53 protein-coding genes and 1 pseudogene (2 of these 54 cut by a window edge) are annotated in these 57671 nt (G+C 44.2%); 12 read left to right on the forward strand and 42 right to left on the reverse strand.

The genetic code is table 11. The features are described from left to right. The 3 genes from FC96_RS04860 to FC96_RS04870 all read right to left on the reverse strand — a co-directional run. Positions 1-1010, reverse strand: partial view of an APC family permease gene (locus FC96_RS04860; RefSeq protein ID WP_054660115.1) — the 5' portion only. Its footprint begins 382 nt before the window's first position; the window shows 1010 of its 1392 coding nt (coding positions 1-1010); it begins with the start codon at positions 1008-1010; its stop codon lies beyond the left edge, outside the window. Between the two features lie 47 nt (positions 1011-1057). Next, entirely contained in the window at positions 1058-2092 is a 1035-nt protein-coding gene (gene ptcA / locus FC96_RS04865; RefSeq protein ID WP_054660117.1) for a putrescine carbamoyltransferase, read from the reverse strand. Positions 2093-2430: 338 nt separating this feature from the next. Next, positions 2431-3621, reverse strand: coding sequence for a metal-dependent hydrolase family protein (locus FC96_RS04870; RefSeq protein WP_054660119.1), 1191 nt, complete (start codon positions 3619-3621; stop codon positions 2431-2433). 225 nt (positions 3622-3846) lie between these two features. Between FC96_RS04870 and FC96_RS04875 the strand changes: the two genes are divergently transcribed. Then, on the forward strand, positions 3847-5034 hold the full coding sequence (locus FC96_RS04875) for a hypothetical protein (RefSeq protein WP_056942217.1): 1188 nt from the start codon (positions 3847-3849) through the stop codon (positions 5032-5034). Positions 5035-5175: 141 nt separating this feature from the next. Here the strand turns inward: FC96_RS04875 and FC96_RS04880 are convergent, their stop codons facing one another. The 6 genes from FC96_RS04880 to FC96_RS04905 form a co-directional block, all read right to left on the reverse strand. Continuing rightward, positions 5176-6126, reverse strand: a complete 951-nt coding sequence (locus tag FC96_RS04880; RefSeq protein ID WP_056942218.1) for a nucleoside hydrolase — start codon at positions 6124-6126, stop codon at positions 5176-5178. Beyond that, positions 6127-7566 (reverse strand): MFS transporter, encoded by a 1440-nt coding sequence (locus tag FC96_RS04885; RefSeq protein WP_056942219.1) that lies wholly within the window; start codon positions 7564-7566, stop codon positions 6127-6129. 61 nt (positions 7567-7627) lie between these two features. Continuing rightward, positions 7628-8440 carry an energy-coupling factor ABC transporter ATP-binding protein gene (locus FC96_RS04890; RefSeq protein WP_056942220.1) on the reverse strand — a complete coding sequence of 271 codons (813 nt, stop codon included), beginning with the start codon at positions 8438-8440 and terminating at the stop codon, positions 7628-7630. Further along, positions 8427-9293: an energy-coupling factor ABC transporter ATP-binding protein gene (locus FC96_RS04895; protein WP_056942221.1), complete on the reverse strand. Its 867-nt coding sequence runs from the start codon at positions 9291-9293 to the stop codon at positions 8427-8429. Before FC96_RS04895 ends, FC96_RS04890 begins: the two co-directional genes overlap by 14 nt. Continuing rightward, positions 9290-10051, reverse strand: a complete 762-nt coding sequence (locus FC96_RS04900) for an energy-coupling factor transporter transmembrane component T (RefSeq protein WP_202813026.1) — start codon at positions 10049-10051, stop codon at positions 9290-9292. Before FC96_RS04900 ends, FC96_RS04895 begins: the two co-directional genes overlap by 4 nt. Before the next feature lie 14 nt (positions 10052-10065). Then, positions 10066-10674, reverse strand: a complete 609-nt coding sequence (locus FC96_RS04905) for an ECF transporter S component (RefSeq protein WP_056942222.1) — start codon at positions 10672-10674, stop codon at positions 10066-10068. Between the two features lie 178 nt (positions 10675-10852). On the opposite strand from FC96_RS04905, the gene FC96_RS04910 reads away from it, so the two are divergent. After that, entirely contained in the window at positions 10853-11863 is a 1011-nt protein-coding gene (locus FC96_RS04910; protein ID WP_054660123.1) for a substrate-binding domain-containing protein, read from the forward strand. A gap of 212 nt (positions 11864-12075) precedes the next feature. On the opposite strand, the gene FC96_RS04915 is transcribed toward FC96_RS04910, so the two are convergent. From FC96_RS04915 to FC96_RS04925, 3 genes are all read right to left on the reverse strand, one after another. Continuing rightward, positions 12076-12810, reverse strand: coding sequence for an SDR family oxidoreductase (locus FC96_RS04915; protein ID WP_056942223.1), 735 nt, complete (start codon positions 12808-12810; stop codon positions 12076-12078). Positions 12811-13039: 229 nt separating this feature from the next. Beyond that, positions 13040-13957, reverse strand: coding sequence for a restriction endonuclease (locus tag FC96_RS04920; RefSeq protein ID WP_056942224.1), 918 nt, complete (start codon positions 13955-13957; stop codon positions 13040-13042). A gap of 70 nt (positions 13958-14027) precedes the next feature. Continuing rightward, positions 14028-14468: a restriction endonuclease subunit S gene (locus FC96_RS04925; protein ID WP_056942225.1), complete on the reverse strand. Its 441-nt coding sequence runs from the start codon at positions 14466-14468 to the stop codon at positions 14028-14030. A 99-nt stretch (positions 14469-14567) separates the two neighbouring features. Between FC96_RS04925 and FC96_RS04930 the strand changes: the two genes are divergently transcribed. Beyond that, positions 14568-15116: a restriction endonuclease subunit S gene (locus FC96_RS04930; RefSeq protein ID WP_156403161.1), complete on the forward strand. Its 549-nt coding sequence runs from the start codon at positions 14568-14570 to the stop codon at positions 15114-15116. A 13-nt stretch (positions 15117-15129) separates the two neighbouring features. Here FC96_RS04930 and FC96_RS04935 read toward each other — a convergent pair. The 4 genes and pseudogenes from FC96_RS04935 to FC96_RS04950 form a co-directional block, all read right to left on the reverse strand. Next, positions 15130-16035 (reverse strand): annotated as a pseudogene (locus FC96_RS04935) (site-specific integrase). 134 nt (positions 16036-16169) lie between these two features. Next, a complete protein-coding gene (locus FC96_RS04940; RefSeq protein ID WP_056942227.1) occupies positions 16170-17375 on the reverse strand; it encodes a restriction endonuclease subunit S in 1206 nt (401 codons plus the stop codon). Next, a complete protein-coding gene (locus FC96_RS04945) occupies positions 17372-18967 on the reverse strand; it encodes a type I restriction-modification system subunit M (RefSeq protein ID WP_056942228.1) in 1596 nt (531 codons plus the stop codon). The genes FC96_RS04940 and FC96_RS04945 overlap by 4 nt, the downstream gene beginning before the upstream one ends. Positions 18968-18987: 20 nt before the next feature. Then, the gene (locus FC96_RS04950; protein WP_056942229.1) at positions 18988-21879 is read right to left on the reverse strand and encodes a type I restriction endonuclease subunit R; all 2892 of its coding nucleotides are present in this window, start codon (positions 21877-21879) and stop codon (positions 18988-18990) included. 376 nt (positions 21880-22255) lie between these two features. On the opposite strand from FC96_RS04950, the gene FC96_RS04955 reads away from it, so the two are divergent. Continuing rightward, positions 22256-22759: a hypothetical protein gene (locus FC96_RS04955; protein WP_056942230.1), complete on the forward strand. Its 504-nt coding sequence runs from the start codon at positions 22256-22258 to the stop codon at positions 22757-22759. A gap of 165 nt (positions 22760-22924) precedes the next feature. Here FC96_RS04955 and FC96_RS04960 read toward each other — a convergent pair whose 3' ends face one another. The 6 genes from FC96_RS04960 to FC96_RS04985 are packed head-to-tail and all read right to left on the reverse strand — an operon-like array spanning position 22925 to position 27296. Further along, a complete protein-coding gene (locus tag FC96_RS04960) occupies positions 22925-23695 on the reverse strand; it encodes an acetoin reductase (protein WP_056942231.1) in 771 nt (256 codons plus the stop codon). 12 nt (positions 23696-23707) lie between these two features. Then, the gene (locus FC96_RS04965; protein WP_054660140.1) at positions 23708-24181 is read right to left on the reverse strand and encodes an S-ribosylhomocysteine lyase; all 474 of its coding nucleotides are present in this window, start codon (positions 24179-24181) and stop codon (positions 23708-23710) included. Between the two features lie 17 nt (positions 24182-24198). Continuing rightward, positions 24199-25059 carry a MetQ/NlpA family ABC transporter substrate-binding protein gene (locus tag FC96_RS04970; RefSeq protein ID WP_054660142.1) on the reverse strand — a complete coding sequence of 287 codons (861 nt, stop codon included), beginning with the start codon at positions 25057-25059 and terminating at the stop codon, positions 24199-24201. A gap of 13 nt (positions 25060-25072) precedes the next feature. Further along, positions 25073-25744: a methionine ABC transporter permease gene (locus FC96_RS04975; protein ID WP_156403162.1), complete on the reverse strand. Its 672-nt coding sequence runs from the start codon at positions 25742-25744 to the stop codon at positions 25073-25075. Further along, the gene (locus FC96_RS04980; protein ID WP_056942232.1) at positions 25744-26817 is read right to left on the reverse strand and encodes a methionine ABC transporter ATP-binding protein; all 1074 of its coding nucleotides are present in this window, start codon (positions 26815-26817) and stop codon (positions 25744-25746) included. The genes FC96_RS04975 and FC96_RS04980 overlap by 1 nt, the downstream gene beginning before the upstream one ends. Further along, positions 26817-27296, reverse strand: coding sequence for a GAF domain-containing protein (locus FC96_RS04985; protein WP_054660144.1), 480 nt, complete (start codon positions 27294-27296; stop codon positions 26817-26819). The genes FC96_RS04980 and FC96_RS04985 overlap by 1 nt, the downstream gene beginning before the upstream one ends. 494 nt (positions 27297-27790) lie before the next feature. Between FC96_RS04985 and FC96_RS04990 the strand changes: the two genes are divergently transcribed. Both FC96_RS04990 and FC96_RS04995 read left to right on the forward strand, forming a co-directional pair. After that, on the forward strand, positions 27791-28369 hold the full coding sequence (locus FC96_RS04990; protein WP_054660146.1) for a PadR family transcriptional regulator: 579 nt from the start codon (positions 27791-27793) through the stop codon (positions 28367-28369). 10 nt (positions 28370-28379) lie between these two features. Continuing rightward, complete coding sequence (locus FC96_RS04995) at positions 28380-29939, forward strand: DHA2 family efflux MFS transporter permease subunit (protein ID WP_056942233.1); 1560 nt, start codon at positions 28380-28382, stop codon at positions 29937-29939. Between the two features lie 176 nt (positions 29940-30115). Here FC96_RS04995 and FC96_RS05000 read toward each other — a convergent pair whose 3' ends face one another. From FC96_RS05000 to FC96_RS05035, 8 genes are all read right to left on the reverse strand, one after another. Beyond that, complete coding sequence (locus FC96_RS05000; protein WP_056942234.1) at positions 30116-31672, reverse strand: hydantoinase/oxoprolinase N-terminal domain-containing protein; 1557 nt, start codon at positions 31670-31672, stop codon at positions 30116-30118. Then, positions 31673-32761: a DUF917 domain-containing protein gene (locus FC96_RS05005; RefSeq protein ID WP_056942235.1), complete on the reverse strand. Its 1089-nt coding sequence runs from the start codon at positions 32759-32761 to the stop codon at positions 31673-31675. 15 nt (positions 32762-32776) lie between these two features. After that, positions 32777-34045: a cytosine permease gene (locus FC96_RS05010; RefSeq protein ID WP_054660148.1), complete on the reverse strand. Its 1269-nt coding sequence runs from the start codon at positions 34043-34045 to the stop codon at positions 32777-32779. A gap of 229 nt (positions 34046-34274) precedes the next feature. Then, positions 34275-35657: a PTS galactitol transporter subunit IIC gene (locus FC96_RS05015; protein WP_054660150.1), complete on the reverse strand. Its 1383-nt coding sequence runs from the start codon at positions 35655-35657 to the stop codon at positions 34275-34277. A 54-nt stretch (positions 35658-35711) separates the two neighbouring features. Continuing rightward, positions 35712-36362 carry a bifunctional 2-keto-4-hydroxyglutarate aldolase/2-keto-3-deoxy-6-phosphogluconate aldolase gene (locus tag FC96_RS05020; RefSeq protein ID WP_056942236.1) on the reverse strand — a complete coding sequence of 217 codons (651 nt, stop codon included), beginning with the start codon at positions 36360-36362 and terminating at the stop codon, positions 35712-35714. Positions 36363-36390: 28 nt separating this feature from the next. Continuing rightward, a complete protein-coding gene (locus FC96_RS05025; protein WP_056942237.1) occupies positions 36391-37335 on the reverse strand; it encodes a sugar kinase in 945 nt (314 codons plus the stop codon). A 311-nt stretch (positions 37336-37646) separates the two neighbouring features. Next, entirely contained in the window at positions 37647-38462 is an 816-nt protein-coding gene (gene kduD, locus FC96_RS05030; protein ID WP_056942238.1) for a 2-dehydro-3-deoxy-D-gluconate 5-dehydrogenase KduD, read from the reverse strand. Between the two features lie 124 nt (positions 38463-38586). After that, positions 38587-39345 carry an IclR family transcriptional regulator gene (locus FC96_RS05035; protein WP_056942239.1) on the reverse strand — a complete coding sequence of 253 codons (759 nt, stop codon included), beginning with the start codon at positions 39343-39345 and terminating at the stop codon, positions 38587-38589. Positions 39346-39794: 449 nt separating this feature from the next. Between FC96_RS05035 and FC96_RS05040 the strand changes: the two genes are divergently transcribed. Together FC96_RS05040 and FC96_RS05045 are read left to right on the forward strand one after the other, a co-directional pair. Next, a complete protein-coding gene (locus FC96_RS05040) occupies positions 39795-40058 on the forward strand; it encodes a type II toxin-antitoxin system Phd/YefM family antitoxin (RefSeq protein WP_056942240.1) in 264 nt (87 codons plus the stop codon). Next, positions 40055-40321: a Txe/YoeB family addiction module toxin gene (locus tag FC96_RS05045; RefSeq protein WP_056942241.1), complete on the forward strand. Its 267-nt coding sequence runs from the start codon at positions 40055-40057 to the stop codon at positions 40319-40321. Before FC96_RS05040 ends, FC96_RS05045 begins: the two co-directional genes overlap by 4 nt. A gap of 57 nt (positions 40322-40378) precedes the next feature. Here FC96_RS05045 and FC96_RS05050 read toward each other — a convergent pair whose 3' ends face one another. From FC96_RS05050 to ilvD, 5 genes are all read right to left on the reverse strand, one after another. After that, positions 40379-41113, reverse strand: a complete 735-nt coding sequence (locus FC96_RS05050) for an SDR family oxidoreductase (protein ID WP_056942242.1) — start codon at positions 41111-41113, stop codon at positions 40379-40381. Between the two features lie 368 nt (positions 41114-41481). Next, positions 41482-42711, reverse strand: a complete 1230-nt coding sequence (locus tag FC96_RS05055) for an MFS transporter (RefSeq protein WP_056942243.1) — start codon at positions 42709-42711, stop codon at positions 41482-41484. Positions 42712-42800: 89 nt separating this feature from the next. Next, on the reverse strand, positions 42801-43769 hold the full coding sequence (locus FC96_RS05060) for a bile acid:sodium symporter family protein (RefSeq protein WP_054660156.1): 969 nt from the start codon (positions 43767-43769) through the stop codon (positions 42801-42803). A 34-nt stretch (positions 43770-43803) separates the two neighbouring features. Further along, positions 43804-44142 (reverse strand): metal-sulfur cluster assembly factor, encoded by a 339-nt coding sequence (locus FC96_RS05065; protein ID WP_054660297.1) that lies wholly within the window; start codon positions 44140-44142, stop codon positions 43804-43806. Positions 44143-44177: 35 nt separating this feature from the next. Then, positions 44178-45920, reverse strand: coding sequence for a dihydroxy-acid dehydratase (ilvD, locus tag FC96_RS05070; RefSeq protein ID WP_056942244.1), 1743 nt, complete (start codon positions 45918-45920; stop codon positions 44178-44180). 534 nt (positions 45921-46454) lie between these two features. Between ilvD and FC96_RS05075 the strand changes: the two genes are divergently transcribed. Continuing rightward, a complete protein-coding gene (locus FC96_RS05075) occupies positions 46455-47795 on the forward strand; it encodes an MFS transporter (RefSeq protein ID WP_056942245.1) in 1341 nt (446 codons plus the stop codon). Between the two features lie 176 nt (positions 47796-47971). On the opposite strand, the gene FC96_RS05080 is transcribed toward FC96_RS05075, so the two are convergent. The 3 genes from FC96_RS05080 to ilvB form a co-directional block, all read right to left on the reverse strand. After that, complete coding sequence (locus FC96_RS05080) at positions 47972-48754, reverse strand: ABC transporter ATP-binding protein (RefSeq protein WP_054660158.1); 783 nt, start codon at positions 48752-48754, stop codon at positions 47972-47974. Positions 48755-48846: 92 nt separating this feature from the next. Continuing rightward, complete coding sequence (gene ilvC, locus FC96_RS05085) at positions 48847-49869, reverse strand: ketol-acid reductoisomerase (RefSeq protein ID WP_054660160.1); 1023 nt, start codon at positions 49867-49869, stop codon at positions 48847-48849. 94 nt (positions 49870-49963) lie between these two features. Beyond that, positions 49964-51658 carry a biosynthetic-type acetolactate synthase large subunit gene (gene ilvB, locus FC96_RS05090; protein WP_056942246.1) on the reverse strand — a complete coding sequence of 565 codons (1695 nt, stop codon included), beginning with the start codon at positions 51656-51658 and terminating at the stop codon, positions 49964-49966. A gap of 643 nt (positions 51659-52301) precedes the next feature. Here ilvB and FC96_RS05100 point away from each other — a divergent pair. Then, positions 52302-52991, forward strand: coding sequence for a hypothetical protein (locus tag FC96_RS05100; protein ID WP_054660164.1), 690 nt, complete (start codon positions 52302-52304; stop codon positions 52989-52991). A gap of 284 nt (positions 52992-53275) precedes the next feature. Beyond that, the gene (locus tag FC96_RS05105) at positions 53276-53458 is read left to right on the forward strand and encodes a hypothetical protein (RefSeq protein ID WP_054660167.1); all 183 of its coding nucleotides are present in this window, start codon (positions 53276-53278) and stop codon (positions 53456-53458) included. 311 nt (positions 53459-53769) lie between these two features. On the opposite strand, the gene FC96_RS05110 is transcribed toward FC96_RS05105, so the two are convergent. Further along, entirely contained in the window at positions 53770-54870 is a 1101-nt protein-coding gene (locus FC96_RS05110; RefSeq protein ID WP_056942381.1) for an iron-containing alcohol dehydrogenase family protein, read from the reverse strand. Between the two features lie 238 nt (positions 54871-55108). Beyond that, positions 55109-56509 carry a hypothetical protein gene (locus FC96_RS05115; protein WP_056942248.1) on the reverse strand — a complete coding sequence of 467 codons (1401 nt, stop codon included), beginning with the start codon at positions 56507-56509 and terminating at the stop codon, positions 55109-55111. Between the two features lie 144 nt (positions 56510-56653). On the opposite strand from FC96_RS05115, the gene FC96_RS05120 reads away from it, so the two are divergent. Next, positions 56654-57211, forward strand: coding sequence for a hypothetical protein (locus FC96_RS05120; protein ID WP_054660172.1), 558 nt, complete (start codon positions 56654-56656; stop codon positions 57209-57211). A 39-nt stretch (positions 57212-57250) separates the two neighbouring features. Here the strand turns inward: FC96_RS05120 and FC96_RS05125 are convergent, their stop codons facing one another. Further along, a complete protein-coding gene (locus FC96_RS05125; RefSeq protein WP_054660173.1) occupies positions 57251-57535 on the reverse strand; it encodes a hypothetical protein in 285 nt (94 codons plus the stop codon). Positions 57536-57599: 64 nt separating this feature from the next. After that, positions 57600-57671, reverse strand: the final stretch of a protein-coding gene (locus FC96_RS05130; RefSeq protein ID WP_082593333.1) for an ion channel. The gene runs 771 nt beyond the window's last position; only the last 72 of its 843 coding nucleotides appear in the window; the start codon falls outside the window, past its right edge; its stop codon occupies positions 57600-57602.

A 57671-nucleotide genomic window follows, 5' to 3' on the forward strand; every position in this document is an offset into this window, starting at 1 on the left:
ACTAGAACGGATGCCACGATTCCGTTAAGGTAACCCGTCCCAACAGGCATGTCGTTCTTATCTTCCTTGCCAAACACTGCTGGTAGAACGTGGTCCTTGGCCGCATAATCAGCAACGTAGTTCACACCCAGTGCCCAAGAAATCATCTCAGAAGCCAGAATGTACAGGAAGAGAATACCAATAATAACAACGAACCAATTCATGTGCCCAAGCATTAGAATGAAACTGTCGAGCAAGCCACTTGAAGCTGAGAGCTTGCTTGTTGGTACGGCAACACTCATCCCAAAGGCTGAAAGCAGGTAGAAGAAAGCAATCAGAATACCGCCATAAATGATGGCTTGTGGAATCTGCTTCTTGGGATTGTCCATATCATCAGCCATTGTGGCAACCACTTCAAATCCAAGGAAGTTGAAGATAATAACTGACAAGTTACTGAAACTGTTAACGTTCATTTGAGGTAACAGGTTGTGTGGTGCAAAACTATTGGCGACACCTTTAGTGACCGCCACATAGACACCTAAAACAAATAGCGACAGGATTGTAAAGATTTTCGCAAAAGCAGCTAAGTTCAGTATCCATTTGCTTTCTGACACTGGCTTGTTTCCTAAAACGACAACGAACCAAACAAACACTAATTCGATCAAAATTGAAGCGAAGGTACTGAGATGCAATCCAAATATTGTACCGGCAACCTGCGAGAATAAAACGGCTAGGCTAGCCATCCAAATCGGATAGTTAATCCAGTAAACCCACGCGAGTCGGCCACCCCAACGAGAGCCAAAAGCTTGTTTAACCCAGTCGTACAGACCACCGTCCCCAGTATAAGCCGTGCCAAGTTCTGATGAAATAAGTCCGTATGGCAAGAAGAACAGGATCAGTAAGAAAATCCACCAGAAGAATTGTGACGTCCCAATTGCCGCTGCTGGTGCGGCTGACTCAACAACCAAGATCACTACAACCGACATGAGGACCGCATCAAACAATCTAAATTTCTTTTTACCGTTTTCCATGATGTTCATTCTCCAATCTTAAGTGCGAATCGCACCGTTTCCGGAGCTTATTTTTCGTTCCTTGAATCAACGGCGTTGCGAAGCATCAATTCGAATTCGGCATCATACTTTTCTGCAACATTCTTTGAAGCGTATTTCAATTCTGGATTCAACAGGTAAACGAAGATTGCCCGCATGGCCGTCTTACGGTTTTCGGCTTCGTCCCAAACAATCGAGTAGTCTGAATCAAGCACTTCATCAGTAACTTCCTCACCACGGGTTGCTGGCAAACAATGCATGAAGCGAACGTGATCTGAGGCTTTAGCAATCAGGTCTGCGTTAACTTGGTACTTAGGGAAGAAGATCTTCATCCGTTCGTCCTTAGGCATTTCATCATCGTACAAACCATACCAAACATCAGTGTAAACAAAGTCGGCGTCTTTCAAGGCTTCGTCGGCATCTTCAGTAATTGTGACACTGCCACCATACTTCTTGGCGTTTTCCTTACCGATCTTAACGACGTCATCCTTCATCTGAAAGCCTTTAGGGCCAAATTGAACGAAGTCCATGCCCATCTTAGTCGTCATAAACATCGTCGAAACACAAACTTGGGTTGCGTCACCAACGAAAACAATCTTGCAATCGCTAAGCTTCTTACCCTCTGGCAAGTGTTCCGTCATGGTGATAATGTCACCGAGTTCTTGGGTTGGGTGATTGTAATCACTCATGAAGTTAACGACTGGAACCTTGGCATACTTAGCAACATCAGCAACTGACTTGTGGCGATCAACCCGGGCGCCAATGATATCCAAAATCCGGCCAAGAACTTGTGAAGTATCCTCAATGGTTTCGTGGCCACCCAGTTGAATTTGACCAGGTGCCAAGTATTGAGCGTGACCACCGAGTTCGGTCATCGCTGCTTCAGCGGAAGTCCGGGTCCGAGTTGAGCTTTGTTCGAAGATCATACCAAGCGTCTTGTTTTTCAACAGCGGAGGATAATAACCGTTCTTGATTGATTCTTTAATCTTGATTCCGAGATCAATCATGTATTGAATTTCTTCCTGAGTGTAAGTATTAGTGTCAACAAAATCACGTTTAGCCATTATAAGTACCCCTTTTCTAAGTTTGTTCGTTTGATTACATGCTTAGCATACGGGGTCTCGAATAATTAATAAAGCGTTTTCATAGCTGTTGATATCGCAGTTCGTGAGGTGTGACGTGTTTCATTTTATGAAACATGTTTCGTTAGAAAAAGACTCCGAGGAAGGTCCTCGAAGTCTTGGGAAATGGGGTTATTTTTTCTCAACCACACCGTGTTTAATGGTGATATTTAGTCCACTTATAGGTTACACGTTTTATTTTATTTCATTGCTCAATCCTCGGTCTATAAACTCCGAGTTTGTCTATTTTTTAACATACCATGAGCCTTACTCTAACGCTCTTAATACATCCGAACGCCCTTTTTATAAACAGCTTTGTCCTTTTGCTGAACCGCCTTAATATCCTCCAACGGATTACTATCCAACACAAGAAAATCGGCAAATTTACCAGCTTCCAATGTTCCATATTCATCTTGAATACCCATTAGAGTAGCAGCATTTTGACTTGACGTTTGCATTGCTTCAAATGGTGTTGCCCCCTGTTGCACCATAAGTTCGAGTTCGACCGGTGTCATAGTAAAATCGTTGAAAGGCGTTCCAGCATCAGTACCTAGCGTTACTTTAACGCCACGTTTCCACGCTTGCATAATGTTGGCATATAGATCATCAAGAGCATCCGCCGCTTTCTTAATCTCCCAGTCAGGCATGCTGCCTCGCCCGTATTCCGGAATAGCCCAATCGGCTACAAATGTTGGTGTGAGATAGGTTCCTTGCTCAATCATCAGATCCGCTTCTTCATCAGTAACATAAAAGCCGTGTTCAATTGAGTCGACGCCCGCTTTAATGGCGTTCATAATGCCTGGATTACCCTCTGCATGAGCTGCAATAATTCGGCCTTTATGATGTGCTTCTATTACCGCCGTTTGCATTTCCTCAACGCTTAACTGTGGATCTGTCATGAAATCTCCTGGTGTCATAACGCCCCCAGTTGCCATTACTTTGACCGATTGAGTACCTTTCTTTAATCCCGTGCGGACCGCCTTACGCATTTCATCAGGTGAATCAACCAGATGAGCAAAATGGCCTAAATCACCATGGCCCCCTGTCATAGAATATGGACGCCCAGACGTCATAATTTCGGGAGTATGATCAATTTTCCCTTCTTTTCTTAGTTCATTTAACCGGATATCAATATCAAAAGCTGAACCACACTCACGTATGTATGTCACACCAGAAGCTAGTAAATCGTGAAGATTGTCTACAGCCCGAACCGTCAATTCGATCTCATCTGTGCCAAGACCACCATCTCCTGATTGAGGGTCCATCGTAATATGAGTATGGCAGTTAATCAAGCCTGGCATAACGTATTGACCCTTCAAATCCACAATTTGTTGACTATCAGTAGGTGCCTGATTACTTCCAACCTCAGTCAATTTTCCAGTTTCATTCTCAACAACGAACCAAGCATCTGTCGTAACAGTGTTATTCTTACCATCAAACAACTTGGCGTTAGTGTAAACCGTAGTACTCATAAAATTCACTCCATTTTTCTAATTTTAAATTAATCTTTATAACTTAAATTCCACTCTAATCCGCTTCAAAAATTTAGTCAAGTTCCAAAATTCTTTTATCACTGCGTGTAATCACGAATGAATAAGTTTCTTGCAAGTTAACTCAATATTAAATTTGACTGTGATTAAGATTAGAGTTACGGTGTTGTTTGTATTGATTTTACATATTTTTTGAGGTGATTACATATGGATTTTATTTTTGCATTTATGATTGTCATGGTTTTCATGGTTATTGGCGAATGGGTATCAACACTAAGCCATGCTTTCATTCCTTCGGTGTTCGTCACGGCCGTCGTATTCGTTATTGGTTTTTGGACTGTTTTACCAAAAAATATCGTAACCACTGCCTCGTTTAACACTAATTTTATTACCATCTGCATCTCGCTACTACTTGTCCATCTCGGGACACTCATGAACCTTCGAGAATTAGTTGCTCAATGGAGAGCTGTTTGTATTGCACTCTTAGGTGTTGCCGGAACATTGTTGCTAACGCTTGTGATTGGCACATTTATCTTTGATTGGCACACTGTAGTTGCCGCAGTTCCACCATTAACCGGTGGATTAGTTTCGGCACTGTTAATGACAAATGGACTCAAAGCTCAAGGTATAACAGCCTTAGTAGCCCTACCAGTTTCGATGTTCGTGATTCATTCTGTTATTGGGTATCCATTGACTGCCGTTATGCTTAAACAGGAAGGAAAACGTCTCGTCACTCAATTCCATAATAATGGGGAACAACTCAATCCAAACTTACCCAAGTTTAAAGAGTCAAACAAACCACAAAAGATCGAAAAACAAATTTTCAATTTACCAGCAGAATATCAAACATCCGCATTTATTATGGCTCGGGTCGCAATTGTGGCATTGCTAAGTAATTGGGTATCTGGTCTTATGGGAAACATCATCAACGCCAACGTAATTTGCTTAATTTTAGGTGTTATTGCTCACCAAATCGGGTTTCTTGAAGATAATGCCCTAAATAAAGCGGGCGTCTTTAATTGGTTAATGTATGGACTGCTTGCTTACATTTTCGCTCAATTAAGTGTCACGACCCCCGCTGAAATGGGTACAATCATCTTCCAAATTATCGTTCTTATCTTCCTTGGTCTTGTCGGCATGTTCCTTGCTTCTCGCTTATTGGCAAAACCATTTGGCATGTCCTGGCAAATGGCCTATGCCTGCTCATTAACCTCTCTCTTTGGCTTTCCAGCCGATTATATCTTGACGTCTGAAGTTGCCCACACAGTTGCCGATTCGGACGATTCGGAAGAATATTTACTTCAAAACATGATGCCTAAAATGTTGGTTGGCGGATTTGCCACGGTCTCTGTAGCTTCGGTTATTATTGCTTCCATTTTCTTGAAATTATTATAGGGATTTAGAAAATGGATTCCGTCGTCTATATTCCTCAATCTTTCTCAACAAAATAGGTGTGGACCAGAATCTTACCACGATTCTGATCCACACCTATTTTTTGTCCCATTGAAAAGTTTAATTCACATTGATCACCATACTTTATGCATAGTTAAAAAATTCGAGAGTTTCATAAATCAACTTTCTAAAACGATCTAAATCAATGTCGAATCCAACTTCAACATTCTTTTCTTTCTGCAAGACCTCATCATAATCAACAACCGTACTTCCTACCGAGATAGAATCGCTAGTATCAATCTCTACATGCTTGTTCAACATCGTAAACAATGATGGATCAATTACATAGGCCATGGCACAGGGATCGTGCATATGAATGCCTTCGACATGTCCCTCTTCAGCTAGGAAAGGTTGAGTCGTGGTTAGACTAAAGAAGTGCAACAAACCAGCCATAACGTCAGCCACAGGATTCCCAATTTTAGCAATGTAATCGACGTCGTCGTCATACAACTGCGCTTTTAATGTAACATCTAGTCCAAACATTTTTACCGGAACGCCTGAATCCATTACAACTTGTGCAGCTTCCGGATCTACGTAAATATTAAACTCAGCCTGAGGGGTAATATTACCTCCAAAGCATGCACCTCCCATAAATGAAATTGCTTCAATTTTCGATTTCAATTCTGGATGTGAGAGCAAAAATATCGCCATATTAGTCATCGGTCCCGTTACAACAAACGTCACCTTTTCCTCGCTATTTCGTAGAATATCGGCCATCAATTCATTAGCGGATATTTTTAAAGGAGGCATTGTAGGTTGCGGCAATTCGGCGCCATCTAATCCGGTTTCTCCGTGGACATCATTAGCAATGATTAAATCCCTTAATATTGGTTTTGCAGCCCCCATTGCAACTGGTACATCCTCACGATGTGCCAATGACAATAACTTTCTAGCATTAACAAATGTTTTTTCTGGTAATTGGTTACCCGCTGAAGTAGTGACTGCTTGCAAGTCAATTCTATTTGAAGCTAAGGCCATCAACAATGCTAACGCATCGTCATGTCCCGGATCACAATCTAAAATTACTTTCTTCATCTAATTAACACTCCCGTTTTTCTTTTCATTATTGACCCTTGAGTAAATCACTTTATGAAATACCAGATAAATAACCAATGCTGCTAAAACAACGATACCCCCAACAATAAATACGTTGGCATACGTAGAGGCACTACCTGCACTAATACCTGCCACACTTCCTCCAGACATAAATCCAGACGACATCATGCCACTAAACACTGCAACTCCAATGGATCCAGTAATCGCCTGAACTAAGTCATTTATGCCTAATACTCGCCCAGACTCCTCTGCTGGAACAGTTAGTGTGGCACTATCAACAATCGGCGAGTAGAAAAATGAAGTTCCAAAGTAATAGATACATGGCGCCACCGCTAACGCCCAAACTTTACCCATCGGGATAAAGAACGCGACGGCTATTAATCCAAGACCCATCATTGACAATGCAATAGTAATTGACACCGTTCGCCCTAATTTTTTTAGAATTGGTCCGGCAAATCCCAAAATAGCCGCTAATAAGATAGACCAAATGAGTAACTGTGAAATTTCGGCGGAAGAGATATGATAAACATTCAATCCAATGGCGTTGACACCCGCGTTAATTGTGTAACTAAAGAAGTACCCAACGAAGATAACTACCATAACGGCAATAAAAGCTGGATTCTTAAAAAAAGCTGGTGTGATGAATGGATCTTTGGCTTTATTAATATAAATAACAAAAATAATCAACGTCACTACTGAGGCAACTGCCCAAAAAATTGTATTGTCGGTGAAGTACATTGTGACCGCTGCTGCAAAAGCGCCAATTAACGTGAATCCAATGACGTCGACACGAGCACCTTTAGCACGCAGATCTGGCAAACTTCTATTCAAAGCTGGGATAAACAACAAGGTAACAATCGGGGCTGCAAACAACCAGCGCCAATCGATTGTTTCAACAAGTCCTGCTAGACCAACACCCAGCGCTGCTGAAAAGCGAAACACAGCCACAAAAATCTGATAATAAAGCACTCGACTAGCCTTAGAAACGTACTTAGAAACAAGGACTAAAAATACTGAGCCAGCTACCTGACCACCCGCTGATTGTAAAACCCGGGCAATTACAACAGCCCATATATTTATTGGCCCTAATACCAAGCCAATCACAGACCCTGCTACAAACATGAGGATACCTAGCATGGTCATCTTTTTTAGTGAAACGAAATCCCCCAAAGACCCATAAATAACACTAATCACACCTAGAACAATTCCCGGGATTGAAGTAATCAACGAAGCTTGGCCTGGTACTCCAAGCTGTTTGCCGATGTTCACAAAAATCATACCAAACGCCTGTTGTTCCAAAATTCCAAGCGTGAATATGATTAATATGAGGGGAATAGCACGTTTTGCCATCTTGTTCATTTTTTCGTATTCCGGAGTTCCCTCTTCTGGGACAGGAATACCATTTACTTTTTCGTCCATTACTTACTAACCACACTTTCCTATGTTTTAAAAATAAAACGTTTTATTAAATGCTTAAAAATTACTGAACTCGTTTCTTTAATTCTTCAATAAACTCACTAATGGAAAGAATTGTTGTTTCCCAACCTAATTTTTGAGCGAGATCTGTGATTGGCGGCGGTGTTACAAATGCTTCTTTTAGTACTTGTGGATTTGAGAAAACTTCCTTAGGTGCCCCATCTAATAAAATATGCCCATTTGCCATAACCACAATCCGGTCAAAATTTTCGGTAACAAATCTCATATCATGAGAAACAACAATGCATATTTTCTGCTGAGTTTTCAAATACTCAAGAATCTTTGCCAACCGGTATTTCCCTGACTTGTCCTGACCACCTGTCGGCTCGTCCATAATCACAACGTTTGGATCCATAGCTAAAACTGCCCCGATTGCACAAAATTTTTTCTCACTGTCTGTTAAATTTAGAGGATGCTCAGCCAGCTCCTCCTGCATTCCTACTAATTCACTTACAAACCGTATTCTTTTCTGAATTTCCTTCTTGGGTATACCGAGATGACTAGGGCCAAAAACTAGTTCTTTCTTGACAGTGTCTAAAAACAATTGATCATTAGGATTTTGAAAAACATAGCCCACTTTGGAGGCCCATTCAGCTGTCGTCTTGTTCTCAACATTCACATTATCAATTAAAACTCGCCCAGTATCAGGGGTAAGAATCCCATTTAAATGCTTTGTTAGCGTTGTTTTCCCAGTACCATTTTGACCAATTATTGCTACTCTTTCGCCACTGGAGAAAGACAGCGAGATATCATGTAACACTGAAGTAGCACTATCTTTATAAGAATAGCTCAAATTCTCAATTTTAACGGTAACCATTTTCAACCTCCTTTATTTTTTCAAGAATGATGTCTTGATTAAATTCTGGAGAATCTAAAATACCAATTTTAGTTAACTCTTGAGTCAATTGATAGTTTAATGGCGTACTGATATTCAGTTTTTCCAAATCTTCCCGTGCAAATATTGCTTGTGGTTTATCAACTCCCATCTGGAGTCCATTATCCAATAACAAAATTCGATCTGCATACATAGAAAGTCTTTCCGTCTCAGTATCCGTCATAACAACGGTAACCCCTTCATCATTCAGTTGCTTAATAATAGTGAAAATCTCTTCCGAACCAATGGGATCTAACTGGGTGGTACATTCATCCAACACTAGAATACTGGGATTTAAAATGTACGTACTTCCAAATGCAACACGCTGTATCTGTCCTCCTGAGAGCGTTAAGGGATCTCGATCTAACAGCGACTCGATTCGCATTTTTTTTGCAACTGCTGCAACTCTATCAAGCATTTCGCTTCTTGGAATACCATGATTACCCAAACCATACGCCAGTTCTTCAGCAACCGTTGACGTTGTATAAGATAATTGGTTGAACGGATTTTGGAATACTAGTCCGATTTCTAAGGATAATTCAGCAACTGTCTGCTTAGTAGTTTCTTGGCCATTTACCAATACTTGACCCTTTGTAGTACCCAAAAAATATTGTGGTATTAGCCCCACCAAACTGTCACAGAGAGTCGACTTTCCAGCCCCGTTAGCACCAACGATACAGAAGAATTCACCTTCTTTGACTGTGAAATTCATACTTGAGATAGCTGGCTTCTTGGTCTGCGGATAGCTAAAACTGAAGTTATTAACTGAAATTACGTCCTTACTCGACACTTTCATCTTCTCACCTTTAAATATATTGAGAACGCCGTTACAATAATTAAAAATAAAAGCATCCCAATCCTGAATAATTTATCCAATTTGGTATCAACTACTTGGATATAGGAGGTTTTCGAAACGTTCTTTAAATCAAACCCTCGTAATTCAAGTGCCATTCCGCGCTCCTGCGTATCAATAAGGGATGATAATATGACTGGTCCCATTAACGGAATAAAAACTTTAATTCGAGTTAACAGCGAACCACCAGTTTGAACGCCACGAGCCTCTTGAGCTTCCTTTATTACTTGCAACTGTCGTTTCATCTGAGGAACTACATTTAGACTAGCTAAAATCAAGTATCCGCCTTTGTCACTCAAGGAACTTTTAATCAAAGCCGCCGCCAATTCGCCTGAATAAATCGTTTTATTAAATAAGTAAAACGAACCCATGAATACCAGCAGCGTTACCAATAGCTTACCACCATACATTAACCCCTCTAATCCTAGCTTAGCAAAACCTAAATTAGCGACATATGTATGATTTTGTGGACTATATAGACCTTGAATAATAAATAGCATAACCGCAATTGGAATACCAAAACTTATCATCGTTTGCAAAAACTTTTTAATAATGTTCGCCTGCCAAGCCATTACTATAACCACCAGTAACAAGAATAAGCCTAATAACATACCTGGTGATACGATAGTGGCTATTCCAAATACAGGAATCATCAATAACTTAGTCTTAGGATTCAAACGTCTAACCCAATTATCAGTCAAATGAATCTTCCCCTTTATCTATCAGATCTTAAGTTTGGTGAATATTGATTTAAGAAGTGGCTTGGAATCTTATTGATAATTGTATAAGCAATAATAAACACAATTGCTTTATCTAACAAATTTTCAATCATGGCCGTCGACATTACTGATAAAAAAATCTTTTTGGTTGTTGCTAACAGCGCAATCGTCGCTAAGGAAGTACTGTTCACGCCCGATGCTCCCCCGTAAACGTATACCGTAATGAGAGATGCTGCAATAGTATTGACTAGCGAACAGGTTAGCCAAATTATGACAACACCTAATTTTGACTTAAAAAGACCCATTTTCACTAAATAGCCTGTCACTACACCGCAAAGGAAACTAACAAAAGCGTACGGAAGATAGATCGGATTCGCAACAACAGACAAAAATAAATTGGTCAACAAACCACACAAGCCGGCCATCCACGGGCCTGATAAACACGCCACTAAAATTGTGCCGATCATATCTAAGAACAATGGTAACTTAAGCGTTGAACAAAGCGTCCCTCCCAATAAGTTGATTCCAACTGCTATTGGGATCAGTACCAATACTTTTGTACTGATCAAGGACCCAGAATTAACTCGCCTGCCCTGCCGTTTCATATTTCCCTCCTAAATCAGATTGTAAGCACTTACAAGTGTTAATATATATCAAGCAAAATTCTATGTCAACGAAAAAAATAAAACGTTTTATTAATTGCTTGATGTGCTATAGTTATTTTACGGGTAAAACATCCCGTTCTTCCAAAACATTCTATTTTTACAATTGAGGGAATCTATTTTGAAAAAGACAACCATAAAAGACGTAGCCAAAGCCTCCGGCATGTCAATTGCCACCGTGTCTCAAATTTTAAATTCACGAGGCCACTTCACCCATAAAACCATTGAAAAAGTTAGACAAATTGCAGAAAGTCTTGGCTACATTCCTGATAAAAATGCAAAACAACTTCGCACAGGATCATCAATCCTAATCACGGTTATTTTGCCCAATCTTACAAACCCCTTCTTCAGTGCCTTGGTACAGAGCATGCAAGAATACCTAGAAAAGTCTCATTTTGATAATATCGACCTTACATTTCAAACATCTTCATTTCTAAAAATTGACGAAACCATCGATAATCTTATTCAGCGTGGAACCGACGGCTTAATTATAACTGAACCTTTACCAAATCCTATCCGGACGAACGATCTTTTAAAACGTCACCATATCCCATATGTCGTACTTGATCGAAATTCTGACTATAACTTAACTGATTCAGTTAGTACAAATGAATTTGAAGGGGGGAAATTGGCCGCAAAATACTTTCAGTCACTAGGCCATCAGCACGTTGGAATCATTACACCCAACTACACCTCTCCAAGTATTAACGCCCGTATTGACGGCTTTCTTAGCTTATGGTCAGCAAATTCCACCGACAGACCTCAAAAATTTATTACAGATTTTACCAAAGATGGCGGACGTGAAATTTCACCGTACATTGCTCAAAGCGACATAACGGGTGTTTTTAGCTTAAACGACGATGTAGCCATTGGCCTAATTCGCGGATTAGCAGATCAAGGGGTAAGTGTTCCGCAAGATCTATCAATAATCGGTTTTGATAACATTGAATACGCTAGCTATACGGTTCCTTCTCTAACTACTATTGCTCAACCAGTACCTGAAATGGGAAGCAAAGCTATTTCTATACTAATTGAACGCCTAAATAATGAACAATCAGATCAAGCATCTGAGTTTAACAGTGTTATTTTTGAAAATGAATTGATAATTCGTGATTCTACCCAGAAAGCCTAATGACTAATGAAGTTCCGACTTTCTCAAAAGTACTTGGTTTCCGAATTATCTTTCAGAGCCTTATCAACTTCGCTGTTTATTCTCTTCAGATTACAATTTCACAAACTTGCAGACTAAATTGAATAATCATCTTTTGAGATTCTTAACAGGAACTTAAAATTTTATAAAAGGTGTGTCAGCACAAAGTCGCTGGCACACCTTTTATCGTCTATTTATAATTGTTGTTCTATTGGTCTAAGCAGGATTTCATTAATTCCAACATTTTCTGGTTGATCAATCGCGTAGGCCACTGCGTTAGCCACGTCTTCAGCACGAATCCCCATGGTTTGTTCCTGTTTCTTGGTCTTTAACTGCTGCACAGGATCACTAATACTGCTGAATAACTCAGTATCGACCACTCCTGGCGAGATCATAGTGGTCCGGATTTTGTTGTTAACTTGCTCTTGTCGCAGTCCATCCATAATAGCCTGGATTGCGTACTTTGTACCCGCATAAACCGCCGTGCCAGGATGGACAATATGTCCAGCGACTGAGTCAGTTGTAATGACATGACCGTGGCCCTGTTTAATCATGGTTGGTAATGCTGCAGCAATGCCATACAAGACACCTTTAATATTGGTATCAATCATTTTTTCCCATTCGTCTACTTTCAGCTCTTCCAACTGAGAGATTGGCATAACCCCTGCATTGTTATATAAAACATCAATTTGACCAAACGTTGACTCACCAAGGTTAACTAATGCTGCTACATCATCTTTATTAGTAACATCAGTTTTCTTATAAATAACTTGTCCTTGTTGGTAAGCACCTGCCAATTCTTCTAAACGTTCTTCTCGTCTTGCACCTAAAACTAGACGTGCTCCTTCGCTTGCTAGCTTCTTAGCGGTAGCTAACCCAATACCACTTGAAGCACCTGTAATGACAACAACTTTATCTTTGATAGCCATGTTATCTCCTCCAGTTGGTTGGTTGATGTTAATATTAGCACATCTTATACCCAGTTTGAAATTTAGGATAAATTATAAATAAGTGTTTTAAAGTCTCATAGATATTGACCTCAACACCCGCGTTAAAAATTACAAACCGCCCCGAGTAACTTACTTTGAACGTACCAATAACATAATCAGACATAAAAAATCAAACAACGTTTTTTCGTTACTGCCACTTCGCCATCCATTATTCTGTTTCACCATAATAATCACCAAGCTCATAAGTGATAACCGGCTTGACATAAATTCCTTTTTTAGCAACTAAACTCGTTAGTTTTTGCCCATTAATTAACGTTATTACCCGTGTACCAACTCGGGCAGCAGCGACAGCATCGCGTGTAAAATCTGAATTGGTGACAAAAATCCCAAACTCAGCATTATATTTATCCATTGCCCCGCGGAATTTATCAATTTCTGGAGATGGTACCATTCCCGTCCATCGTTTGGCTTGAATCGCAACACGCGCCGTTCTAAAATCATCTGTTGTCAGATAACCAAAGCCATCAAGTCCACCGTCACCTGTAAGTTTTGTACCGATATTGTCGTCTAGTTCTACGCCCATTTCTTTAACTAAGAGTCGCGCAAATAATTCAAACTTTGCTGGGCTAAATTTGTCAATAGCCGTTAATAAGTCATCTCGCCACTGATCACCTGGATCAACGTCTTGCAGCGTTATCTCTGGATCTTTTTTAGGTTTTGGCTGTTCTACCGTCTTCGCAACATTTGTTTCATGTCGTTTTTTCCAACCAGCGTCCGCTTTAACCATAATATCTTTATCAATATCAAGTTTTTCTAGATCGAACTGTCTGCCTAATTTTGTCAATTCAACTTGCCCCGTTACCGGCCGAATAAGAAATCCCGCAAAAATAAGGTTTGTCACGCTAAAGTTGAACGCATAGTTAAAAGGGATATATTCTTGTCCATTACGACTCATCTTTTTATAAGTCATATAGGATTCAGGAATTTCGAGGCTATTTTCCATCAATTCCTGCTTAACCTCTCTTGTAGAGGCATGCCCACCTAATTTTCGTAAAGATCTGATAATTTCAGGCATCACCACTCGTTGCTGTTTACTACTGGATAATTTTTCAAAATTTTTTGTCATACTTAGCACCGCCTAATTTCTATCTTCGATAATTGTACCTTATTTGTCTGGATGGTAAATAATATTTTTCTTATGGTGGTTCCTCTAAGTGGATTTTTCGTGGTAATTGCTTACGTTGATTGGAAGCGATCAATGTATCAATACCGTTAAAGAGATCTCCGATTTTTTTCTGCTCTTGTAACGCGGGTAAATGGATATTCTGCTTTAAAAATTGGGGTAGGTCTAGTGCATTCAACATTCTGGCACTGGATGTAGAACGCTGAAGAATTTTGCCCATAACTCTTTCGCTGTGAAAATACCTTTTACTAAAAGAAATATCCACTTTTTTCTTAAACTGAAATACATCAAAAACATGTGAAACAATTCCGGGTCGGTAATCATTAACCACAAATCTACCGGATTTATATTCTTTTGACGAATGTCCTTCAAATATCATTTCACCCAGGTGAATGATATTATACGTTTTCAAATACTCATCAGTTGAAGAATCTGAAATTTGCGCATCTCTCATAGATGCTCCAACTAGCCCCGCACTTCGATCAAATTGAAGGTCACAATTCCTTGCTTTCAATTTCTGAATAATTTCTTTAAACTGTCGCTGTTCCCAAGGATGACCCTGTTTTGGTGGTTTAATTTTGATACAATTTCTGCTGTCGTTTGGGAACAGCGTAAGTTGAAAGATGTTGTCGTTTCTTTCGACGATAGACGAATCCCATTGAAGAGTACAGCTAGATCTAAGGGAAGGTTTCCATATTACGGAGCGACGGGTGTCATAGATTATGTAGCTGATTTTCTCTTAGATGGTGAGTACGTCCTGTTGGCAGAAGATGGTGCTAATATCATTTCAAGGTCAAAGCCCGTTACTTATCTAACTTCTGGAAAGTTTTGGGTCAATAACCACGCACATGTTTTTCAAATGAAGAGTGGTTCAAACATTTTTTTGAAAGAGATGCTAGAAAAATTGGACTATGTCAAATATAACTCAGGGACTGCCCAGCCTAAATTAAATGCGGACGTAGTTGCGAAATTATCGGTTAATGTAGCGAATTCAAATGAGCAATTTGCGATTTCGCAACTATTTAAATCTTTTTCGCAATCGATCGCTTCCAATCAACGACAGCAAAAAAGGCCCCCACCGCGTTTCCGGGAGACCTTATAAGTTCTCTGTTATATCAAATCAGACTAGCCAAATGCTTCATGATCTTGTCGTTATCCTGATTCTCCAATTCTTGAATGATGTGAAGATATGTCTGCTGGGTTGTCGTCATATCAGCATGACCCAGTCTTCTCGCTACCGAAGCGATACTCACACCAGCATACAGTAGAAGCGATGCGTGCGTATGTCGCAAACCATGAACCGAAATAACTGGTATTTCAGCTTTCTGGCATAGCCGTGCCAAATAATGATTAACCGTATCGTTATACACTTTACTTTCCACAAAGATCGGCTTATCATCTGGCAAATCTTTAGTCAACTGAGAAAATTGGATCACAGTCTGCCAATCCAACTGAACTTTACGCATAGATGACTTATTTTTCGTTGGGGCGAAACCGCTCCTGGCAGCCTTATAATCCCAGCTTTTCGACACATTCAAATACTGGTGAGCAAAGTCAAAATCCTTTGGTGTGAGCGCTAAGGCCTCAGCAAATCTTAAGCCAGTCTTTGCAATCAACAAAAGAAAATAATCCCAATTGACGCCCTCATCCAGAACTAACACATCCAACAGACTCTGCATTTCGTGTTGATTTAAGAACTTGGACTTATGTTTGCGTCGCTGTACACCCTTGATTATAGCTTTACGGGTTGGATCTCTATCTAGCAAATCCTCTTCAAGCGCATCAATTAATGCACTCTTGATATGACGATGGAAATCCATGACCGTTTAACGCTCATGATCATTTAATAACTGCTGATATGAAAGCCTTGTTAAATCGCCTAAATACAGTTTTGGCGCTAACTTAACGAGCTGCCTGTGAGTCATTTGGTACTTCTGATACGTTACCGCTCTCACTGCATCCAATTTGTACAACCTCATCCATTGATAAAAATATTGATGTAGTTTCATCTCTTGTGTCATTGCGACACCTCCATATAAAAAGTAGGCAATCAAAAATTGCCTACCTATATTCATACAGAAAGAAGATTTAGATGCTCGTATTTTGACTTACCATATCGCTCAACGGCAGCGTAACCCGCCCAAAATTCAATAGTTTAAACAAATAAATTTTGAAGTAGCCATTTTTTTAGTTGTTTGAGCTGATCAAGCTTACGTTGATTGGAAGCGATGAGTAAATCTATAGTTTCCAAAGACCCTCCAATTTTTGCTTGTTCAATTCGCTTAGGTACAGTTAAACGATAAGGGATAATGTGTTTATTGTTAATCTGCGGGATAGTTGAGGTATCGGCAATCTTGTAAAGACCAACTACATATATACTGGAATACAAAAATTTTGCGTCAATGTCAATTGGCTCTAGAGCCATCATGTTGGTGTCCATATATGCAGGACGAGTTAATATACGCACCTTATTATTTAGTATTGCCGCACCTCTTTTGGGGAAAATAACTGAATTGGCTGGTACTAGATCGACTCTTGAATCTTCAATTACTAAAAGCCTTGATTCTCTTTGATAACGCTGCGAATTGTTCAAGTCATCCACTTTGATATAAGGAATTAATGCATAAGAATTAAAAATCATCTGCGATGGCGCATTCCCTGAATAAATAGATACCAGTTGACCCAACTTACGCTGTTCCCAAGGGTCAGTGAAACCTTTGAATCGCCACTCTTGATCGAAAATTTTCTGAAGTAGTAATTTTTTTAAAGTCTTTAGCTGATCAAGCTTACGTTGATTGGAAGCGATTGAGGATCCGAGCAATTTAAATAGTTGCCCGATTTGCACCTGTTCACTCGACTTAGGAAAGTCGATTTGTAACGCGAGAACTTTTTTTGCTGAAATATTATACCGCGAAATACCTTGAGCCAATTTGACGATTTCACGACGGAAATACGGAGATCTAAAATATACCCCATAATACAATGCAGCAGCGTCAGTTGGCGAGAACGGGCGAAAGCCAAAACAGAAACTATTCAAGTATACGTCCGGTATTGTTTTCATCCACACTGAAGACATGCCAACCTCATTTGGCGTTTCGCTTGAGACCGTGAAAAATACATCTCCATATTGAACTGTAGTTTGTTTTAAGTCAATCTCAACGGCATCGAGACTTCTGCCACTTGTAAAGGGATTGGCATACACATTTCTATATGTTACATACCGCGCCGTCCCGTGTCCAAAATCATCTTTGTTTTTTCCTGACAGTCCAGAAAAATGTGTACCAAGTTCAGACAGCTTACGCTGTTCCCAAGGGTCATTAAATCCCTTGAATCTCACATTCGGTATTTTTTTGTCAATCATTTATTAAACAGCTCCTTAATCTTCGTAAGCTGCTCTTGAGCGTCAGGATTTTGACCCACTAAGTCATTCAACATCCCAGTAAATTCCTTTTCTAGCTTGGAAATTTCCTCATCAGTACTCGCAATATCGGCCACTAGCTTATCAACATCAACCGGTGGTTCTTCTTCGAAAGTGTCAACATACCGAGGAATATTTAAGTTAAATTCGTTGTCTTGAATTTCTTGATAACTGGCATCATGAGCGTATTTTTCAACGTTCTTTCGCTTAAGATAAGTATTCACAATTTTATCAATTTGGACGTCAGTCAAATTGTTTTGATTTTTCCCTTTTTCAAACTCGTTTGAGGCGTCAATAAACATAATGTCTTTGTTTTCGCGATTTTTCTTAAAGACAAGTATGCAAGTTGGGATAGAGGTCCCAAAGAACAGGTTAGCGGGCAGGCCAATGACAGCATCCAATACATTATCATTCTCAATCATGTATTGGCGGATTTTACCCTCTGCGGCTCCCCTAAACAACACACCATGTGGTAACACTACCGCCATGGTGCCATCTTCATTCAAATGGTAAAGCATATGTTGAACAAAAGCGAAGTCGGCCTTTGATTTCGGTGCGGTTTTTCCGTACTTTCTGAATCGCTCGTCCTCTAACTTGCCGTCTGGATTCCAATTGGCCGAGTACGGTGGGTTTGCAACAACTGCATCAAAACTTTGCCCTTCAAAGTGGTCATCTTCAAGGGTATCCCCATTGTAGACATCAAAGCGGCTGTAGTTCACCCCATGCATCAGGAGATTCATTCGTGCCAAATTATAGGTCGTTCCGTTAAGTTCCTGACCATAATAGTCACCAATTTTCGCGTAGTTGCCGACTCGAAGCAACAGTGACCCAGACCCCATAGTGGGATCGTAAACCGATTTTAGCTGTTTTTTCCCGCTAGTCACAATTCTTGACAGAATTCGAGACACTTGCTGAGGCGTATAAAATTCCCCGGCTTTTTTTCCTGCAGTTGCGGCGAATTGACTAATCAAATATTCATATGCGTCGCCTAAAACATCAATCTCCATGTCGTCTACACCAAAAGAAATATCGGCCAGATTCAACATGACTTTTGCCATCAATTCACTACGCTGCGCTACCGTATTACCGAGGCGATTCGACGATAAATCCATGTCATCAAACAAACCCTTAAAATCTGGTTCGGATTCTCTACCAATTGTAGAATTTTGGACTTCATGCACAGCCGTTTGAAGCGTCTCTATATCAAACTTGCCAGCCTGAATGGCTTCGATAAGCGATGTAAAAAGGTATCTGGGTTCGATAAAGAAGCCGAGAGTATTCGTGACCTCTTCTCTCAAGGCCTCCTTCATATCTTCATCCGCATACGCTTCGACAAACGTCAGACCATCATTTTCTAAAAGTTGCTTTGTGTATCCTTCGGTTCTGGCGGATAAGAAGCGGTAGAAAATTAAGCCCAACATATAATTTCGATACTCACTAGCATCCATATTCCCGCGTAGATCATTAGCTGCAGCCCAAAGGCTCTTTTGTAAATCAGCCTGTTGTTCAGCCTGCGTGATATGTGTTTCTGACATTAGATAATTCCCCTTTTGAATTAAGACATGACAAACTTGCGCAGGGTCTCTTTTACAAAGTTAGTAACCCGCTGTTTAATACTAATTTGTTGCTTAAATCCATATCCGATTTCGTTTAATTCCTTTGTCAATTCTCTAGAGTTCGTAGAACCGTAAAACTCATAATTATCAATTTGTTTCTGAACAACCGCCTCAGGTAGTTTAGTTTCTTCTGAGAATTCAGAAACTGATTCTTCTCGTTTATTTGCCAAATAACGACTTAGTTCACTGGAAACGTTGTCGTTAGGCTCAAGTTTAGGTATGATTTCATCCAAAAATTCATTAATCAAATTAGCCTTTAGTCGAAGATCCGGGTTATCTGCGTTCTCAAGCAAGTGCTTAATCTTATGCACGTCAGCTTGCTGGTTAGCAGCATTCTCTAGATCAATCGCCTTCACTAGATTAGAAATATATTGAACGTCAATTTGATCCGATGCCAGCAACTCAATCTCAAAATCAATATCGTTCAAAAAAGAGACTTTCTCCCCTTTTTCTGGCGTATTTCTCTTCAGGTCTTCGTAAGCTACCGAGTATTTACTCCGATAACGTTGCATATCACCATCTGTGAAGTCTTCAAGGTTGGCCCATTCAAAATCGTCGTAAACGCGAATCCTATTATGAACCCTCAGCACCTCTCTAAAGGCTAACACAAAGTCCTTAAGCGCTTCATCACCGATATTATGAAGTTTATCGACGGACTCCGGAGTTGGTGCAACCTGGTGCAGATCGTGAATTGCATTTTCAAGCTGAGATAACAGGTCTTCATAAGTCGGAACAAAAAAGTACTTCGAAGACCCTGCTGAAAATAATTTAACTGCATCATCGGTTTGCTTTTTGATGTTCCGATAGGTCACAATATTGCCTGATGGTTTCGACTGTTGTTCCACTCTATTTGTCCGCGAAAACGCTTGTATTAAACCGTGCCACTTCAATTTTTTATCTGAATACAGCGTTGAAAGTTTCGGCGAGTCAAAGCCGGTAAGAAACATATTAACCACAATCAGGATGTCAATATTGTCTTTTGGCGTACGGTCGTTATGGGCCTTCATTCGCTTTGAAACATCAGCAAAATACCCCTTAAAATCATCGGTACTAAAAGAGGTCCCATACATAGCATTATAATCATCAATGACACGGTCCAAGCCATGTCTTGAAGTTAACTCATCCACTTGATCTGGGTGTTCATCCCCAGTCTGCTTCTCACGTACACCATTTTCATTTGCCGCCCAAGTAAAAATAGAGGTAACGTTAAAATTGTTATTTTTATCCAACTCTTTAAACGTATGATAGTACTTCAAGGCCATACTCGTATCAGGCACAGTCAAGATGGCATTGTAGCGCCTGTGATCAGTAATTTGGTCGTGATTTAACATAATATGTTGCACGATCATTTTCAGGCGGTCTTCGTTCTCAAACGCTTCCTTAACTTTAATACCTGAAACTTCGTCGCTCCCATCTAAGAACACGTCATGTCCCTTGATAGTGTTGAGATATTGGATACTGAACCCTAAAACATTGTGGTCGCGAATAGCATCCTTGATCAAATATTTATGAAGACACTTCCCATATAGGGTTTCAGTCGTTCTGCCATCAGGTCCGACATTTTCTGCAAAAATAGGGGTCCCAGTAAAGCCAAAGTGTTGTGCGTTTTGAAACCATTTGTTGACATTTTTGCGCATTTCACCAAATTGACTTCTATGAGCTTCATCCTCAATAAAAACCACGTGTTTATCATGAAATGATTCCAAGAGTTTTTTGTACCGATCGCCAGATATCGCATTATTAAGCTTTTGAATTGTGGTCACAATTAGCGAATTATCTTTGCTACCTAATTGTTCAACTAGTTTTCGGGTGCTTTTCGTTCTATCGAGGGCGGGTTCGGAGGAACTACTATTAGGCAAATATGAATTAAAGTTTTTTGCGGTCTGAATATCTAGGTCTGAACGATCAATTAAAAAGATGACCTTTTCAGCATTTGTTTTTTGAGCAATTAACCGGCTGGCTTTAAATGACGTGATCGTTTTACCGGAACCAGTCGTATGCCAAATATACCCATTCTCATGAGGATTTTCTTTCGCCTGCAGCAGTATGGCTTCAGTTGCGTAGACCTGATAAGGACGCATAATCAGCATTCTAGACTGATCGTTATCAAAAATCGTATAGTCAGCAATTAAACTGTGGAAACGTTTTAGATCGAAAAAAGACGATGTGAATGCGTCTATATCATTAAGCCATTCGTTGTTTTGATTCGTCCAATAGAACATGAAATTGGCATTTAATTTTCCATCCCCATTTGCAAAATAACGGGTTTCATCTCCATTGGAAACCACGAAAATTTGCACAAATCGAAACAGTTGTCGATACGATTCATCTCTATACCGAATAATTTGATTAAAGGCCTCGCCAAAATCTGTCCCACGTCGCTTAAGTTCAATCTGAGCGATAGGAAGTCCATTAACTAGGACCGTCACGTCGTAACGGTTCGTATACTTGGCATTGATCGTAATTTGATGGGCAACCTCGTACGTGTTATGGGAAAAATCTACGCCATCGAAGAACTCTAGATATAGTTCGCTGTTGTCATCTCTAGTTATGACAATTTTACCGTATGGTTGCACATCTGAACCACGCAAAAGTTGGGCGATCTCAAACAACGACTTTGAACCTACTAATTCGTTCAAAACGCGCTCAAATTCAACATCGCTCAATTTTTGACCTTTTAGATTATCTACGTTTCTTTCGTTCAAAATTTCTCGAAAATGATTCAAAACAGCGGCTTCGTCGGCAAGCTTAATATTTTTGTAGCCAACGCTTTGAAGTTTTCTCATGAATTGTTCTTCAAGCGCAGCCTCAGATTGGAAATCACTAGACATAAAAATCCCCCAAATACGTACGTAATCACCAACTATTATAACTTAAATCATCACGATATCTGAATTTTTCTCAAAACAAGCGTAAGTTTTGTAACTTTCTGGAATATGCTATAGTCAAATAACAATCTAACATTTTGAAAGGAAGAGAATATGTCTAACTTATTTTTACAAAATCCTCTCAATGAGAGATCCTTATTCGAACCACCATTAACAATTCTACATAATTGGTTCATCGCATTACCCAACATCATTATTTTAACCTTTATTTTTGCACTTTTTTATAATGCTATCGACTACTTTAAGAAGCCTTCACACAAAAAGCACCACTCGCTCAATAAAAACGGTTGCTAAGGGGTTTGAGAAGGATTTTCTCACTTTGCCTTCAAAAATTAACTCTCTCTTCCTCTATCTCGCTTTTCATCCAATTTCTGGGTCATTAATTTTTCTCATCGTTAATGCCTTCATTGCTGACAATGTCGACCCTTCTATTTGGTCATTTTTATTCTCAACCTTCATCCTTTCATTCTTTAGCGCCACGTCGGTCTATTCTCAACACCCTGACAAAGAATCTTATCTTGTAAAGGTTAAAAGCACCTATTTATGGACAAATATCATTGGATCAGTTTTAACTCTCGCAGCTTTTTTAGTCCCCTATGTCACCGATCACCAAGAGGTTTTAAAAAAGTTACTTAAAGCCACCGACGAGCTTTCAAGTGTAGATAGCTACCAATTCCCGCTGGCCCTAGTAATTGTCTTTCTTTTCTTATTTCTTCCTCAATACTTAACTTTGTGTCTATCCTTCAATTTTTCTTGTGGTTTTTTCATCGGAAAGATCAGGCTTCGAAATTTACACGCAGAACGAAACCTTAACTCACATTAGCCCCCACTAAGTGTGTAATGATTATCCGTGAGCCACAATAAAATCCCTTCCGATAAGAGACTTAACTCATCCAGTGATTACCTTAAAAGTAGAACAGCAATCAACCTATTATTTAATGAGTTATATTCTCTTAATGAAAGGGATTCTATTTTTGCATCCTTTTTACTAATGAAACCTCATCCCCCCATCCACCTGCAACGACTGCCCAGTCACATACCCCGCAGCGTCCGACACAAACCAAGCCACAACCTCAGCCACATCCGCCGGTGTCGCCTCGCGGCCAATCGCAATCTCCGTCAGGCAATCGGCCTGCTGCTCAGGAATCGTCTTCCCCTTAATCGTAGCGGTCTTTTTATCAATCGCATCACGCATCTTCGTTCGCACGATGCCGGGGTTGTAGGCATTCACGGTAATCTTGTCGGCGGCCAATTCCTTAGCAGCCGATTGGGTCAGCCCACGAATCGCAAACTTCGACGCCGAGTAAGCACTCTGGAGCGCTGAGGCCTCGTAGCCGGCTAACGACGCAGCATTGACGATGCGTCCGCCGTGCCCCTGCTTTTTAAACTGCTCGGCAGCCGCTTGAATGCCCCAGTAGGTGCCTTTCAAATTCACATCTAGCAAACGTTCCACGTCCGCTGGGTCCGAGTCCACAAACGAATCAATAAAGGCCACACCCGCGTTATTGATGTAGGCCCCGAGTTCGCCAAACTGGTCAACCGCCTTCTGGACTAACGTAAAGACGGCGTCGCGATCCGCCACATCCAGCACAAATGCTTCCGCTTCGTGGCCTTCACCGCGTAAGTCTCCAGCTACCTTTGCTGCCGTCTCCGCATTAATATCAGCCACCGCAATGGCGAAACCAGCCGCTGCCAAGCGGTGTGCGATACCTTCACCGATGCCTTGGCCCGCGCCCGTTACAATCGCTACTTTTGTCATTTGCCAGTCCCCCTAGATCACGTTGCGATTAAAAGCGTCGTCACTGATGCCTTCGTCGAGAATCTTCTTAGCCCATTCTTTGGCCGAGAACAACGAATGGTCGCGGTAGTTGCCACAGCTATAAACGTCGACGCCGGGCACGTCTTCCCACTTCGTCACCGTAGCGATTTCCTCAAGCGCACCCTTCAGCGCCTTAGCCACTTCGGTTGTCGAGTGCTCGCCCCAGGTAATCAAATGAAAGCCAGTGCGACAGCCAAATGGTGAGCAGTCAATGACACCGGCCAATCGGTCGCGTAATAACCCTGCCAGCAAGTGTTCAATCGTGTGGAGCCCCGCCGTTGGAATGGCGTTGGCGTTTGGCTGAACCAATCGTAAGTCGTAGTTGCTGATTGTATCGCCCTTGCCACCGTTTTCTTCCGTAATTAATCGAACGTATGGGGCCTTTACCTTTGTGTGATCTAACGTAAAGCTTTCAACTTTTGCCATTTTTAACTGCACTCCTTTTAATTATCGAAATATGATAGTGGTTTTGAAACTTCAATCTTAGTGCCGTAGTACTTATCCTTGATATACTTTTGAATACTTGGCTCGTGGTAGAGTTTAACGAGCTTTTTATAGTTCTTGTTGTTCTTATTCTTGGCAGCTGTCGCCAAAATATTGATGTTATCTTTGGTACTTTGGTCCACATTTTCGTGGAAGATGGAATCCGTCAACACGTGGAGGTCCCCCTCGAGCGCCACGGTATTAGAAATCAACACGGCATCCACGTCGTTAATGATCCGTGGGCCGGTTGTATCGTCAATTTGTTTAAACTTGAGATGCTTGGGGTTACTTTTAATATCCTTGATGGTTCCCAAAATGCCGAAGTCCTTATTCAACGTGATCAAACCGGCCTTTTGGAGTAGCAATAATCCCCGCGCTGCTTGTGACGGGTTATCCGCAATCGCAATCGTGGCCCCGTTTGGAATTTGCTTCACCGACTTCACCTTTTTCGAATACAGACCCAATGGCTCCAAGTAAGTCGTCCCCAAAGCAGCCAGCTTCTGTTTCGGATTCTGTTGGTTATACGTCAGATAGTATGACCAAGACTGAAACGCATTAACATCGACGTTTCCTGCAGAGGTGGCCTTATTCAGTTGCACACCATCGGTAATTTGTTTCACGTTGATCTTCAAACCGGCCTTCTTCGCTTCATCGGACTTCGCAATATGTTGCCAAATATCATAATCCGACCCTTGTGAACCAATGGTAATCGTACTCGACTGCCCACTTGCTTTACTCTGGCTCGTCACCGCATGAATCCCAAATCCAGCGGCAATCACAACCACCACAATGCCAATTAACCATAACGCACTCTTCTTCATTACATACACTCCTCTAATGATGATCCACTTTTTTAGCAATCCAATCACCGATAATTTGAACGGCAAAAACCATAATTAAAATAATAATCATCGCAACAAACGTAATATCGTTTTCAAACCGGGCGTAACCAATACTGATGGCAATGTCGCCTAATCCGCCGGACCCAATAGCACCGGCCATCGTCGTTAATCCAATTAAGCTGATGACGGTCACAATCGAGACCCGGACAATGTCGCCCAGCCCTTCCTTGAGATAAACCCGAAAGATGATGGCCATGGGACTGGAACCCATTGATTCTGCTGCTTCAACGACGCCTCGATCCACATCAAGCAAGGCGTTTTGAACCTGCCGCGCATAGAAGGGAAAGATTCCAAAAATCAGGGGAACCAGAGCCGCGGTCGTGCCAACTGTTGTGCCAATCAGAAAATTGGTCAGTGGGGAAATGACGGCTAACAAAATGATAAATGGAATTGACCGTAATAGATTCACCACTTTATCTAATACCGAGTAGGTCAACCGATCTTCCAGTAGGCCGCCGGGTTGCGTGACGACCAATAAAACGCCAAATAATAAGCCTAAAACCGCTGAAATAAGTGCTGAAAAAAACGTCATATAGATGGTTTCCCAGGTTGCTTGCAAAAACTCTGCTTTCATTTGTAAAACGTTTGGAATTAAAGCCGCCACTACAGCTCACCACCCTTCAAATTGGCATCCGTCAAGATCTGAGTCGTGACACCCCGGTCTTTCCATTGCGTCACTGCCGTGTTAAAGCCTTCAATATCACCGGTTAAAATGGCAATCATCACGCCGACGTTTTCGCCGTCTATCTGATCGATATTGGCAAATAAAATATTGACGTCAATGCCAAATTCCTTGGAAAGCTTCGACAGCACGCCTTCCTTCGTCGACTGACCGACGAAGTTGAAGTACATCAACTCTTGATTACTTGCAAAGTTGGCAATCGAAACCGTTGAACCAATGCGCTCAATGGCTTCCTTAACGTTCGTGCTCGTTTCAACAAAATCTCGTGACAACGCCGTTTGCGGTTGGGTAAACACCCGTGATACGCGGCCGCGTTCAATGATGCGCCCAGCGTCCATCACCGCCACGTTATGGCAGATACTTTTAATCACTTGCATTTCATGCGTAATCAGGACGATGGTAACGCCTAACTCCGCGTTCAATCGCTTCAGCAAATTCAGGATCGACTTCGTCGTTTTGGGGTCCAAGGCACTCGTTGCTTCATCGGAAATCAATACCTCAGGGTCACTGGCTAATGCACGGGCAATCGCCACCCGCTGCTTTTGCCCACCCGAGAGTTGACTAGGGTAGGTATCGGCATACTCTGCTAACCCCACGAGTTTTAAAAGACGGGCTGCTTTGGCACGGCGATCAGCTTTACTCATCCGGCTCCCCAGTAACGGATATTCCACATTGCCCAGCACCGTGCGCGCTGCCATCAGATTAAAATGTTGAAAGATCATGCTGACTTTTTTGCGGGCTTGTCGAAGTTCGACGGGCTTGAGTGTTTGCAAGTCCTGACCACTAACCGTCACCGAACCCGTTGTTGGCTTTTGCAACAAGTTGATCACCCGCACCAAAGTACTCTTCCCAGCACCCGAATACCCAATGATCCCGTAGATATCGCCTTTTTCAACCGTTAAATCAACGTCTTGAACAGCTGCCACCGTCTGATCATGGGTCTTAAATGTCACCGAAATGTCTTTGAGGTCAATAATGTTTGTGGCCGTTGCCATTACGCAATAACTCCCTTCTCAGCCGGAACGCCGAACACAATGGGCGCAATCTGGCTTAAATAATGGTCATCTACCTCATCAAAGGTATTAAACTTCGGACTATCCAAATCAAGAACGCCAAAGAATTGACCGTCTTGAAAAATCGGCACGACAATCTCTGAATTCGAGGCGCTATCACAAGCGATATGCCCTTTGAATTGGTGAACATCCGGGACAATCTCAGATTGTTTCGTCTCGGCGACCGTCCCACAAACACCAGCACCAACTGCAATGTGCATGCACGCTGGCTTCCCCTGAAACGGTCCTAGAATCAGCTCATCGTTTTGATAGCGGTAAAAACTCGTACCGTTCAAATCAGGTAATTCGCTGAAAATTAGTGAAGCCAAGTTGCTCATGTTAGCAACCAAATCAAACTCGCCTGTCAGTAATCCCTTTGCCTGTTGAATCAGCAGTTCGTATCGCTCTGTCTTTTGACTCATTCCAATCCCTCCAAATAAAAAACGCCCCTCGTCCCTCCATTTCTGGAATAAGGACGAAAGAGCGTTTCGCGTTACCACCTTAGATTTAAATAACCCTCACAGGTTATGACTCAGCGGGTACGTGGCAAAAGCCAGATACCCCGACTCTGTAACGGGAGTGCCCGCCACCGCTTCGCTGATGCTCGGCTGTGGAAACGATTGATCAGACCATATTCGGCGGCTCATCAACGTTGCCTTGCACCACATTGGCAACTCTCTTAGGAAGACTGACCGCTTACTCATCTGTTGTTTTTGATTGATTTGATTAGATTCATTGGTGATTATTATGAGACTTTGATTAGTATCTGTCAACAGTGAAATTTAAAAAGGCTATAGCGTTAAAAATCACGACTTTATCATCATTTAAATTCAAATACCCGCTTGACAATATGTCGTTTCGACCTATACTGTAATAGGTCGAAACGACATGTTCAAAAAAAGGAGGCACTCACCAAATGTACGAACTCTTAGTCCTCGGCGCCCTAATGGTCCACGATAGAACGGGCTATAAACTGCGTCAAATTCTGGAAGGAAACTTGGACACCCGACGAAAAATTTCTAATGGCGTCATGTATCCTGTCCTACATAAACTCGAACAGGACGGCTATATCACCTTGTCCAAACTCCGAGTTGAGGGCCGGGAACAAAAACTCGCCAGCATCACCGACGCTGGTCGAGCCTACTTTGAAAAGTTAATGCACCAACCAATTCCAAATGACGCCAAGCGTGAAGCTACCTATCGCTTTAAAATCCGGGCCATGGGCCGGGAAACAGTTGGCTTTCAGCGGGCGGTTCTGACTGATTATCAAGCCATCATATTACAGGATTTAAAGGACTACCAAACCGTTACGGACCATCTGCTGTCCCAAAAAGATAACCCAGAACGGCAAGTCGATATCGGCTGGAACCTGCGGGCATTTGATCTCGCACAGGCCATCAATCACGCCAAGCTCACCTGGGTCAACGAACAACTTGCCGCCCTCGACGGACTCGCGGACGACGACCACTTCACTACCTTACCAATTACAGAATAGAGGTCACTTCATGGAAAATAACTATAAAAAATGGCTCGCCCTCGTGGCGATGTCATTGGGCACCTTCATGGGCTTGCTCGACGTCACCGTTGTCAATGTCGCCCTGCCCGCCCTCGCAAAACACTTCAACGAAACCTTCACCAACCTCCAATGGGTGTTGAACATCTACACCTTAGTTCTGGCCATCAGTCTGCTGATTGTCTCAAAATTGGGTGATATGTTTGGCCGCAAGAAGATTTTTCTGCTCTCCATTGTCATTTTCGTGATTGCATCCGCCATTAATGGCCTTGCGCCAAATGCCATGGCCCTGTATATCGGGCGGGGCATTCAAGCCATCGGTGGTGCCGGCATGAACTCGCTGGCCATGGCACTGGTGGCCACGAACTTCCAAGGTAAAGAACGCGGCGTGGCATTAGGAATTCTCGGCTCCGTGATTGGAATTTCCACCGCTTCAGGTCCACTGATTGGCGGCTACTTGGTCGAAACCTTCGGCTGGTCATCCATTTTCTACATCAACGTGCCCATTGGCATTATCGCCATCCTACTCACGTTAGCCTATGTCAAAGAAACGCCAAGCTACGGCGCTAAAGAACGGGTCGATTTTGGGGGAATGGTGCTCTCTGCCCTCACGCTATTTTCGCTGATCTACGGGTTGATTCAAAAGGAAGGCCACGCTAACTGGGGCTGGACCAACATGAACATTCTGAGTTGGCTTATCGCCGCCGTGATCAGCTTCATTGCCTTTATCTGGGTCGAATCCCGCGTCAAACAACCAATGATCGACCTCGCCATGTTCAAGAGCCGCCACTTGATTGGAACGCTGACCGTCGCCGTCGCATTAGGGATCAGTCTCTATTCATTTAATGCGTTCTTAACCGTTTTGATGCAAAATTACTTGGGCTACACTGCCTTTCAAACCGGGCTCCGGCAACTCACTATTAGTATCTGGTCACTCATTCTTGGGCCCGTCACTGGTGCATTAGGCAACCGGTTCGCTAAGAATAAATTGATTGGGTATAGCTTGTTCATTGGTGCCATCGGCTTTGTCGTGTTCATGAACGCCATGGTCACTCACCTCAGTTTCAACCAGATGTGGCCGGCCATGATCCTGATGGGCATTACCAACGGGATGGTCAATCCACTGTTGAACAGTGCTGGTCTAGAAGGTGTTGCCCTCAAAGAAATGGGCCTCACAAGTGGTCTCATCAACGTCTTCCGTCAAATTGGTACCACCCTTGGCGTCGTTGGGCTTGGATTGGTACAATCAAACCGGTACGAAAGCTACCTAAATACTCACATGACCGATATTGCCGCAATGCCCGCCAGCGTGGCGAAGACCCTCACTAAGGTACTGGTCGACGCTGGTCCATTTGCGGGTCACGGCATCGCTTTCTCGACGCGAATGAGCCACACGCCGTTTGCGGCCGGCCTACAGACGGTCGTCTTGGCAGCGTATAGCGCCGCAATGCGCAACATCACGTTAGTTGCTGCCGTCGTGTTGGTGATTGCCGGGATTGCTGCACTGACGTTGATGCACGGGCGGCAGCGTAGTGTGGATGCCACACAATGATAGCCGCTTAGCGCCAACCGCGGCATTCTAGTATTTTCCTAAAACGAAGCAGTTTCTTTCATTGCTCTCAACAATAGCGAACCCCGCCAAAATCCTTCTAGGACCTTTGGCGGGGTTCGCTATTTTAGTTTAACCATAATATCTGCATTTACAACATTAAATGACGGTCATCAAAATTATGACAAATCACCCACAATTTTAACTCGAACTTTTGTTGAGCCATCCGCATTATAAGCGATTGGAATCTCCTCGACTTCAACCAATTCCAATGTATTGGCATCCGCCCCAGCTTCCTTGGCTAAGTCGGCTGCTTGTCTCTGAGCATCATTGAGTGACTCTTCCCGGTTTTGCTCAGAATAAACGTAGATTTGTTCAATCTGGCCGCTAATTTGAGCAATCGAAGCCCCAATGGCATTTGCGACCGAACCAAGCTGATCCTTCACCGCTTTTGAAACACCCGCCAGTTTCTCGGGCACAATAATCGACCCGCCGCCGACCAGCACAATTGACGCATCGTTAGCGTTAGTTTTCATCTTATCAACAGCATCTTCGACCATGCGCTTAATCTCTTCCATGGCCTTTTCAGCTACTCCAAGATCGACTTTTTTGGCGACTCGTTCAGGATTACCGACAGTGCTCATACCAAGTCGTACAGCGACATCGGTAGCCGTCAAAGTATCGCCACCAAACGTGATGGCTTCCTCCACAATTTTATAACCCACACTTTTCGGACCGACTGACACTGAACCATCATCGTTGACGGTCACAATACTCCCACCGCCTAAACCAATGGAAATCACATCCGGCATCCGAAAGTTTGTGGTAATCCCGCCGACTTCAATCGCCAGAGATGATTCACGAGGAAAGCCATTTTGTAAAACTCCTAAGTCGGTCGTCGTTCCACCGACATCAACCACAATGGCATTTCTAATTTCTGCCAGGTAGGCCGCCCCACGAATACTGTTTGTCGGGCCACTACCGATGGTCAAAATTGGATAACGACGAGCAAATTCTGAAGACATCAATGTCCCATCATTTTGACAAAGGTATAACCGAGCATTAACGACACCCTCGTTCTCCAAAGCCTTCTTAAAACCATCAACCGTATTCTGGATAACTTTTGCAAGACTGGCATTCAAAATCGTCGCATTTTCACGCTCAATTAACCCCAATGACCCAATTTTGGACGATAGACTAACCGGGACGTCTTCTCCTAACATTTGCTTCGCCAGTTTACCGACAACTTCTTCTTGTTCGTCGTTCACCGAAGAAAACACACCTGTGATTGCAACTGATTCGACTTTACCTTTCCAATCACTCAAAATATTAACAATCTGCTTTTTATCAATTTCATTCAGCACTCTACCATCTGTCTCAAAGCCACCATCAACAATGGCTGTATAACCACCTAGCGCCTCAACCATATCCTCCGGCCAAGCCGTGTACGGCGGCACGGAAGCCGTTGCGGGATAGCCGACCCGCAGCACACCAACCTTTGCCAAATGCTTCCGTTCAACGATGGCATTCGTACACTGGGTAGTGCCTAACATTGCTTGGGTAATTTCTGACGGACTAATATGGGCTAACTGGAGCACTTTTGTCAACGCATTGAAAATTCCTGATTCGATATTTTGGGTCGTATGCGCCTTAACCGACGCAATGACTTGCAACCGATCGTTTAAAATAATGGCATCTGTATTCGTACCACCAACGTCTATCCCTAACCGATACATTTAAACTTCCTCCTTTTGCAAATCCTCAACTGGCTTGAAGTCCATGTCGTAGCCAAAGTAACGTGGCCCAGTCGTTTCAATTCCCTTTTTAGTTCGCCAAAGCGGATTGGCTTTAGTAGCCAAGACGCGGACCCGTTTCCCATATTTTAAATTTTCCGTCGTCACAGGGACCAACGTTTCCGTATCTACCAGGATAATGAGGTCAGGCGTAACCGCCGATAAACGGTCATCGACCTTGGCAATTTTATTTTCATTTTGAAAATCAATTTCGCAGCGAGATCCTTTGTTCTGGTCTAATCCATCAATCTGAATCGTTCCGAAGTTAAAGCCATTTTTAGTCGTTCTAATGACATCAACAATCTTTCCTTGAAACAGGTGGAAGCCATCCGTTTCACGCAATAACGCTTCATAAGGATCTTCTTTGCTGCCAGAAGCCTGTTCGATCATCTGGCCGACAACTTCACATTGTGACACAATGCCGTGAACGCCCCACTGTTTCAGGTTGGCGCCCGTGCAGGGGTACAACGCTACAGCAGCCTGGCCGCCCATTTCAGTCGTCTCAGCTCTTAAAATGGTTTCTGCCCACTTATCTGTCACCGTTTCCGTCACTGAAATATTGCCTTTTTCGTCGGTAATCACCAGTGGCGAAATATTAATTCCACCGAGGTGAAGCGTCGTCATCTGCAATTCCGGGAAAGCGCGACCCATCGTATCACAGTCAACTAGCGGAATACCGAGTTGGGCCGCAACCACCAGCGGAATCATTGAGTTTACACCACCTGCTTCGATTGGAAAAACACCCGTAAACTGCTTTCCGATATACTGACTAATCTTTTCGAAAGCGTGCCGATATTCATTTCCGTTCGGAATCTTCTCAGCAAGAACCGTCGGCGCACCCATCCCAGCAACTGAAATGAAAAGGTCTTCCTCTTCGATTTCATCGGTTGAAACCAATTTGACTGGACCAAATTTTTCGACCGCTGCAATTGCCATCATTTTGCCAACATAGGGGTTGCCACCTCCACCAGCACCAAAAAACGAAGCACCTAACGCAATATTTTCAATTTCTTCTCGGCCAATTAATCGCATTTTAGAAACACCCCTTTAATTTTTTTTAACAGCATTGTCGTTCTGTCTTACTGTCACTTTTTCGCCGACCCAATAGACCACAAATGATAAAACAATTCCGACTAGTGGATTATTTGGTATTTGCGGTCCCTTTGGGAAGAAGGCCAAAATGACTGGCAGGCAACCAACCACAGCCCCAACTAACCAGGCGAAAAAGCCGAGCCAGTTAACGCCTTCTGTTGCGTGCCACAAATGCTTATCACCATGGTTAATCAGCCAGTATGATGCGCACATAACCCCGGCAACTGGCGGAATTGTTGCCGATAAAACGTTCATAATTGGGGTGAAGTAATTTAAAATACCACCAATTGCGAGCATCGTGCCAACTAACCCAATTGCCCAAATCGTGACTTTACGATATTTCGGTGAAATGTTGAAAACGTTGATGATCGCGATACCGCCTGAGTACGCGTTAATCACGTTGACCTTCCAAGTCGCAAGCACAAGGGCAAGACTACCAACCAGTGGCGACCCCACTTTAGCAAAGACCCCGTTAATGTCTGAACTCTTAAAGACGATGGTTAATACAGCGCCAACACCAATCATCAGGACCCCGGCGGGAATGACCCCGAATATTGCGGCCTTAACGACATCCGAACGCTTAACAGAAAACTGTGAATAATCTCCGGCAATGACTGCGCCTAACGCAAAGCCACCGACAGTTGAGGCCAGTCCGTTTGTAAAACTCATTGTCGTCGCTGGATGGTAGTGATTAATCGCTGCTAACCCACCATGGTCCATCGCGAAGTACAAGCCATAAAGGACAACAATGACTAAGTACGGAACTGCTATGTACGCTAGAATACGGATCAATTTAACACCGTAAATAGCCGTGAAAATCATGATGATCCCCCAGACTAATGATGAGAGCCAAATTGGAAAACTGATGCCAAAGCCACCTAATAAACTGGAAAAAGCTTGGCCTGCCACGTTAGCCTGAATACCGAACCACCCTAAGCAAGCAATCGCCAGTAGAATTGAGATCACTTTTGACGAGCCAACCTTGCCAAAAACTTGCTCAGCGACCTTAACGGTTGGTTTACCTTGATCTGAACTCTGCATCCCTTGAAAGATCATAATCAGCACGATCAAAGCATATCCAAGAAGTGCCGTCCAAAGCGTCTGGCTTAATCCCATCCCAGTCACAAGGCTGCCACCTAACAGTAAACTCGGAATTGAGACGAGCGCGCCAGCCCAGATAAAGCCCAATCCCCACCATTTTTGATTTCGTTCATTATTCTCCATGAATGAACCTCCTTAATTAGAAAACGATGTGATAATTATACATTCTCTAATAAATAATAAGTATCATAAACTTGGAGAACCCTCAAAAACACCGATTTTCTCTAATCTAAATTTAACTTAAATCCTGTATTTTCTAATCGTATACTAATATTCTCATTTTTTAATATTCCATACAAAAAATAGCCTCTGCAAATTGCAAAGGCTACTTCTCATAAAAAAAGCACTTATTTTATTTAGCGACACTGCCCGCTTCTTCAAGTACTTCTTCTTTAACATTCTCCTCTTGCACAATCTTTTTACGATTGTAAAGCATCAGTGCAAGGGTGATCAGGATAATCAAAGCAGGTCCCACGATACTTGCGTGAACTGTTCCTTCGTAAACAAGCCAAGCTAACGGACTAGCAGCGAAGTCAATACTTGCTACGGATGACGTCCCGGCTGGAATCAATGATCCTTGAACAATTTTAACTGCTGAGGTAAAGATTCCCGCCAGCGCGGTTGCTGATAACACACCGAGAACCATCGTTACCAACCCAACAATAAATGTCCGCAATACGTTTCCTTTAGTGTATGGTAATACTAATGGGAAAATGTAAATCAAACCGGACAGACTTGCCAGCGGCAAGAATTCGTTACCCGGAATAATCACTGAAAGGAACAAAATCGTTGGCACAAGTAGCAGTGAACATACAAGGGTAACAGGGTGACCAATGACCAGTGCAGGTGTCATCCCGATATTGAACGTCCGACCTTTAAAACGACGGCTAATAAGTTCTTGTGAACGGGTTGAAATCGGTTTCAATCCTTCGATAAACAAACTTGTAATACGAGGAATCAAGACCATAACGGCACTTAAGATAATACTCAACTGCAACGTTTTATCCACAGGATAACGGGCAAGAATACCTAACAGAATACCGATGATGACCCCGAGAAAAATTGGGTCTCCAAGAATCCCGAAACGTTTTTGAAGTTTTTCAGCATCAAGGTCAACCTTATTTAGACCTGGAATCTTTTCAATAACCCAATTAACAGCCCAAGCAAACGGAATAAAGGCTACACAGAAAGCTTGGGGGATAGAAATGCCTTGCAAATCTTTCCCGTAAAACTTTTCAACCATTTTCTGTGACCGGTCAGCACCGACCATGGTCACCACAAAAGTAACAATGGCGGCAAATGCACCCCACCAGAAACTCTTGGTAGCGATTGAGACAATTGATCCAATAAAGGCAAAGTGCCAGTAGTTCCACAAGTCAATGTTGACCGTTTTAGTTGTCTTAGTGAGCAACATGATCACGTTAATTGCTAAACCCAACGGAATAATAATTGCGCCTACTTCGGTACCAAAGGCAACGGTCGAAGCCGCTGGCCACCCAATATCCAAAGTGTGGAGGTGTAAGTGGTAGATATTGACCATTGAATTAACGGCCGGTCCAAGGTTGTCTGCCAGAAGTTGAGTGATAACACTCAAGCCAACAAACCCGACACCAACTGATAAACCTGACTTCAGAGACTTTCCTAAGCCCATGCCTAATAGTAATCCAAAAATTAAAAAGATAATAGGCATCATAACGCTTGCACCAAGTGACATGATGTAATTAATAACAGCCATTGTTTCTCCCCCTAACAGGTTGCTGAAAGAATTATTCTTGCAGCGTCCTAATTATTATTTTGTAGAAGATTTGATCCGCTTGAATTCATTGATGTATTCCTCGGCGTTTTTAGTAACGCCATCAAAATCATCGTTTTGTGCTGGCTTAGTCAACCCACCACCTGCACCAACAACGACAGCACCAGCTTCAAACCACGCCGCCATATTTTCAACATTCACGCCACCTGAAGGCATCACGTTTAAGTACGGGAATGGCCCCTTGTAATCCTTGATTGCACTTGGTCCAGCCATAGCGCCTGGGAACATTTTGACGACTTCGCAACCGTACTTAAGTGCGGTTTGAGCTTCAGTAGGCGTGTAAGTACCAGGTACATAAGGCACTTGATAGAGGTTACATAAGAAAGCAACATCGACATCGAACGTCGGACTGACGATAAATTCAGCCCCCGCAATAATTGCTAACCGGGCCGAAGTAGCGTCCAAAACGGTGCCCGCCCCGACAACAACCTTAGTCCCTTTATATTTCTCAACAAGTTCTGAGATCACGGTGTCTGCGTGAGGTACGCTGTAAGTTAACTCAAGTCCGGTAACACCACCTTCAATAATGGCATCGGCTAACTTCACCGCTTTTTCTGGCGTTTCAGCGCGGACAACTGCAATAACACCTGTATCAATCGTTTTTTGAAGTGATTCGGCTCTCTTCATAAATATGTTCACCTTTCTTTTTTAAAACCTAGTTCATAAAGTTATTAAGTTCTTCTGGCGTCGGGTAGCCGTCGTTATCGCCCGGACTCATCACCGCTAATGCGCCGACAGCACACCCTCGCTTAACCGTGTCGTCCAGTGACAACCCTTCCAGAAGACCTGTAATAAGTCCCACTGCAAATCCGTCCCCTGCACCGACCGTATCGACAACCTTGTCGACCTTGAAGCCTTCGACCACTCGTCCGGGTTGATTTTTTTGCCTGATATAAGCCCCTTTCGGACCAACTTTGACAATGACGGCTTTCGTTTGATTACCTTGATTCAGATAGAAGTTAGCAATTGTTTCGGGATCATCTGAATTAACTAGGATCTTTCCTTCGTTGACCCCTGGCACAACAATTGTTGCCATCTTCGCCAATTCATTTGTGACTTCAACCATTCGCTCCTGACTGGCCCATAAAGCTGGTCGCAAATTCGGATCGAACGTTATCAGTTTCCCCTTCTCTTGAAGTCTTTTCCCCAACTCCTTGAGAACCTCTAGATCACCATCTGAAATAGCTGCAAAAATACCAGATAAATGAGCAATTTTAATCTCATCAAGATTGATTTCGTCTAGATCTTTCATCCGATAGTGCGCTGCAGCTGAGTTCTTTCGGTAATAGAAAGTCGATGGATCACCGTGGCTTACCCGTTCTTTCAAGTAAAATCCCGTCCAAAACTCCGGATTTTTTTTCACGTACTTGGCGTCAACGCCGGTATTCCCCATGGCCTTGATTAAGAATTCTCCAAATGGATCATCCCCCACTGCGGTAACGTATGCTGCTGAGTGTCTCAAGCGGCTAACACCAATAGCCACATTCAACTCAGCGCCAGCGGCAAACTTGCTAAACTTCTTAGCATCAACCAATGACTGGTCGACATCTTCGGATGCAAACACAGCCATCGGTTCGCCAATGGTTAAAAATTCAGCCATGCTACTTTCCCCTCGTTTCATATAGTCAGTTCCGACAAAGTTCGTAGAAGCGGTCTAATGGGTTACCCAAAATTAACAAGTGAGCAATCTGTATGTTTGAACGTTATTCTGGACTGTCCCATTTTGTCTGTGAATTTCAGTCGGATTAATTGATATCTATCCAATCCCATTATTTCGGCAATATTGCGACACCTTCAAATCATTGTCGCCCCGCGTGATTAGGTTTACGGGACAGGTTAATTTGAACGTAATTCACAATCTATTTCAAAATAAAAACAGAGCTTTTTCACAATGCTCTGTATTCAACTTAACTATCTAACCAAATAACCACCATCAACAGGAATAACGGCCCCGTTAATGTAGTTAGAGGCGTTACTTGCAAGGTAGACTGCAATCCCCATTAATTCGTATGGTTCGCCCCAGTGACCAGCAGCGATCCGACCCAAAATTTCGTCGTTCCGTGATTTATCGGCACGAATCGGGGCGGTGTTAGCGGTTTGAATGTACCCTGGTGCGATAGCGTTAACTTGAACATTGTGGACGGCCATTTCACTAGCAAACGCCTTAGTTAACCCGGCAACACCATGTTTAGCGGCAGTGTACGAAGGAATGAACTTACCACCTTGGAATGACAACATTGAACCAATGTTGATAATTTTCCCTGACTTTTGCTTGGCAAATTCCTTTGATGCAGCCAATGATAAGTGGTAAACAGCAGACAAGTTGATTGCAATAACCTTGTCCCAGTCAGAATCCTTGGATTCAAGCAATGGGTTACGCTTGATCATACCAGCGTTGTTAACCAAGATATCGATGTGCCCGAAAAGTTGCATTGCTTGCGCAACAACCTTGTCAGCAATCCCGTCTTCAGTTAAGTCAACGTCTGCAAATTCAACTTTACGTCCGCGCGCTTCGATCATTTCACGAGTGGTGTCCCAGCCCTCTGTACCGAATGTTGGGATAAAAATATCAGCACCCGCTTCAGCGAGCGCAACTGCGTAACCTTGACCTAATCCAGTATTTCCACCCGTCACAATTGCAACTTTCCCATCGAGTTTAAACCAATCCATCTTAAATTGATTCAGGGACTCTGCATTGTGCTTAATTTCTTCTTGTGATTGTGCCATTCCAGTAACCTCCATTTTTGTTGTTTCTTTATTTGAAACATCGTTTCTCTTTTTGACACTCATAATATAATTCATCGCACAAAAAAAAGCAAGTGCGTTTTCGCACTTGCCTTACAAATAATGATTAAAGCGCTTTCTCAATCTCTTGCTGCGTCTGCTTTGCCAGAACCAAATATTTTTCACGATTTTTTTCTGTCATTCGATACTTGGGTGCCGTTATGCTGAATGCGCCAACCAGTTTACCGTTCTTGCAAAGCGAAAATCCAAGACAAAAAACTTCAGGTTCATTCTCTTCATTATCCACCGAAAACCCACGCTGCTTGGTCTTATCAACTTCTTTTAACAGATCGTCTGGCGACGTAATCGTGTTAGGCCCAACATGTCGAAACTCAGTCTCATGAATATAGTGTTGTAACTGTTCAGAAGTCCATGTTGCTAGCATCGCTTTACCCATCGACGATGAATAGAGGTTCATTTTCCCGCCAACCTGTGACTTTAACTTGATACTCCGATTCTTGCTTTCCATCTTAGCCAGCAAAACCACTGAGTTATTCCCCTCAACACCAAGGTTTATCGTTTCGTCCGTGGCATCTCGTAATTTTGTTAGCGCTGGTTTTGCGTACTGGAGCAAATTAAAATCACTAGACGCTTTTTCAGCATACGCGATAAAGTCAGTGCCTAAATAGTACTTTTTTTCATCACCCATTTTTCTCATCAGTCCAAGTGACACCATCGTATTAAGCAACTTTAAAGCCGTTGGTTTCCCAATTCCCGTATTGGCGCTAATTTCTTTTAATTCTGGGGCTTCTTCCGTCGTAATCATATAATCCAAAATTTGCTTCGCCTTGATCAAAGAAGACCCATATAGTTTCTGTTCACTCATTCAAAAACCCCTGTTCATTTCCATATTTGAAACTTTCGGTATTAATCATATCTCATCTATCGCAAAATGAAAAGAACCTTGAATTTTTTCATTGCTCTAGGCGACCAGAAGTTGATGACGACATTCTAATGAATCCAAGAATGCCTACGCTCTAAAAACTCAGCCCAGTGCTTAAGAATATCTCCTTCACTCCAAACCCACAGTCTCTTTTATTGGAAGGGGATAAAAACCGTTGGAATCCATCAGCGACTTCGTTTAACGTAAACCTTTACTACTTCCCCTAAATTCTAACACCCTCTCCAACAAGACTTTCAGAGGGGTACTCTATTTTACTAAAAATAGCCTCTGCAAATCATAAAGCCCATTTATTCACCAACCGCGGATTCTAAGTCTATCCATTTGTGTACGCGGACCACGTACGCTATAATACCCGTGAAGAGGTGATTTGAATGGAAAATTACACACCCACTAACGCAAGGAAAAACTTTTATCAGATTTTAAAAGACATTAATCAGCAAAACAAACCCGTCACTATCACACCCGCAAACGGAAACGAGGACGAGGCTGCAATCATCATTTCAAAAAAAGATTGGGATTCAATTGCCGAAACTCTGTATCTTGAAAATACCGGCACTTTAGCAAAAGTCCACAAACGCGAAGATGACAATAGCGGTTTCTCGAACGTTGACGATATCGATTGGGATTCGCTATGATTCCGTACGAAGTTGAGATAAAAAACTCCGCTAAAGGTGACTTAAAGAAACTAAAACAGTCTAACTTGAAGGATCAGTTTTTAAAAACAATCGCCATTTTAAAGCATGATCCTTTTCAACCTACACAATCTTTCGAAAAGCTACAACCGCCTAGTAGTCAGCTTTACTCAAGAAGACTGAATGCTCAGCACCGCGTCGTTTATCGTGTGGACATAACGCTTAGAAAAGTTTATATTTACTCAGCTTGGAGTCATTATGAGTAAACAAATAAACGTCGGGGGAAATCCCCCGACGTTTATTTAGTTTACTTTAATTTCCTGCTAATGCTGTTGTGCTACCGGCCGCAACAAAATCTCATTAATCCCAACCGCCTCTGGTTGATCAATCGCATAGGCCACGGCATTGGCAACGTCTTCCGGCTGGATGCCCATTCCTTGCTCTTGTTTGCGCATCTCTTCGCGCCGGTCTGACCCGCTGATGGTGCTGTACAACTCAGTGTTAACCACCCCTGGAGAAATCATTGTTGTCCGGATGTGATTTTCAACCTGTTCTTGTCGCAAGCCGTCCATAATCGCTTGAATGGCGTATTTCGTCCCAGCATACACCGCTGTGCTTGGCCGAACAATGTGGCCCGCCACTGAGTCTGTGGTAATCACGTGACCACCCTTTTGGTTAATCATAATTGGTAGTACCGCCGCAATGCCGTATAGAACGCCCTTGATGTTGGTATCGATCATCTTTTCCCATTCCGAAACCTTTAGCTCGTCGAGCAATGACAACGGCATCAACCCGGCGTTGTTAAACATGACATCAACTCGGCCAAAAGTCTCTTGTGCCAAATTCACTAACTTGGTGACATCTTCTCGCACCGTAACATCCGTTTTCGCGTATAAAACCTGTCCGCTGTCAAATTCAGCAGCCAACTGCTTCAGCCGGTCTTCGCGACGAGCGCCCAATACTAACTTAACGCCCATACCGGCCAATTTTCTAGCTGTTGCCAATCCAATACCGCTTGACGCTCCTGTAATCACGACTACTTTATTTTGTACGGTCATGAAATCGCCCTCATTTCTTATTTTTAATTTTGCGAAATATCCTTTGAATATCACTTAATATACTTATGGTACCGCAACCTACTCACTTACAAGGCAAAAAAAAACCTAAATAACAAATTAATTCAGTCACCTTTCAACCTAATCTGCGTAGCTAAAATCGAATTGACCGAAAACCATCGAGACGAACCGTCCACCGAAGCGGGTAAACTAACAGCTTATTGTTCAGTCCAGGATGCTTAACTTAAAACGGCGTGTGCCTTCAAAAGTTTTGAGGCTACACACTGTTTTTTGTAGTCAGTTTAGTTAGATCTGAACGATAGCCGTCTTGGTCATTATGAAAGCATCAACCGCCGACCCAATTCGTCGCTTTATTTTTCAAAAGCATGATTAGCTTGAGCATGGGTCTCTTTTCTCATCCCCCACATCACCGGCGCCAACAGCACCATATTCACGCCTTCAAGCACCGCCGTCATGACGAACACACCCGAATATCCGACCGCGTTAGCCACTACTGATCCTAGCATCGGGCCAATCACACTTCCCATGGCTTGAAACGATTGGTTATAGCTAAAAATACGACCAAAGGCGGATTGGGGCACGTAACGGGTCATTAAAACTTGGATGGCTGGCAGCATTGCGGCATCGGAAAAGCCTAACAAAGTGCGCCATAACCCAAGCTGCCAGACGTTTTGGGCAAAACTCATTGGAATAAAACAGATGATGGCAGCAGCCAATCCGCCCACCAGTACCTTTTCCGGACCGATATGATCGCTGACAATCCCAAGGATGGGTGACGCAATCAACGTGATAATACCCGGTAGTGATGAAATCCAGCCGCTAGTCATCGCAACCGATCCCTGGTTATGAAGCATTGACTTGATCAACAGACTGATAATGGGCGTAATTGACATATTAGCGGCCTGAATGACCAGCGTTGTGATAAACAACCCCCAAATCAACCTGGGATTGGCTAATTGTTTGAATACTTGCTTTGTTGGCGCCATCTTCTTAGCCGAGATGGGCTCGAAAACCTCGTGAACAAACAGCAACGTCATGAGAAAGACCACCAGCATCATCGCCCCGGTCACGAAAAATGAGCTCCGGTAGCCAAAGACGCTGGCCAAGGCCCCGCCAGCAAGTGGTCCTAACAAGGTCCCCACCACGTTACCCGTCGCTAGTGTGCCCAGCGCCTTGCCGCTTTTCTCGGTGGGAACGCTGGCGGCCATAATTGCGTTGGCATTGTTAATATAGCCCGAAAAGCACCCCTGAATCGCCCGCAAAACAATGAGGATCAAAATGTTAGGGGCCAGCCCGCAGGCGGTAATCGTAATCGTCATCCCAAGCGAGGCCCGTAGGCACATCAACTTCCGGCCATATTGATCAGCTAATTTACCCCAATAGGGTGACACAATGGCTTTCATCAAAAACGTAATGGCAAATGCAAACCCGCTAATCAAGTTAAGCTGAGCGGTTGTAAAATGCCCCATCGTCGCGATGTATAGTGGTAAAAACGGCATCGTCATGGAAAACCCCATGCCCGTTATAAAGTTGCCGACCCACAGCACCATCAAATTGTGCTGCCACTTAATTGGCTTCATCCGTTCAGCCCCTTCCTAAAAACTAAAAACCAGACCCATTCCCTGTCGGTAAACGGTCTGGCTTCATTTATCAATTGCCACTTAGCGAACTAACGCCCGGCTGGAACCGGCTCGGCAACGGTGGCTTTCTTTTCGCTTCGACCTCGCCAGTATGACGATAGAATCGAACCCGAAATGTTGTGCCATATACTGAAAATCGTCGAGGGAATCGCTGCAGCCGGCGTGAAATACTTCATCGCAAGAGTTGCTCCTAAACTTGAATCTTGCATCCCAACCTCAAAAGTAATGGCCTTACGCTGCGGGTCTTTCAACCGAATCAGCTTCGAGGATAAAAAGCCCAGTCCATATCCTGACAAATTATGAATCATCACAACAGGAATGACCATGGCCGTGGCAGCTGTGAATAACTCGGCGTGGTTAGCTGAAATAACGGCACCGATAATCAACAAAATGGCGACCTGAGAAACCAATGGAAGTGCCCGGGTGACCCTATCAACCGTCTTCTTAAACAATGTGTGAATCACAACCCCTAAAATAATGGGCACCAGCACAATCTTAACGGTGCTCAAGAATAGTGACTGTGTTGGGATTGCGACGTATTGGCCGGCATAAAATAACAACAACCCTGGTAAGGCAATCGGTGCCAATAGGGTCGACAGCGTTTCGATCGAAACGTCTAACGCAACGTCACCGCCAGCTAAGTAGGCCATCACACTTGATGAAGTCCCACTAGGACACGAGCCAACCAAGATTACCCCAGCGGCCGTTGCGCCCTTTAACTGGAAAACTTGGCACAGGATCCAAGCTAGTAGTGGCATGATCACATAGTGGGCCACCGTCCCTAAAATAACCGGAACCGGTCGCTTGACGATGCGGGCAAAATCCGCCCCGCGTAACGTAAGCCCCATCCCAAACAGGATAATGCCTAATAAGTACGAGGTGTTAGGAATGACCCACGCACTCGTCTGGGGTAAGACGTAATTAAACGCCGCCCAGATAACCACTAACACCGTAAACCACCGACCGACCCAGCGGCCAAACTGTTCCACTTTTTCCATATGTAGTCCGCCTTCTTTCATCATTTCTCTTAACTTAACTATGGTAGCCAAGAGCCACTCGGGCAAACCGACTCATTTTAGCGGGTGACCAAGCGGGTTCCCAGACTAAGTTAATATCGACCCGATCCACCTCGGGTAGTTTTTCTAGAGCACTTTCAATCATGTTTGTCAGAACCTGTGAAATGGGACACCCCATCGTCGTCAGGGTCATCGTGACCGTGACAACCCCATCGGTTAAGCTGAGTCCATATATCAGACCCAGATTCACTAAATCAATCCGAAGTTCGGGATCAATCACCGTTTGGAGGGCCTCAACCATCCGGGTCTTTAAATCCGCAACCGTGTCCGTTGTAGCCGTACTTTCTTCGGCCATCATCATCACCGTCCCTTAATTGAACCAACTAACCGTTAGTCTTCCTTACCGAACAACTCATCAGCCCCCAGCATCACACCCCCGGTATTCGCTGATGTGACGAGGTACTGGTACCGGGCAAGGTAGCCGAACCGAACCTTCGGCTTGAATGGCGTTAACGTTTGACGCCGTTTAGCAAACTCTGCTTCTGAAACGGCCACGTCCAGCGTCCGATTCGTCAGGTCAATCGTAATTTGATCGCCATCTTGAATTAACGCGATTTCACCGCCGGAAGCAGCTTCAGGTGAGACATGGCCCACACAGATGCCATGGGTTGCGCCTGAGAAGCGGCCGTCTGTGATCAAAGCAACATCACGGCCTAATCCCCGGCCAATAATATCTGAGGTGGGATTCAACATTTCGGGCATTCCCGGCCCACCCTTTGGTCCTTCGTACCGAATAACGACCACGTCACCTGCTTTGACCGTCCCGTTATCAATTCCTTCAACGGCATCATCATGTGAGTCAAAACAAACGGCTGTCCCAACAAACTTGTGAATGTCAGGATCAACGCCCGCTACCTTGATAACGGACCCTTCCTTCGCCACATTGCCGTATAGAACGGATAACCCGCCCTGTTCAGAATACGGATTATCCAACGGTCGAATAATCTCGGGATTTAAGGTGTGCGCACCGGCAACGTTCTCACGAATTGTTTTGCCCGTCACCGTCGGCCGGTCCGGGTGTAAAGCACCCTTTTCAATTAGCTCATTCATAATAGCCGGGATCCCACCAGCCTGATGAACGTCCTCCATGTTCCAAGAAGACGATGGTGCGATCTTGGCCAAATGGGGCGTCCGCTTAGCGATCTCGTTAATATCTTGTTCGCTATAATCGATTCCCGCTTCATGTGCAATGGCGAGACCATGGAGTACCGTATTAGTCGATCCGCCCATTGCCATATCAAGGGCAAACGCGTCATCAATGGCCTCTTTCGTAATAATGTCACGGGGTTTCAAATCGGCCTCAACGTTGGCCATGACCCGTTTTGCGGCTGCCCGAACTAATTCCCGCCGCTGGTCAGAAACGGCCAAAGCTGTGCCGTTAAATGGCAGGGCAACCCCTAGTGCTTCCATCAACGAATTCATCGAGTTCGCCGTATACATTCCGGCACACGACCCACAACTTGGACAGGCGTTACGTTCAAGTTCCATAAAGTCTTCCTTGGTCATTTTGCCATCTTTGAATGCCCCAACGGCTTCAAAAACGGATGACAAGTTGGCCGCCTTCCCGTTTGGATCGACCCCCGCTTTCATTGGCCCACCGGACACAAAGGCGCACGGAACGTTGGTTCGTAACGACGCCATCAACATCCCCGGTGTGATCTTGTCACAGTTAGGCATGTATAACACCCCGTCAAACCAGTGGGCATTAATGACGGTCTCAGCGGAATCAGCAATGATTTCACGGCTAGGTAGGGAGTACCGCATCCCGATATGGCCCATCGCAATCCCATCGTCGACGCCAATCGTATTAAATTCAAAGGGAATTCCCCCCGCCTTACGGATTTCTTCTTTAGCAATATCTGCTAACTCTCGTAAGTGCACGTGCCCTGGCACAATTTCTATGTATGAGTTACAAATGGCAATGAAGGGTTTCTTCATATCTTCCGGGTCCTTGACCATCCCGGTGGCGTATAACAAACTTCGCCCTGGTGCCCGATCAACACCAACGGTGATCTCATCACTTCGCTTTTGCATGTCATCGCCACTGACGGTAAAATTCAGCGTATCGCTCATTCAACAAGCCTCCTATAAGAAATTTTGAATCATCCATAATGCCGATTCAAATTACACAAATATTATCATTAAATTCTAATTTGTCAACGGATTTTCTAATATAAGTAGCTGGGTTACAAAAACCTAGGGCTTCCCCCTATTTACCGACATCCTTTCAAATCGGATTTACAAGTGCTTATTTATCAACGTTTATAGTCGTTAATCTTTGTGAAACGATTAAATTATTCAGTTCCTTCTATATTAATTAGGAATATCGACGCCCTCATAAATATAACTATTTTCTCATTTACTTTTCATTTTTCGTCTGCTATGCTTTCTCTATTCTTAAAGACGAGGCGACCAAAATGAAAACACCCCAAAATGACAGTCAAATTATTATTTCAATTAACACCCTTATTGTTCATTAACAGCGGGTGATTTTTGAATTCCCGCAATCGCGGGCATTTTGGGAAGCCAAGAGCCTATCAGGTTCTTGGCTTTTTTATTTTCCGTTTCGGCTTTTTGAAGGACCAATATATTAGGAAGGTGATTCACATGCAAGATACAGATGTCTCCACAGCTTCAGCAATGGCGCCGACGCTTGACGCCAATCCTAAGGGGTTAAGTCGCGACCCCGTTAAAACGGTGGTTTTTGCGTCCATGATTGGAACGGCCATTGAGTTTTACGACTTTTATGCCTATGGGACGGCCGCCGCGGCCTACTTCCCCCAGGTCTTTTTTCCGGAGGTAACCCCAACAATTGCCACACTGCTCAGTTTGTTGACCTTCGGCGTCGCCTTTGTCGCACGTCCACTGGGTTCCTTAGTCTTCGGCCACTTCGGCGATAAAATTGGCCGCAAAAATACGCTGATTGTCTCATTACTGTTAATGGGTTGTTCTACGGTCCTAATTGGCGTCCTACCGGGATACGCCACGCTCGGGATCACCTCGGTCGTGCTCCTTTGTCTCTGTCGCTTTGTCCAAGGTGTCGGGCTTGGCGGCGAATGGTCCGGGGCTGCTCTGGTTGCCACCGAAAATGCGCCAGCTAACCGGCGCGCGCTTTATGGCGCGTTTCCGGAACTGGGTGCGCCACTCGGTTTCTTCTTGAGTAACGGCCTCTTCTTCGTGCTTGAGATGACGTTGACGCCCGCCCAAATGATTAGTTTCGGTTGGCGGATTCCATTCATCGCCTCCTCGCTACTGGTATTTATCGGCTTTTGGGTTCGGGAACGGATGCAGGAAACCCCAATGTTTCGTCTCGCCCAAAAACGTCAGACTGTCACTAAGTCACCGCTGAAAACCGTCTTCAAAACCAGTTGGCGACAGCTAATTCAAGGCACGTTCATTGTTTCAGTTACATACACTCTGTTTTACACGCTGGCCACTTGGTCCTTAACCTATGCAACAACGACCCTGGGATTCTCCAATAAGGAATACCTACTGATGCTAATGGCCGCCATCATTGTTTTTGCCGTCATGATTGTTGTCGCTTCCCAATTTGCTGACGTTTTAGGCCGCCGGCGGGTTTTGATTTCCGCCTCCTGCTTACTGTTGCTCTTTGCTTTCGCTTTCCCATACCTGCTACAAGGTCACCGGAACTTTGTTGGCGCTATGACCTTCCTAGTCGTCGGGTTCATCCTCATGGGAACGGCCTTTGGTCCGGTCGGCGCCGTCTTGCCAGAACTCTTCTCCACTAAGGTCCGATACTCCGGTGCTGGCATTTCCTACAACGTCGCCGCCATTGTCGGGGCGGCCTTTGCACCGACCATCGCGACTTGGTTGTCAACGCACTGGGGGATTCAATCAGTGGGCGTCTATCTGGGAATTATGGCCGTTGCTTGCCTCATCTCTCTGTTGACGGTCAAGGAAACCAAAGAAGTTGATTTCACAAAATAATCACCAATGAGCCATTATTCTTTAGCAATCCATCCGAACCAACGGGATTGCAATGCCAGTCTAGCTTAAAATTAGAACTACTCAGACCAACTAATAAGGGCGTCGTCAGCTTGAAACAATGATCAAGCTGGCGACGCCCCTTTATTGTCTGCCGATATATTCTGATTGATGACGGGCTACTGCGGATAAACCGCCAATCGATCCCCTCGCACGGTCACCGTTTGAATTGGCTTTTGGTAAAAAGCGGACAGATTATCCACCGTTAATACGCGTTGACGGGGACCAGAACGGACAATTTCACCCTGCCGTAATAAAAGCACGTGCTTGAAACACGGCAAGATTTCCTCTGTGTAATGAGACACTAACAAGAGGGCTGGCGCATTTGGCAGTTGCGCAATGGCGGCCACTCGTTGCAACAGCTCTTCTCTAGCGAATAAGTCCAGGCCGTTGCATGGCTCGTCCAAAATCAGCAACTGTGGGTGCGCCATCATCGCCCTCGCAATCAGCACCAGTTGGCGTTCCCCCTGCGAGAGGACCGCGTACGGCTTTCCTATCAACTTAGTACCACCCATTTGCGTTAAAATGGCCGTTGCCTCCTCGATGTCGGCCGCCGTCACCGGCTGGTAAATCCCAATACTCGCAAACTTTCCCGATAAGACAATGCCCTCAACTCGGTCTCCCGGATGCAACTGATCCTGTAATGCCGTGCTCACCCAGCCAATTTTCGTTTTTAATTTCGGAATACTGGTATGCCCAAAAACACCGCCTAGGACTTCTAAGCGGCCAGAGGTTGGCCAGAGATCACCCTGAATCATTTTAAGCATCGTTGTCTTTCCAGCACCATTTAGGCCTAGAATCGCCCAATTTTCACCAGTGTTGACCTCCCACGATAGGTGCTTAATAATCTGCCGATTCCCCCGCGTTACTGAGACGTCATCAAATTTTAAAACTCGTGCCATGCTACGACCTCCTTGTCATTAGCTCAAAAAGAGCCGGATGAAGTCATCCCGCTCTTTTTGGCAAACCGATTAAAGTTGAAACTGGTCGGCTCTTAGGCCGTTGTTGGCGTACTGTATTTATCGGCTTCCGTGACGAATGGCATGTGCTCGCGCAATTCTGCCCCCACTTGTGACAATTGTGAGTTAGCTGAACGTTCACGCATCCGGTAAAGGTCCTTAAAGCCATTACGGTAATCTGCCATGAATTCTTTAGCAAATGAACCGTCTTGGATCCGCTTCAACGCATCCTTCATCGCCTCTTTTGATTCGGCACCAATCACCTTGGGCCCCACAACGTATGACCCGTATTCTGATGTGTTTGAGCAGTCAGCATACATTTTGTTGAAACCACCTTCATAAATCAAGTCACAGATCAGCTTCATTTCGTGTTCCACTTCAAAGTAAGCTAATTGTGGTGAATAACCGGCTTCGGTCAATACTTCAAATCCCGTTTCGATCAAGGCCGTCACACCGCCCATCAAAACATTTTGTTCACCGAACAAATCCTCTTCAGTTTCTTCACGGAACGTGGTCTTCAACAAGCCGGCCCGAGCGGCACCATTGCCTTTAGCAAACTCCTTCGATAAGTCTTCAGCATGGCCCGAGAAATCTTGTTCTGCCCCGTATAATGCAGGGACCCCGAAGCCTTCCTTGTATGTCCGTCGACATAGGTTACCCGGACCTTTAGGGGCCATCATCACAACGTCCACGTTTGCGGGCGGCACGATTTCCTTGTAGTAGACGTTAAACCCGTGAGAGAACCCTAAAACGTTGCCCTCCTCTAAGTTCGGCGCAATTTCTTCTTTATAGACATCAGACATCACTTCATCCGGTGTCAGCATTTGAATCCAGTCAGCCTGCCGCGCAGCTTCTGCTGGACTATAGACATCAAAGCCGTCCGTTTTGGCCGCATCAAACGATTTCCCTGGTCGAACCCCCACGATAACGTCGTAGCCTGAGTCACGTAAGTTGTTTGCTTGAGCGTGGCCTTGGGCCCCGTAGCCGATAAATGCAATTCTTTTGCCATCAAGATAGTTGGTTTGAACATCCTTTTCGTACAACATTTCTACACTCATAATTAATTCCTCCAATTTTTTTAATCGTAATCTATATGTAAATGAACGCCTAGTTTGACCTTATAAGCCCCACCTCCCTTCAGTGAGTTCGTGATTACATCCCAATCATATCGTCGTTTCGGTGACCAGGCGCAACCATCGGCCAAGCCTGCTCATCAACCGGAATTTGAACGTTGATCAACATGGCTGCCGAATCTTCAAAAATGGCGGTCATTTGATCGGTCAGACTTGCCGCTGGCGATAGCTGACGGTACTGCAACCCATACGCTGCCGCCAATTTTTCAAAATCAGGCTGCTGGTTAAACAGCGACTTAAAGCGGTGATGATCATAGAATTCGTCTTGCCACTGGCGAATCATCCCCAATGCATGATTGTTCATCAAAAAGATTTTGATGTTAAGATTCTCAGCAGAAATCACATCGAGTTCTTCACTAGTCATTTGGAAGCCCCCGTCCCCGACGAACAGAACGGTTGGCTTGTCCGGTTGCCCAAAGTGCGCCCCAATCGTGGCAGGAAGACCATAACCCATGGTGCCTAACCCGCCCGAACTCACAATTTGATTGGGTCGGCTAAACGGATAGGCCTGCGCGACCCACATCTGGTGTTGGCCGACGTCTGTCACGACGGTTGCATCCCCTGATGTCGCCTCACCGACCGCAGCGATCACTGCCAGTGGGTCAAATCCCGACTGCGCGGTCGCAGACGCTGCCCGGGTTGGATGAGTCTGTTTATTAGCTTGCGTCTTCGCCCGCCAAGCCGTTGTCTCTGGCCGGGGCGCCTGGCTCGCTAACATGATCTCAAGAGCAGCTTGCGCATCCGCTTGAACAGCGTACTCAGTATCAAACGTTTTATTGAGCTCCTTAGGGTCAATATCAATATGCATAATCGTCTTGTTGGCCGCATACCCATCGCGCTTAGGAATCAGCCGATCATCAAAGCGGGAACCAATGTTGACAATAAAATCCGTGTCAGCCAGTGCCATGTTCGCCGCGTAGGTTCCGTGCATCCCACCCATTCCCAAGAACAGCGGATCGGTCGTGGCGACGGTACCGAGGCCAAGTAACGTGGCCACGACTGGCAGTTGCCATTTATGTATAAAATCATTGAAGGCTTCAGTCGCATTAGCTGCCCCAACCCCGGCCCCGACAATAGCAATGGGGCGTTGGGCGTGGCTCAGTGCCGTTAACCCGGCCTGCAAGGTTGAAGTGTCGATTGGCGAACCAGCTGGCGACGTTGGCGAGTCAAGTACCCTTGAAAACTGGGTCGTTTCGTCTAAAACATCCTTAGGTAGTTCGATTAAAACTGGTCCCTTCCGCCCAGATTGGGCTAATTCAAAGGCCTGAGTAATTGTCGGTTGAAGATCTGTAATATCCCTAACCTGGTAATTGGCTTTAACAATTGGCCTAGTAACCGCCATCACATTGAGTTCTTGAAAGGCTTCGGTACCTAGTGCCCCACGGCCAACTTGACCCGCAAACACCACCATGGGAACCGAGTCCATCATGGCATCCGCGATTCCAGTGACCGCATTACTCGCCCCGGGGCCACTAGTCACACATAAGACGCCCGTTTTTCCAGTTGTCTTGGCATAGCCTTCGGCCGCATGGGCCGCTCCCTGCTCGTGACGAACCAAGATCAACTCAAACTGCTGACCATACATCGCGTCCATCAACGAAAGAATCGTCCCGCCAGGATACCCAAACAGGTGCGTCACATTTTGCTGTCTTAAGCTACTGACTAACACGTCATCCCCCGTCATTTGATCCGGTTTTGTCTGTACGTCGTTCATCCTCAAATCATCACATCCTTCGAAAAACACAAATTTTTAATTGCCGTAGCGAGTTTGTGAAAAGCTTGCCTCGTTGCGATGTGGTTCAGATTATCATACATTTTCTAATTGTCAACACATAATCTAATTGTTTTTTAATCAAACTCCGATCAATTTTTCGGTTTCTTCTACTTGTGTCGTCGTCAAAAAATTCGCTAAAAAACTTTTTAAACCAAGCCCACTAACGACATCAGTCACGGCTAATTCGGACCAACCAGAATAATCAACCGTCATAGCGAGCTCCAATATGACGTCAACAGTTTCTCATTGTTTTTTAAATTAACGGTTGTGTTTTCTCTTGATTGTGATATATTGAACCTCAACGAAAAACAAAAGCAACTTGAAAAGAGTAACGACTAAGGTGCCCCCAGAGAATTCCGGAACGCTGAAACGGAACGCCAGCTTAGTTGCGAACGTAGCTTCAAGAGGTCTTGCTTTAAGGATGCCGCCTTTATCCGGTTCGATGTTTAACATCAGTGAGGCAGCCATTAGACTGCGAATAAAGGTGGTACCGCGTAAAAACGCCCTTTGAAGAGCAAAATCTTCAAAGGGCGTTTTATTTTGACGTTTTTCGTATTTTTAATTCTCGAAAGGACTGATAGTCATGTCATCTCACATTATTTTGGCGGCTGCAAATGCGCCAATGGCAAAGTTTTTCGAAACGCAGGGTTTTGATTCGCTCTACGTGAACCAAGAATCCGTGGCCAATCAATTATTAGCCACCACCGATGAATCCTTAGCCGTCACGGAATACGTGCAATATCTTAAATGCCTGCGGGCAACGACCACCGTCAGGATGTTGGCTGACGCGGCTATTGGATCCGACCCGATTTCAACGACCATTAACCGAGTTAGCCATTGTGGTATGGATACCATCGTCATTAGTGATGACGACGAAAATCACCGGGCCCTAACGCTTGCCGACTTCTCGAACCACATCCAAGCAGCGAGTAGCTGCATCGCCGGCCTCTCCAGCAGCTTAATGCTTAACCTAGGCCACCTTGAACAGTACGGGTACCAAGGACTAAGCGAACGAATCAAGCTAACGAAGAACACCAACGTCACGGCCATCGTCGTCAGCCACGTTACCCCAGATGATCTCGGGGGGTTAGCCCCGCTTCTTGCCGAAAATCACCAGATCGGCCTGGCCCTCGACCACCCGGATTTTAGCTATGGCATGGTTCAAGCCATGATGCCCGCGTTTATTTTAGATACTTATCATCCGAGTCTTGCGGCCAAGCAGTCTGTTCAAAATGCTGGTAATTCAGTTATCGCAAAGCTTTTTATGGGATAATCCAAAATATTCCTACCAGAATATAATTATTTTATCATTTACTTTTAATCTTATCATTGCTATGCTTCATGTTATCAAAACGAAATCACTTAAATCGAGGTAAACAACTATGAACCAACACACCGTCTTAATTTTAAAGAGCTTATCTGTTGCTGTCGTGATTATTATTTAATCTGCGGGCAAGATTTGACGAGCCCGCAAACCTGCGGGCAGTGTTGGCGAGAGCCGGAAGCTGCTAATTGTAGCTTCCGGCTCTTTATTTTTTACCAGAAAGGAGGGATTTTATGACCACTATCATCACACTATTGTGCTTATCGTTTCTCTGGTTGCGGCTCACTCGGTTCAACAACCATCACAAACGCCACCAAACCACTAACTTAATGGTTTGTTGTCGACCTTATCGGTGGCGGACAAGACCAGCCAGCGTCGCGTTTGACCAAATTCGGGACTTCACTGGTAATCAGTGAATCCGTTGCTAACTGTTTCAATCGCAACGCCCACATAAGACTCAACTTCGCATTTTTGCGACACATAGCTGGTGGCGCAACCAGCAGTCACTCGTTGATCAGGCGGGCCCACCTGTCAACCATCCATAATCCAATATTGGTGTTTTCACCATTCCCCAGTCCCGCTAATACTTGATTGACCGCGGCTGGACACATATTCTTCATTAAGATTTTAATATTAATGAAGAAACTGGTTATTTTTGAACTGTTCAACCAAGAATAACCCACATAAAAACGCCTAGAACAACCGTCCTAGGCGTTACATATTACTATTAAATGGCTACTTTCGCACTGACTTGCTCCACCGTTGCAATGGCCTCTCGAACCACTGCCGCGGTGACCGGCTTTTCCGTCGGCACAAAGTGCATCTGCGTGCTTGGGTCGGCCGCCGCTTCAGCTACCTTTTCAATGTCAGCTTCACTCGCATGACCCAAGTCAACCTCTGCTAAATTGGTTGGCAATCCAAGCGCCCGGTAAAATGGCAGCAGGTCCTTGATGTCATCTTCTTGGCCTTCAATGGCCAGCAACACCAAAATACCATAAGCCACCTTAGCACCATGCAAATGCGGTGCGGTCTCAGGGAAGATGGTTAGGGCATCATGGATGGCGTGAGCACCAGAGGCTCGGCCGTAATCATCTCCCCAGCCGCCCACTGTGCCAGCCATCACAGTCACTGTTTCAGCGACTTGGCGCCAACGAGGTGTTAGCTTACCAGCTTTCATATCCTCAACGGCCCCAATGGCATTTTTCAACAAGACGTCCTTACAGTTGTTAGCCATCTGCTGGGAGATTGTCAGGGCTACCGTGTATTGATCTTCAGGTAACTGCTTAAAAATCAATTCTGACTCATAGAACTTCGCCAGCGTGTCGCCAATACCAGCCACGAAGTACTCGATTGGCGAATTCAAAATAACCTTGGGATTCAACAACATCAAATTAGCGGTTTCCAAGTAAATCTCGTGATCCACGTGTTCGCCGGATTCCTTATAATGCACGGAAATCGCTGACCATGGCGAGCAGTTGCTCGCCAACGTTGGAATTAAGACCAGATAACGATGCGTACCAGTCGTAACGCTCTTGGCAGTATCCAGCACCTTACCACCACCTAGGCCAATGACCATATCAACGTCATTTTCATCCGCAATGGCTCGGACGCGAGCGATTTCTTCGTAAGAACACTCACCGCCAAACGGCACGTCCACGACATCAACATCCGCGGGCCAAGCTGGTAAGTATGGTTGGGCTGCGGCTAATGATTTCTGGCCGTGTAAAAATAACACGGTTTTCACCTTTAAGTCGGCCATGAACCCTGGTAATTGGTCGTAAGCCTCGTTGTCTGAAATGTAGCGCTGTGGTCCACTTTGTGAAATCATTGTCGTCAGTCCTTTGTGTTGCCCGGTCATGTGCCGGGCTTATTTATGTAGTAAGCCGCAACTCTCTGTCTGCGTGCTAACGGAAATTTATTATCGGCTTTATAAAATGAAAAGTCAAGGATGATTTTAATTCTATTTTAATAAAAACTCAAATCTGGTATTTTCTATTTTGACTCTGGTCACCCGATTAAAAAAATCGTCCCCATAGAGACGATCTTTGTGTAATCTGTTCACTCGTTTAATTTAAACCCTGTGTGTACTTGGCAAAGCCATAATAATTCAGAGCGTCCCCGTGAGGAAGTTGTGATGCTGGGGTCAGTAAGAATTGTTTAAAGCTGTTGTCCCCTTTATTCAATTCAAATTTTTTGTAGATTCGGTAATCACCAGACTTAGCTGGATCGTTAACTTCAAAATAAACTCTGAATGGATCTACGTGACCATTAACCGTAGCGGTGAACCCGATCATGCCGGAATATTTAGCCACCCATTTCCCATTTTCATAGGCATAGTCGGTGAAATAGTTACCATGTAATGAGCGAAATTCCGTAATTCCTTTTACTCGTAAAGCAGCCGCTTCAGGCGTTTCTTTGTTCAGCCTTTCAGCATCAATGTCCGAAACGTTCATTCCATTCACTGTCTGCACCTGATTGAAGCCCCGACTAAACATGTCAGCCGTTTTGACGTAATACACTTGAGTTCCAACCGCAATTTCAGTAAAATCACCGACAGTCCCGAGATCCTTATAGGCGCCGTCAAAAAGCGACATACTGGTATCTGGTAAAATGGCACTTTGGTCGTTCGGGTACAAATACTTTGGTCCCATAACCTGAACATAGTTAGAGGCATTGCTTGATCCCGGCACTTGATACAAGTCATGTTTGGCTCGCTCTAATACAGTCGTAGCGGGAATACCTGTAGCCCAATACCCCCCTGAGGTAACACCATCTTCATTTGTCGCTGGTGCCTCGAAGGCTTGCACCATTGGGATTTTCACGCTCCCCCCGGCGCTATCGAGTACTGACAGATCGACAATTCTATATTTATAATCGGTTCCCCAGTGGCTCATAAAGTTCCGAATAGTCGCAACCTGACTGTCAGTCAATTTAGGTGCGTACTGTTGAAAAGTAGCGGAAGAAATTGAGCGATAGGTATCGATTGGGGCAATTTTAGTCGGATCATAATCTTTAATTGGTGTGTTTTCATAGGTTGCTGCAAATGGAATTGATGAATAGTAAATTCCTTTGCTTGAGTTTGCATAGCCGCCACTAATGACGTCGTTTCCAACAGCAAACGCCCCAGCAGTCACATACCCGCGCCAAACATACCCCGACACAGTCTTAGCACCATACTGAGTTGAGACGCGGTAATAAATCGCACCACGCATCTTCACACTTTTGGAAACTTTCCACGTATGGCCAGGATAATTCTTCATATTATGAACTCGGTACTGGTGGTGTGCGGACCACAAGTACGCTGTGGTCTTTTGAGCTTTCTGATGATACGGTTTCGCTGGTGAATAGTTCTTCGTCTTTGTCCAATAATAGTACGCTGCATGGCCAGTCTCAGGCTGGGTGGCAAACCCAGCAATGCCGATTGCTGCACCAAGCGCGGTTGCTAAGGCAATTTTTCGTAGATTCATTAGAATCCCCCCCTTGGCGAATAGTATAGCATAAACACAAACAGCGCCTGTTACAGTCTAATTTTGAGATTTTTTAGGTTTGACTTATTAGTCTTTAGGGTTACTATTAAGTTGTACACAATTTAAATGTTGGAGGTTTTGCAAATGACCCAAAAATACATTGCCGAAATTGTCCCCCTAAATGCCACCAAAATCGGAACAGCCGCTCATGGTACGGCTGAATTCACCGAAACGGCCGACAGCTTGGACATTAAGATTGAAATGTTCGATACCCCCGCTAACACTGAGCACTGGGAGCATTTTCACGGTTTTCCTGGCGGACAAGACGCCGCCATTGCGACTGAAGCCCAAGATGTCAACGGCGACGGTTTTGTGGATTTACCCGAGACTGAAGCCGTTTCCGGAACCACGATGGTCCCGTTTGATGGCGCCCCACACGAGATGAACATTCCAAACGACAACTATCCCGTATCAGACGCCAACGGCCACTTCGCCTATGAAAAGCACGTGCCGCTGGATGCCTTAAAGGCTCAGTTTAAGCAAGTGTTTGGCACCGACGATCTCGAACTGGATAAGCGCGTGGTCTACATCCATGGCGTTGAGGACAGCCTCAACTTACCCGATACCGTGGCTGGCGCAGTGGGCCACTACGACCAACACGTCACCCTGCCAATTGCGGTGGGAAAAGTCAAGAAGGCCTAACACAAAAGCAGAATTCCGTCAGCCGGAATTCTGCTTTTTTTAACTGTAATCATCAAACCAATCATCATTTTCGCCGTTGGTTCGGGTGTTATCAATCACATGCATTTCCTCTTCCTCGTCGAGGGCTTCTTGCTCATCACGGCGGGAAGTTGGTGGTGCCGGTTGCTGATAACGGCAAATGGCAAGTAATCCCCATGCAACTAATCCGAGACCGCCAAAGCCGACAATGGGCTGCCAAAAGTTGTACCGGATGCTCCACTGAATACCTTTAACAACAAACAGTACCGTTCCAATTACCGAAAACCATTTCCAAGATCGTGCCATATCCTCATCCTATCGTTTAAAGGTCTCACGAAAATGTTTCACGTGAAACAATAACTCGGTCAAACTAAGATTTTGCGATGGGGCCCGGCTTGTCTTGCCGGACTTCAGCCACGGGCAATCGCAACAGTTCCTCACG

It is taken from the genome of Secundilactobacillus kimchicus JCM 15530 (assembly GCF_001433995.1).
Classification (GTDB): Bacteria; Bacillota; Bacilli; order Lactobacillales; family Lactobacillaceae; genus Secundilactobacillus; species Secundilactobacillus kimchicus.

Excerpts from the sequence above, each read along its gene's own strand:
- ptcA (WP_054660117.1), bottom strand. The coding sequence starts at position 2,092 with ATGGCTAAACGTGATTTTGTTGACACTAATACTTACACTCAGGAAGAA.
- FC96_RS04870 (WP_054660119.1), bottom strand. The coding sequence starts at position 3,621 with ATGAGTACTACGGTTTACACTAACGCCAAGTTGTTTGATGGTAAGAAT.
- FC96_RS04875 (WP_056942217.1), top strand. The coding sequence starts at position 3,847 with ATGGATTTTATTTTTGCATTTATGATTGTCATGGTTTTCATGGTTATT.
- FC96_RS04880 (WP_056942218.1), bottom strand. The coding sequence starts at position 6,126 with ATGAAGAAAGTAATTTTAGATTGTGATCCGGGACATGACGATGCGTTA.
- FC96_RS04885 (WP_056942219.1), bottom strand. The coding sequence starts at position 7,566 with ATGGACGAAAAAGTAAATGGTATTCCTGTCCCAGAAGAGGGAACTCCG.
- FC96_RS04890 (WP_056942220.1), bottom strand. The coding sequence starts at position 8,440 with ATGGTTACCGTTAAAATTGAGAATTTGAGCTATTCTTATAAAGATAGT.
- FC96_RS04895 (WP_056942221.1), bottom strand. The coding sequence starts at position 9,293 with ATGAAAGTGTCGAGTAAGGACGTAATTTCAGTTAATAACTTCAGTTTT.
- FC96_RS04905 (WP_056942222.1), bottom strand. The coding sequence starts at position 10,674 with ATGAAACGGCAGGGCAGGCGAGTTAATTCTGGGTCCTTGATCAGTACA.
- FC96_RS04915 (WP_056942223.1), bottom strand. The coding sequence starts at position 12,810 with ATGGCTATCAAAGATAAAGTTGTTGTCATTACAGGTGCTTCAAGTGGT.
- FC96_RS04920 (WP_056942224.1), bottom strand. The coding sequence starts at position 13,957 with ATGACAAAAAATTTTGAAAAATTATCCAGTAGTAAACAGCAACGAGTG.
- FC96_RS04925 (WP_056942225.1), bottom strand. The coding sequence starts at position 14,468 with ATGAGAGATGCGCAAATTTCAGATTCTTCAACTGATGAGTATTTGAAA.
- FC96_RS04930 (WP_156403161.1), top strand. The coding sequence starts at position 14,568 with ATGACCCTGTTTTGGTGGTTTAATTTTGATACAATTTCTGCTGTCGTT.
- FC96_RS04940 (WP_056942227.1), bottom strand. The coding sequence starts at position 17,375 with ATGATTGACAAAAAAATACCGAATGTGAGATTCAAGGGATTTAATGAC.
- FC96_RS04945 (WP_056942228.1), bottom strand. The coding sequence starts at position 18,967 with ATGTCAGAAACACATATCACGCAGGCTGAACAACAGGCTGATTTACAA.
- FC96_RS04950 (WP_056942229.1), bottom strand. The coding sequence starts at position 21,879 with ATGTCTAGTGATTTCCAATCTGAGGCTGCGCTTGAAGAACAATTCATG.
- FC96_RS04960 (WP_056942231.1), bottom strand. The coding sequence starts at position 23,695 with ATGACAAAAGTAGCGATTGTAACGGGCGCGGGCCAAGGCATCGGTGAA.
- FC96_RS04965 (WP_054660140.1), bottom strand. The coding sequence starts at position 24,181 with ATGGCAAAAGTTGAAAGCTTTACGTTAGATCACACAAAGGTAAAGGCC.
- FC96_RS04970 (WP_054660142.1), bottom strand. The coding sequence starts at position 25,059 with ATGAAGAAGAGTGCGTTATGGTTAATTGGCATTGTGGTGGTTGTGATT.
- FC96_RS04980 (WP_056942232.1), bottom strand. The coding sequence starts at position 26,817 with ATGGCAACGGCCACAAACATTATTGACCTCAAAGACATTTCGGTGACA.
- FC96_RS04985 (WP_054660144.1), bottom strand. The coding sequence starts at position 27,296 with ATGAGTCAAAAGACAGAGCGATACGAACTGCTGATTCAACAGGCAAAG.
- FC96_RS04990 (WP_054660146.1), top strand. The coding sequence starts at position 27,791 with ATGTACGAACTCTTAGTCCTCGGCGCCCTAATGGTCCACGATAGAACG.
- FC96_RS04995 (WP_056942233.1), top strand. The coding sequence starts at position 28,380 with ATGGAAAATAACTATAAAAAATGGCTCGCCCTCGTGGCGATGTCATTG.
- FC96_RS05000 (WP_056942234.1), bottom strand. The coding sequence starts at position 31,672 with ATGTATCGGTTAGGGATAGACGTTGGTGGTACGAATACAGATGCCATT.
- FC96_RS05005 (WP_056942235.1), bottom strand. The coding sequence starts at position 32,761 with ATGCGATTAATTGGCCGAGAAGAAATTGAAAATATTGCGTTAGGTGCT.
- FC96_RS05010 (WP_054660148.1), bottom strand. The coding sequence starts at position 34,045 with ATGGAGAATAATGAACGAAATCAAAAATGGTGGGGATTGGGCTTTATC.
- FC96_RS05015 (WP_054660150.1), bottom strand. The coding sequence starts at position 35,657 with ATGGCTGTTATTAATTACATCATGTCACTTGGTGCAAGCGTTATGATG.
- FC96_RS05020 (WP_056942236.1), bottom strand. The coding sequence starts at position 36,362 with ATGAAGAGAGCCGAATCACTTCAAAAAACGATTGATACAGGTGTTATT.
- FC96_RS05025 (WP_056942237.1), bottom strand. The coding sequence starts at position 37,335 with ATGGCTGAATTTTTAACCATTGGCGAACCGATGGCTGTGTTTGCATCC.
- kduD (WP_056942238.1), bottom strand. The coding sequence starts at position 38,462 with ATGGCACAATCACAAGAAGAAATTAAGCACAATGCAGAGTCCCTGAAT.
- FC96_RS05035 (WP_056942239.1), bottom strand. The coding sequence starts at position 39,345 with ATGAGTGAACAGAAACTATATGGGTCTTCTTTGATCAAGGCGAAGCAA.
- FC96_RS05040 (WP_056942240.1), top strand. The coding sequence starts at position 39,795 with ATGGAAAATTACACACCCACTAACGCAAGGAAAAACTTTTATCAGATT.
- FC96_RS05045 (WP_056942241.1), top strand. The coding sequence starts at position 40,055 with ATGATTCCGTACGAAGTTGAGATAAAAAACTCCGCTAAAGGTGACTTA.
- FC96_RS05050 (WP_056942242.1), bottom strand. The coding sequence starts at position 41,113 with ATGACCGTACAAAATAAAGTAGTCGTGATTACAGGAGCGTCAAGCGGT.
- FC96_RS05055 (WP_056942243.1), bottom strand. The coding sequence starts at position 42,711 with ATGAAGCCAATTAAGTGGCAGCACAATTTGATGGTGCTGTGGGTCGGC.
- FC96_RS05060 (WP_054660156.1), bottom strand. The coding sequence starts at position 43,769 with ATGGAAAAAGTGGAACAGTTTGGCCGCTGGGTCGGTCGGTGGTTTACG.
- FC96_RS05065 (WP_054660297.1), bottom strand. The coding sequence starts at position 44,142 with ATGGCCGAAGAAAGTACGGCTACAACGGACACGGTTGCGGATTTAAAG.
- ilvD (WP_056942244.1), bottom strand. The coding sequence starts at position 45,920 with ATGAGCGATACGCTGAATTTTACCGTCAGTGGCGATGACATGCAAAAG.
- FC96_RS05075 (WP_056942245.1), top strand. The coding sequence starts at position 46,455 with ATGCAAGATACAGATGTCTCCACAGCTTCAGCAATGGCGCCGACGCTT.
- FC96_RS05080 (WP_054660158.1), bottom strand. The coding sequence starts at position 48,754 with ATGGCACGAGTTTTAAAATTTGATGACGTCTCAGTAACGCGGGGGAAT.
- ilvC (WP_054660160.1), bottom strand. The coding sequence starts at position 49,869 with ATGAGTGTAGAAATGTTGTACGAAAAGGATGTTCAAACCAACTATCTT.
- ilvB (WP_056942246.1), bottom strand. The coding sequence starts at position 51,658 with ATGAACGACGTACAGACAAAACCGGATCAAATGACGGGGGATGACGTG.
- FC96_RS05100 (WP_054660164.1), top strand. The coding sequence starts at position 52,302 with ATGTCATCTCACATTATTTTGGCGGCTGCAAATGCGCCAATGGCAAAG.
- FC96_RS05105 (WP_054660167.1), top strand. The coding sequence starts at position 53,276 with ATGACCACTATCATCACACTATTGTGCTTATCGTTTCTCTGGTTGCGG.
- FC96_RS05110 (WP_056942381.1), bottom strand. The coding sequence starts at position 54,870 with ATGATTTCACAAAGTGGACCACAGCGCTACATTTCAGACAACGAGGCT.
- FC96_RS05115 (WP_056942248.1), bottom strand. The coding sequence starts at position 56,509 with ATGAATCTACGAAAAATTGCCTTAGCAACCGCGCTTGGTGCAGCAATC.
- FC96_RS05120 (WP_054660172.1), top strand. The coding sequence starts at position 56,654 with ATGACCCAAAAATACATTGCCGAAATTGTCCCCCTAAATGCCACCAAA.
- FC96_RS05125 (WP_054660173.1), bottom strand. The coding sequence starts at position 57,535 with ATGGCACGATCTTGGAAATGGTTTTCGGTAATTGGAACGGTACTGTTT.